The organism is Paenibacillus sp. JNUCC 35 (genome assembly GCF_058269095.1).
Genome location: NZ_CM177771.1, coordinates 4,250,819 through 4,307,709 on the forward strand (window position 1 = coordinate 4,250,819; position 56,891 = coordinate 4,307,709).

The following is a 56,891-nucleotide window of genomic DNA, read 5'->3' on the forward strand; positions in this document are numbered from 1 at the left end:
TTCGTTTTGAGTGAAACTCGAACGAACGACAAGCGCCACATTGTAATTTTTGGCATATTCCACTGCACGGGGGTGCAGGACCGCAGCTCCCAGATTGGCAAGCTCCAGCATCTCGTCATACGAGATTTCTTTCAATTTTCGCGCATTTTTGACAACACGGGGGTCGGTTGTGTAGATCCCGTCTACGTCTGTGTAAATTTCGCATAGATCGGCATGAATCGCCGCGGCCAGTGCTACAGCGGTCGTATCGGATCCGCCGCGTCCGAGCGTCGTGATTTCGCCGTCTTCGGTCATGCCCTGGAAGCCTGCCACGATCACGACGTTGTCTTTCTCAAGCGCCGTGTGAATCCTGTGCGGCTGAATGTCGGTGATACGGGCTTTGCCGTGCAGGTCTTCCGTGATCATGCCGCTCTGCCAGCCGGTGTAGGAAACGGCGGGTTCGCCCATATTTTGGATCGCCATCGATAAAAGCGAGACCGAAACCTGCTCTCCCGTAGTCAGCAGCATATCCATTTCTCTTGCCGGCGGTGCGCCGTCATACAACTGTTTGGACAAATCGATGAGATCGTCCGTCGTGTCGCCCATCGCGGAAACGACCACGACACAGCGGTGTCCTTCTCTTTTGCGGTCCACGATCCGCTTGGCCACGCGTTTCATCCGTTCGGCATCGCCAACGGAGCTGCCGCCGAATTTCATCACAATTAAAGACAACCCTGTTCACTCCCTATGCTTGCAAATGAATAATTGTAGATCATTATAGCATAAACGTTCGGAATTGTGGGAGCGGAAAACTCCACTTTCCGACATTTCCCCTTATCCCTAGAAGAAATAAAGGAAATCCCGTTCTGTTTGTCCGTAAAAAAAGAAAGCTTGCCCGCTCCGTTGTCCGGAAGCAGACACGCTTTCCTTGACGTTCAGCCCAGTACCACCCGGTCGTCGACGAACTTCTCGCCGCGGATTTTTTCGAATTCCCGGAGCAGTTTCTCCACGGTCAGATCCTGTTTCGATGCCGCCGGGATGTCGAGTATGATCCGGCCTTTGTCCATCATGATCAGCCGGTTGCCGAGCCGGATGGCCTGCTCCATGTTGTGCGTCACCATCAGCGTCGTGAGCTTGGACTCCTCCACGATCTGCTTCGTCAGCCGGGTAATGAGCTCCGCACGCGACGGATCAAGAGCTGCCGTGTGCTCATCCAGCAGAAGAATATTCGGCTGCGTGAAGGTCGCCATCAGCAGGCTAAGCGCCTGGCGCTCCCCTCCGGAGAGAAGGCCGACCTTGGCGTTCAGCCGATTTTCCAAGCCGATGCCGAGCCGCTCCAGATGTTCCTTGAACGCGAGTTTCCTCTGCTTGGTCACACCGAGACCGAAGCCTCTTTTGCCCGCACGGGCATGCGCCATGGCAAGGTTTTCCTGGATAGACATGGTCGGTGCCGTGCCCGCCATCGGGTCCTGGAAAACACGGCCGATCCAGCGGCTCCGCTTGTGCTCGGAGAGCGACGTGATGTCTTTGCCCTCGATCCGGACGACGCCGTAATCGGGCTGCATGACGCCGGAAATGACGTTCATGAGGGTGGATTTTCCGGCTCCGTTGCTGCCGATGACCGTGACGAAATCGCCGGGAGCGAGATGCAGCTGAATGTTCGAAAGAGCGACCTTCTCATCCGGAGTGGCCGGATTGAATATTTTCGATGCGCGATCAATGTGAAGCATGTTCCACACCTCCGCTCTTCTCCGCCAGCTCTGCTTTCCGTTTGCGGATAACCGCCTTCTGCTTCAATGAACCCTGGATTTTCGGCAGCGTTAACGCGATGATGACGATAAGTGCCGTCATCAGCTTCATGTCCGTCGATTCCAGACCGACCTGCAGCGCAATCGCCACGACGAACCGGTAGATGATGGCGCCGAGCAGCACGGCAAGCGTGGCCCGGATGATCGTTTTGGCCCCGAACAGCGCTTCCCCGATAATGACGGAAGCCAGGCCGACAACGATCATGCCAACGCCCATCTGCATGTCCGCAAATCCCGAATACTGGGCGAGCAGCGCGCCGGACAACGCTACCAGCCCGTTCGAAAGGGAAACCCCGAGAATAATCGTGTTATCGGTGTTGACCCCGAAGCTGCGGATCATCCGTTTGTTGTCGCCCGTAGCCCGCAGCGCAAGACCAAGCTCCGTATGAAGAAACCAATCCAGCGCCAGCTTGATGGCAACCACGACGATCGGCATGATATACAATATTAATTTCTTGTCAAGCAGAACTTCGCTTCCGAACAACGAAATCGTTGCCTTGCCCATAATTCTCAGATTGATCGAATACAGCGCGATCATCATAAGAATCCCCGAAAGAAGGGCATTAATTTTGCCTTTTGTATGCAGCAGTCCGGTGATAAGACCGGCAACCGCTCCCCCCGCGAATGCGGCCAATGTGGCGAGCAGAGGCGACACCCCGTGCGTAATCATTACCGCCGCGATGGACGCCCCCGTCGTAAAGCTTCCGTCTACGGTCAAGTCCGGAAAATCCAGGATGCGGAAGGTAATGTAAACGCCGAGTGCCATAATCGCGTAAAACAGCCCTTGCTCCAGCGATCCCTGCAAGACCGTTCCCCAATCGATGGTCATCATGTTCACTCCGTTTCGTGTTCAATCATAAGGCGGCTTCGAAATCCGAAGCCGCCCCCATTTCTTCTTATTCAAACAGGTTGGCCTTTTCTTTCACTTCCGCTTTCATTGCGTCCGTGACTTCAACGCCCATATTTTTAGCTGCTTTCATGTTGATGGCCAGATCGAGCTTTTTCGGATACCCGACCGGAATGTCCGAAGGCTTTTTGCCGTTTTTCAAAATTTCGACGGCTTGAAGACCTGTCGTATATCCCAAATCGTAGTAGTTGGAGCCGTAACCCGCAAAACCGCCGGCTTTAACGGAATCGTTCTCGCCTACGAACAGGGGTTTCTTGCCCTGTTCCGCCACCTGGATCACCGCGTTCAAGGCGGAAACGACCGTGTTGTCGAGCGGCACGTAGAGCGCGTCGGCTTTGCCGATCAGCGACTCGGCCGCCTGCTTCACTTCCGAGCTGTTGGAAGGCGATGCCTTCACGACTTTGATGTTGTGTTTGGCGAAAGCTTCGGTCGCCTGCTTCACCTGTACCTGGGAGTTCCGCTCCCCTTCGTTCGCAACGATTCCGATCGTCTTGACGTTAGGAAATTGTTTACCCACGAACTCCGTCAGCTGATCGACGGCCTTGGGATCCAGGTCCGAGGTGCCCGTTACGTTGCCACCCGGTTTATCGATGCTTTTGACGAGCTTCGCGTCGACGGGGTCCGTCACAGCCGTAAACAGGACGGGCGCGTCTTGGACCGTCTGCGCCGCAGCAAGTGCGGACGGAGTGGCGATGCCCAGCACGAGGTCTTTTTTGTCGGCCGCGAATTTCTGGGCAATCGAAGTGTTGTTGTTCATATCGTTCTGCGCATTCTGGTAGTCGATCTCGGCCGTTTTCTTGTCTTCATAGCCGTTGTCCTTGAGAGCGGCAATAAACCCTTGGCGGGCGGCGTCCAGAGACGGATGCTCGACGATCTGCATAACGCCGATTTTCACTTTTTTGCCTTCGGGAGCCGTGGAGGCCCCGCCGCCGGTTGATTCCGGTGCCGCCTGTTTGCCGCAGCCCGCGGCGGTGACCAAAGAAGCCGCCAATAAAAGCGTGACGAACGGTTTCATTTTCATTTTTGTTTTCCCCCTAAAATTAACCATCGGTTGAATTAATGTTTTACTGCATGAAAGCATAAAACCTGTAAAGCGTTATTGTTATAATAACCCGCTGGCCTAAAGTCGTCAATGAAAACGTTTCATTCCCGAAACGATATTTTTGCGCCCTTTTCCCGGTGTTCGCCACAACGCAAAAAGCCCCCGATTCCTTGGCGGGAATCAGGGGCTTGCCGTGCCTGTAAACTAAGCGCGGGAGATATATTTGCCTTCGCGCGTATCGATCAGAAGGACGTCGTTTTCGTTGATGAAAAGCGGCACTTGAACGTTCAGGCCGGTTTCCACCTTCGCGCTCTTCGTTGCGCCTTGAGCCGTGTTGCCTTTAACGCCCGGCTCCGTTTCAACCACTTTGAGCTCAACGCTGTTAGGCAGGTTGATCCCGAGGATTTCTCCCTGGTAGCTCATGATGTTGATGTTCATGTTTTCTTTGAGGAAGTTCAGCTCCCATTTCAGCTGCGCTTCTTCCAGGCCGATCTGGTCGTAAGTTTCCGTATCCATAAACGTGTATTCGGAACCGCTCGCATAGAGGTACTGCATTTCGCGGTTTTCGATATGAGCGCGGCCCACGTTCTCGCCTGCGCGGAATGTTTTCTCCACAACGTTGCCGTTGCGCAGGTTCTTCAGCTTGGAGCGTACGAACGCGGCGCCTTTACCCGGTTTTACGTGCTGGAAATCGATAACGGTGAATAAATCGTTATCTACTACAATCGTCAAACCTGTTTTGAAATCGTTAACTGAAATCACGTCTCAAGTTCCCTCCTGGAAATAAATCAAATGGTGATAAGCTCTTTCGTGGAATGCGTCAGCAGGCGGATGCCGCTTTGCTCGATGACGACGTCATCCTCGATGCGGACTCCGCCGAAGCCCGGAATATAAATTCCCGGTTCCACCGTCACGACCATGCCGGGTTCGAGAACGCCGGCAAAGCCTTTGGCAAGCCGCGGCTGCTCGTGGACTTCCTTCCCGAGGCCGTGTCCCGTACTATGGCCGAAGTTGTCCCCGTACCCGTAGCGGGCAATAATATCGCGGCACAACGCGTCGCCTTCGCTTCCCGTCATGCCGGGCTTCAAGTTGCCGACACAGTTCAGCTGGGCTTCGAGTACAATGCCGTAAATCTCTTTGTGCCTGTCCGAAGGCTGACCCAGCACGACGGTGCGGGTAATGTCGGAGCAGTAGCCCTTATACAAGGCGCCGAAATCCAGTTTGACGAATTCGTTCAGCTGAAGCACCCGGTCACTCGCCACACCGTGCGGAAGAGCCGATCTTTCGCCGGAAGCGACGATCGTATCGAACGACGAGGACGTGCCTCCGTTCTCCCGGATGAAAATTTCCATCTCCAGCGCGATCTGCTTCTCGGTCACGCCCGTTCTCAATCTCGTTAATATGTAAGAAAAAGTCCGGTCCGCCAGATCTGCGGCTTCCTGCATGATTTGGAGCTCGGACTCGTCTTTGACGATCCTGAGCTTCTCCACGATACCGCCGGTCGGGATCAATTCAACCCCTTGCAAATCGCCAGTATAGCCGGAATAAGCGGAATAAGTCAAGTCATTTTCTTCAAAGCCGAGCTGCTTGATCGACTCCTTGCCGAGAATATCCAAAATGGTCTGGCCGATTTTACCTTTATGATCGATGACTTCGTAACCCGCGGCTTCTTTGGGAGCCTGCTCCATATACCGGAAATCCGTAATAAGGACGGCTCTTCCGCCGGTTACCAGTACGATGCCCGCGCTGCCCGTAAAGCCCGTCAGGTATCTGCGGTTGATGGCGTTCGTAACGAGTACCGCAGGGATTCCCTGCTTGGTCAGCTGCTGGCGTAGACGTTCTAGACGCTTGTCCTGCATAATATCACCTAGCTTCCACAAAATGTTGATGAAGCGCTCTTAATCCGAGCTCGTAGCCGAAAGCCCCGAAGCCCGCAATCTGCCCCACCATCACGGCGGCCAGAACGGAACGGTGCCGGAACTCTTCACGTTTGTGAATGTTCGACAAATGCACCTCCACGGCGGGCAGTCCGACCGATGAAATCGCGTCGCGAATGGCATAGCTGTAATGGGTAAAAGCCCCGGGATTGATCAGAATCCCGTCCATCGTCCCGTAGGCTTCGTGAATCCAGTCGATCAGCCGGCCCTCGTGGTTGGACTGGTGAAAGGTCAGCTGGAGGTCCAGCGTTCCCGCTATTTCCGTCATGGCCGTTTCGATGTCTTTCAAAGACATCCTTCCGTAAACGGCCGGCTCCCGTATACCGAGCATATTCAAGTTCGGCCCGTTAAGGACCAGCACTTTATTCACGCTTAGGCGCCTCCTTCATAGCCGGCCGAACGTGCTCCGGCTTCTCGCTTTACCGTAGCCATTTTACCATAAGTTGCTTGGAAAAGGTAGCTTGCTAAGCGGGTTTGCGGCTGTGCTCCTCCGTAAATTCGAAGGCAGTCGAATAGCCGATGAACATCCCCCAGAGCAGAAACAGGCAAAAATCCGTCAGGATCGTGTTCCAGTCGCTGTAATACAGCCAGCCCATCATGCCCGTCCAGGGGCCGATCGCCAGATAGAGCAGGCACCACCACCCGATTCCGTATCCGACCCCCATCCAGGGCCCTTTTACTTTCCCGAATAGGAACATATAAATGAAAGACGCGAGAATCGAGAAAACGATAAAAAACAGCCAACCCACCAGTATCCCCTGCCAGGTGAGGAGAAAATCGTGCCGGTAGAACGGTTCGGCCAGAAAGGCGGGAATGATCTTCGTAAATTTGAATATGTACTCGATAATTTTAACGGCTCCCCAGATTCCCCCCGCGAAAAGCCCCAGATACAGGGCGAAAAAAGCCCGGTTCGTTTTCTTCTCGTCTCCGGCCGCCCCGCCGTTTTGCGAAAACGACTTTCTTTGGCCGCCTGCGGATTTTCCGTTCCCTGTCGCGGCTGTTCCCTGTGTATGTAAAACCATGTTCCTTTTCCTCCCGGCTAGTCCATTATCCGTAACTTTATGTCCAACCTAGTATGTACCAATTCCCGCTTCTTAACCGAAACAGAAAGCGGTGGCATTCTGCTGGAAAATTCGCTAAAATAGAGAAGAAACCAGCTATTTAGAGAAGGTGGATAGAACGTGTCACAATCCAATACAAGCATTTACGGCGGACAAGCCGTTATTGAAGGCGTCATGTTTGCCGGCCGGAATGTTCATGTTACCGCGGTCCGCAAGAAAGACCGCACCATCGATTTTCTTGAAGTTCCCAAGACCGAAATCGGCTGGGTCAACAAACTGAAGAAAATCCCTCTGCTCCGCGGTATCGTCGGAATTATCGAATCCAGCGCCAAAGGCGCGCAGCACCTCAACTTCTCGGCCGAAAGCTTCGCGGAAGAAGAGGAAGGCGAAGGCAAGGCTCCCGCCAAGGAAGAGAAGTCGGGGTTCAGCCTGTCGATGATTCTCGGGGTAGCCGTAGTCGGCGTCCTGTCCTTCCTGATGGGGAAAGTGATCTTTACTCTCGTTCCGGCTATTTTGGAACAAACGCTGTTCGGGCGTTTTTTCGCGGAGCATCAGATCTGGCACAACATCATCGAAGGACTGATCAAGATCGTTTTGCTCGTGTCCTATATTTACTTCATTTCGCTCACGCCGGTCATCAAACGGCTGTTCCAGTATCACGGCGCCGAGCACAAAGTCATTTCGGCATACGAAGCCGGTGTCGAGCTGAACGTCCGCAACGTCCAGCAGTTCAGTACGCTTCATTACCGCTGCGGCAGCAGCTTTATCGTCTTTACCGTCATCATCGGGGTCATCATCTACTCGTTCTTCACCTACGACAATATGATCGACCGCATCGTACAGCGTCTGATTCTTCTGCCGGTCATCATCGGCGTCTCTTACGAAGTTCTTCGTTTTACGAACTCGCTTCGTGAAGTGCCGGTTCTCCGTTTCCTCGGTTATCCGGGGCTCTGGCTGCAAAAGCTGACGACCAAAGAGCCTACGGACGATCAGGTGGAAGTCTCGATCGCCTCATTCAACCGGATGCGTGAAGCCGAAAGCCGGCTCACCCAGTCCAAGGCAAGCGCATGAATCGCCGCTGGTCGGCCGCTACCGTCGTCATCGCGGCGCTCGCTCTGATCGGACTTGCCTACAGTTTAAACCAGTTTCTCATTCCCCTTCTGGTACTCGGACTGATTTTCGTCCTGTACAAGATGGCCCCCCGGAAGGGGCGGGGCACCTCCTACAAAACACGCTCCGCGAGCCCCAAGCCGGACCGGCTCTCGGTGTCGGAACGGAAGCGCAAAGCCAAGTTCCGGGTCATTGAAGGCAGCAAGCCTTCCGACCCTCCGGAAGACCCGCCAAGATACCACTAAGAAGGCGGAAACAAAAAAAGCGAACCTTTTCAGGTTCGCTTTTTTTGTTGGCCGGATGCGCTGCCGTTCCCCGCGGCTTTAACCTTGTAACGCGATAGGCGCGCTTGCCGTATAGGTTCTTTCACCCCTTGGGCTTTACGGATACCTGCAAACGCCGGACTAATCCGCCGTAATCGGCATCTATCCGCTCACACCTGCTTGCGCAGGACATATTTTTCATAAGCGGACTCATACAGATGCATGGACCACTTGCGGAAATAGTCGTCGGAAGCCCGGTACCCCGCCTCGTACAAGTTTTCGCTGTCCTCCAGGGTCAGATTGAACTGGGTCGAGTTTACGTTGAGGGCAGGTATTTTGATCGTCCGGAAGTAGTTGTTCTCTTCGATGAACCGGGTGTCGTGTGCATCCATCATCGTCGTGAACAAAGCCTGGAACATGGAGATAACCCCGTTGATTTTATGAATATGTTTCGGTATTTTGCCGACCAGAGAGAATCCCAAGGTTGGAATGCGGCCCGGCTGCTGCTCCGGCTCGTCGAAAAGCCACAACGGGAAGTTGCTCAAAATGGCCCCGTCCACAATGTACACAAACTGGTTGCGGAACGGTTCATCGTGCCGGGCTTGCCGCGCGGGTTTCCGGATTTTCACGGGATCGAAAAAATACGGAATCGAAGAGCTCATTCGGACGGCCCGGGCAATGGAAAAACGGCCGGGATCGATTCCGTACTGGGCGACGTCGTCCGGAAAAACGAGCAGCTTTCCCTGGGAAATATCCGAAGCCACGATTCGCAGCTGGTTTTTGCGGAGATCGCCGAACTTCCGGATTCCTTTGACCTCCAGCTTCTCGCGCACCCAATCTTCCAGGGCGTCTCCGGAATAGAGCCCTTTTTTCCAAATAAGCCTGGCGGCCGACCCCACAATTCCCGTATCGAAAATGGGAGAGCGCTTTAAAAATTTGTGAAACGGGGTTTCGATAATGAGCCGCTTGATTTCTTCCCCCGTGTATCCCGCCGCGAGAAAAGCCGCCACGATTGAACCCGATGAGGTTCCCGCCACGTCGTGAAACTCGAATCCGTTATCCAGCGCCGAGCTGACCGCCCCTGCAAGTGCGATTCCTTTGACACCGCCGCCTTCGAATACCGCGTTGATTTTCATTCCGCCACCTCCGCACACCTTCCCTAGGTATGTATGCGGCAATGAACGTTCCTAGACGCGATTTTCACAGTAAAAAACGAAAAAACGTCCGCCATCTTAGATCGGCAAACGTTTCGGTCTTATTCGGAGTCCGAGCTGTTGTCCAGCTCTGCCCTTATGTTGCGGAGATCTTCCAGCCTGGCTGGGTCCCGGTTCAAATATTCAATCAGCGTTTCGATGCAGGTAATGGAATCCCAGCTCAGATGATGCTCGATTCCTTCCACATCACGGTAAATATTTTCTTCCTGAACACCGATAACGGTTAAAAATTGTTCCAGTAAGGCATGTCTGTCCACCAGCCGTTTGCCCATTTTTTTGCCTTTTGAAGTCAGAACGAGTCCGCGGTATTTCTCATAGATCAGATATTTATCTTTATCCAGTTTCTGGATCATTTTCGTCACGGAAGAAGGGTGCACTTCAAGGCCTTCGGCAATGTCGGACACACGGGCGTAGCCTTTCTCGTCGATCAGTTTGTAGATCCGTTCCAAATAATCTTCCATACTGGGCGTCGCCATCCCGAGTTCCCCCTGCTTTTGCTAAAATTAGTTGCTTATTTGCTTTAGTATAATACCGTTTATTAACTAATAAAGCAAGTTAACGGAATACGCCGCAGCCATTACCGCGAACTTTTCCCACGGTTACGAGCGTTGTCCAGGGTGCAGACTATAGCCGAACGGAAGGACTGTTCCGTTACTTCCCGTTTTAAAGGAGCACGCCATGGCTGCTGAACAGATGACCCGCACTAGAAGCACCGCGTTGTTCGTGCCCGAGCTCGTTTATTTCGAACCGGACGCCCTCCTGTATCCCAAGGGCAAACGCATTCTGGAGTGGGCCCAAAACAAAGGGCTGCCCATCCACATGACGACTTCCCACAACCGGATTACAAATCTGCCGGGCGAAACCGAGCTGGAGAAGTACCGGATCGCGAAGCGGACGCTTGTGGTGGGAATCCGGAAAACGCTGAAGTTCGATACGTCCAAGCCGTCCGCCGAATATGCCATGCCGATTGCGACAGGGTGTATGGGACATTGTCATTACTGCTATCTTCAGACGACCTTGGGCAACAAACCTTATGTACGGGTATACGTCAATACCGACGATATTCTCAAAGCCGCCAAGCAATATATCGAAGAAAGAGCCCCCGAAATTACGCGGTTCGAAGCTGCCTGCACCTCCGATCCCGTCGGTTTGGAGCATATTACCGGCTCTCTCAAAGAATATATCGAATTTATGGCCAACGAGCCGCTCGGCCGTCTTCGTTTCGTTACGAAATACCACCATGTCGAACCTCTGCTTGATGCGAAGCATAACAAGCATACCCGGTTCCGGTTCAGCGTAAACGCCGACTATGTCATTAAAAACTTCGAGCCGGCCACCTCTGCGTTTCATGAACGCATTGAGGCGGCCGGCAAAGTGGCCCGCGCGGGTTATCCGCTCGGCTTCATCATCGCCCCGATTATTTGGCACGACGGCTGGGAAAAGGGCTATGAGGAGCTGATCGTCAAGCTCCATAACGCTCTGCCCCCGGAAGCGCTCGACGACTTGACATTCGAGCTGATCCAGCATCGTTTCACAAAGACGGCGAAGAACGTGATCGAACGCCGCTATCCCAAATCCAAGCTGGAGATGGACGAGGCGAAGCGCAAGTATAAATGGGGCCGCTACGGCCGCGGCAAGTATGTATATCCCGATGAGCAGGCGACGGCACTGCGCGAATTTATTACGGAGCAGATTTTCGATAAGTTTCCGAACGCCAAAATCGAATATTTTACCTGATCCCCGGTTAGCCGAAGCTCATGTCAAAATTGCAGCCATTGGGGCGTTATGTTGTTCAGCCAAATGGTGATTTTGTACATCTGATTGGTGTACAGCAAAATGGCGAATACAATCATGACGCCTCCCCCTATTTTCATAATCGTGGCGGAGTAGCGCAAAATCCATTTGGTAGATCCGATGAAAAAGGACAGGACGAAAAAAGGGATCGCAAATCCGAGCGAATAAGCGCTGATCAGCGGAAGCCACGAATCCGGCTCGGCGGCAGCCATCACGAGCATGGACGATAAAATCGGTCCGATGCAAGGCGACCAGCCCGCGGCGAAGCCGATTCCGATCAGGACCGATCCGAGATAGCCCGCAGGTTTCCATTTGAGCTGAAGCTTGCGCTCTCTCATCATCCACTTCGGCTGAAAAATTCCGAGCAGGAACAATCCCATCACAAGGATGAGCAGAGCCGCAATTTGTCTGAGCAGATCCCGGTTCGTTACAAAAAACTCCGAAACGGAGCTGGCCGCGAGCCCGAGGCTGTAAAAAATGATTGAAAACCCGAGAATGAATGCAAGCGTATGGGCCATCGTCTGCAGTCTGGCCGCGCCTTTCGTCTGCCCCGACTTAAGCTCACTGACCGAAATTCCGGTGATGTAAGACAAATACGAAGGATACAGCGGCAGACAGCACGGCGAGATAAACGAAGCGAACCCGGCCCAGAAAGCGAGCCAAACATTAACATGCTGCATGTGTAAGCATTCCTCCTGCTTCCGGCCGCCGTTTTTTAAGCCCGGCGGACCGTTTTCCAAACCAACTGAACGATGAGGACGATGATCAGGGAAAGAACGATGGTCGCTCCCGGCGCAAAATCGTACCACGCCGCCAAGGCCAGTCCCGCGACAACACCGATCTCCGAAATAATGACGGACAGCACGACCGAGTGCCGGAAGCTCTTCGCCGCGAGAAGGCTGCAGGCGACCGGAATCGTAAGGAGCGCGGATACGAGCAGCGCGCCCACGATCTTGATGGATACGGAGATGACCAGCGCCGTGAGCATCGTGATCATGATGTTGTACACTTTCAGCGGCAGCCCGCTTACGCCAGCCGCCTCCTCGTCGAAGAACATGAGGAACAATTCCTTGAAATGCAGGGCAACCACGGCGAGCACAAGGATACACACGCCGAAGACAACCCACAAGTCGCTGGAATCGAGTGTGTAAATGCTGCCGAAGAAATAGCTCATCACGTTAATATTATACCCTTTGCCCAGCGTAAACAACAGGGTAGCCAGCGCCACCCCGCCGGACATGATAATGGCGATGGACAGCTCCGCATACGTTTTGTACGCCTTGCGCAGCTTCTCGATCGCAAACGATGCCAAAAGCGCAAAAAGAAGCCCCATGCCGATCGGATACACGCCGAGAAGAAACCCAAGCGCCACCCCCGCGATCGAAACATGCGCGAGAGTATCCCCGATCATCGAAAGTCTCCGCAGCACCAGAAAGACACCCATCAACGGAGCGGTCAGCCCGATCAGGATGCCTCCGATAAGTGCTCTTACAAAAAACGGTTCCGTAAAAATGTCCAAGCTGCTCGCCCCTTACTTCCTCTTAATCCGCTGTCAACAGGCGGCATGCCTTTATTGACTTGTTTGAAGCTCTCTGACGGTAGAATGCGTCAGGTTGGTCTCTTCGCAATTCTCGGGTTCGTGCGTATGCTTCACGAAAAACTTCAGTCCGCCGCTCTGCGTCTGCGGCTCCGAACCGAGATAGGACCTCATCATTTCCCGGTCATGAGACACCATGATAAAGGTCATGTGATGATGCTGGTGCATATGGCGGATCATGTTAAAGAATACCGCCTGGCTTTCCGCATCGATCCCCACCGTCGGCTCATCCAGAATGAGCAGTTCGGGATTGTTGGCGATAGCACGCGCAAGAAACACCCTTTGCTGCTGTCCGCCCGACAATTCCCCGATTCTGCGTTTCGCCAGATCTTCGATGCGCATCGCTTCCATCGCATCGTCACACCGGCGCATATCCTCTTTGGTCAGGCGCTTGTACAGCTTCTTTTTCGTGTAAAGCCCCGACATAACCACCTCGCGGACGGTTGCCGGGAACAGCGGATTCAGCGAATTCTTCTGGGGTACGTACCCGATGCGCTCCCAGTCCCGGAACTGCCGGATCGGCTGTCCAAACAGCCGGATGTCGCCTTCCGTAGGCTTATGCAGGCCGACCAGCATCCGCAAAAGCGTCGTTTTCCCCGCTCCGTTGGAACCGATCAGTCCTACGAAATCTCTTTCTAGAACGTCAAAATTTAAATCCGTTATAACCGGCTTGCTTCCGTATGAGAAGGAGATGCCGCTGAATTCCACGATTTTGTTATGGCAGCCGTCAGGTTTCCATATCTCCATTCCGTTCTTCTGCTCCCTTCGCCGCCGGGCGGCTTTCGCTTCTGTCACTTCGATGATGAGTCTCTTCTATTGTAAAGCTTTCGTCAAATTTTTCAAATTATCTTCCATCACGGAAATATAGTCTTTGCCTTGCTTTACCTGTTCTTCGGTCAACCCTTCCAGCGGATTCAGTACGAGCGTTTCGACCTTCGCGTCTTTGGCCAGCGTTTTCGCCAGTTTGTCCGATACCAGTTCTTCGAAGAAGATATATTTGATCCCGTGCTCCGCGATGTACTCTCTCATTTTCTTCATATCTTGAGCGGTCGGCTCGGCATCCGGGGAAAGGCCCATAATGGCCATCTGAGTCAGCCCGTAGTCATGGCACAAATAGGCGAATGCCTGGTGGGACACGGCAATTTCTTTCTTCGGCAGCCCGGAGAGGCTGTCCTTGTACTGCTTATCCAGAGCGTCCAGTTTGGCCGCGTAAGCCGAATAGTTCGCTTCATAGTCGCTCTTGTGCGCCGGATCGGCTTCAACGAGTGCGTTTTTGATGTTCTCGGACATTTTTTTGGCGTTCTTGGGACTCAGCCACGCGTGAGGGTCCGTATCTTTGCCGGCCTCTTCGGTATGGTTGTGTTCGTCCTTGCCGTGATCGTGATCGTGCCCGTGCGCCTCTTCCCCGGCTTTAAGAAGCTCGACTCCAGTGCTCGCTACGACCGGTTTTACCTTGCTGTCCTTCAAGCTTTTGAGGAAGTCGTCCACCCAGCCTTCAAAACCCGCTCCTTGATAGAGGAACAACTGGGAATCGCCGATATTTTTGATGTCCCGGCCTTTCGGTGTCCAATCATGAGGCTCCACACCCGCCGGTACCAGGTTGATGACATTCACATGGGAGCCCCCGACCTTGACCGCAAAATCGTAAAGCGGGTAAAAGCTCGTCGTGATATTCATTTTATCTTCCACGACCGCCGACTTCTGGCCGCCTCCGCAGCCTGCCAGCAGCAGAGATATCGCCAGTGTCAACCCTGTAAGTATACGCCGTCTTTTCATAGAAAATAACTCCTCTCGGCAGCCTGTCACAATAATCAAGCTGTGTAAATCGTAATTATTTTTATTTACTTGCTGATTATACGGACCCGGCCCGCCTCCTGTCAATACTAATCATAAAGATTACGATTAAAAGGCAATAATCCTTTCCTGTGATGTAAAAACCCGGAAAAAACGCGAAAGATGTCCGCATTTTTTCCGGGTCGGGAAAGGGTGTTATTTCACGATGGCGCCGTTCGGCATCGAATCAGGCACGGTCGCCAGCGTCAGCCCGTCGCCTTCGGAAGCCGCCAGGATCATCCCCTGCGACTGCACGCCCCGAAGCTTCACCGGCTTCAGGTTCGTCACGCAGATGACCTTGCGTCCGACAAGCTCCTCCGGCTTGTAGTACTTCGCGATGCCGGAAACGACCTGCCGCTGCTCGTAGCCGAGGTCCAGCTGGAGCTGAAGCAGCTTGTCGGCGCCCTTGACGGGCTCCGCCGACGTCACCTGCGCCACGCGCAGCTCCACCTTCGCGAAATCGTCGATGCCGATTTCGGGCTTCGCTTCCGGCGCGGGCTTGGCATCCTCCGCCGGAGTCTTCCCGGCCGGAGCGGACTCGGCTCCCGCGGATGCAGGCTCGGCTGCGGCTTCACCGGCCGGCGCCTGACCGCCTGTCATTGCGGCCGCGATGAAGGCGACCTCTTCCGCCATATCCAGGCGCGGGAAGAGCGGGTCGCCTTTGGCCGTTTTGGTGCCGGCAGGCAGCAGGCCGAACGTGTGGGCGCTGTCCCATGCGGTAAGCGCTCCGGCCTGGATGCCGAGCTGCTCCCAGATCTTCGCAGGCGTGCGGGTCAGGAACGGCTGCAGGAGCACGCTGACGATGCGCTGCGTCTCGAACAGGGCGTACATGACGGAGCCTAGCGTGCCGTGGTTCACGTCGTCTTTGGCCAGAGCCCATGGCTGCGTCTCGTCGATGTATTTGTTGGCGCGTCTGACAAGCGCCCAGATAGCCGCCAGCGCGGTCGAAAACTCCATTTTCTCCATCTGCGCTTCTACGGTTTCAACCGTTTCCTTCGCCGTTGCGATCAGTTCCTTGTCAAAAGCCGGAACTCCCGGGTGGAAGTCCGGAACGACGCCGTCGAAATATTTGCCGAGCATCGCCAGAGTCCGGTTAAGCAGATTCCCCAGGTCGTTGGCGAGATCGTAGTTGATCCGCTCGACAAACGCCTCGGGCGTAAAGGTGCCGTCCGATCCGAAGGGCACTTCGCGCAGCAGGTAATAGCGCAGCGCATCGAGGCCGAAATGGTCGATCAGCGTGACCGGATCTACGACGTTGCCTTTGGATTTCGACATTTTGCCGTCCTTCATGAGAAGCCAGCCGTGCGCGAACACTTTTTTCGGCAGAGGCAGATCCAGGGCCATCAGCATAATCGGCCAGTAGATGGTGTGGAAGCGGACGATCTCCTTGCCCACGAGATGGACGTCAGCCGGCCAGTAGCGCTCATACTTCGACGGATCTTCGCTGCCGTAGCCGAGGGCCGTAATATAATTCGTCAGCGCGTCGATCCAGACGTAGATGACATGCTTGGAGTTGCCGGGCACTTTAATGCCCCAATCGAACGTTGTCCGCGAAACGGCGAGATCTTCCAGACCCGGCTTGATGAAGTTGTTGATCATTTCGTTCTTGCGGGATTCCGGTTGAATGAACTCCGGGTTTTCCTCGTAATATTTAAGCAGTCTGTCGGCATATTTACTCATCCGGAAGAAATAGCTTTCCTCTTTCACCCATTCGACCGGACGTCCGCAGTCGGGACACTTGCCGTCGACCAGCTTATTTTCCAGGAAAAAGGATTCGCAAGGCGTACAGTACCAGCCTTCGTAAGTATCCAGGTAAATGTCTCCCTGCTGAGTCAGGCGGTCGAAAATTTTCTGGACGGTGTCCTTATGCCGCTGGTCCGTCGTTCGGATAAAATCATCGTAGGAAATATCCAGCCTGCTCCACAAGGATTTGATGCCGTCGACGATTTCATCCACGAACGCCTGGGGGGTCAGCCCCTTTTCCTTCGCTTTGCGCTCGATTTTCTGGCCGTGCTCATCCGTGCCCGTCAAATACATGACATCATAGCCGCGAAGCCGCTTGTAGCGCGCCATGGCGTCTCCCGCCACCGTCGTATAGGCATGCCCGATATGAAGTTTGTCGCTGGGGTAATAAATCGGTGTCGTTAAATAAAAGGTTTTCCGGTTGTTGTCCATGTTACCCATCCTCTTTCTTCGTAATGTTCTATGAAAACGAGACGCGGAAGCGAAAAATCACAAAAAGCCCCCGTCCAACAAAGGGACGAGAGCTGCGCTCACGCGGTACCACCCAGATTCCTCCGCCTCTTGCGAGGGCGAAGCTCGGCAGCCGCCGGCTGCCCGGCGGCTCCGTCCGTTAACGCCGGACAAGCGATGCCCCCTTACGCCCTGACGCGGAAGGGTAATCCTTCCTCATCCGGGCCGCTCGAAGGCATGTTCTCCTGGACCATACTCCGGGGTTCCGACTGCACCGGCTTTCACCTGACCCGGCTCTCTGCAGCAGCTTCCTCCCGTACTCATCCGTTCATCGAACATGTCTATTCATAAAGTGATGATCGTTCTATCTTCATTGTTCCCGCGAAAAGGCAGGTTTAACCAACAATATAGCGAATCCCGCAAATTGTGTCAACCGGTATTTCGCCCCTCTTTCCGCGGCGGCGGAACCGGATCTACCCCGCCCGGGTGAAAAGGGTGGCAGCGGCAAATCCGCTTGGCCGCCAGCCACGATCCGTATAACGGCCCGTGCCGCTCTATCGCCTCCAGCGCATACTGGGAACAGGTCGGATAGAAGCGGCAGGTAGGCGGTTTAAGTGGGGATACATATTTGCGGTAGGCGTGAATGGGTGCCTGGAGCACCTTTTTCATTTCTGGCAATCCTTGCAGTACCCGTAGATTTCGAATTTATGTTTGACCGCCTTGAAATCATCCGGCAATCCCTTGACCTCGTCCATGGGACAAAAAACAAACGGGATCGTTTTCTCGCACTGCAGGCAGATCAGATGATGATGGTGGTCCATCTCCGAACAACGGGCGCGGAACTTGATCCCGTCTTCGAAGACAAACTGTTCCAGCACGCCCATGTCGTGCATGATTCTCAAATTGCGGTAGACCGTATCAAAACTGAGGCCGCCGTATGTTTTCCCCATGCTTTCATACACGGCTTTCGGTGTCACATACCCTTCGGACTTGGCGAACAATTCCGCCAGCGTGCGTCTTTGATCGGTTATCCGCATCCCTTGTTCGGACATGGCCTGTATAATTTCTTCGGCTTTCACTGCGGTCCCTCCAAGCTGCATCTTATCTCTTAATAATGCCTTATAAGGACAGCAGCGTCAACAAGGGAGCAGGCCGAAGGTCCCGCTTTTAGACCGCCGATGCGGATACGCCCGCCCCGGTCACTTATACCGGCCTTGCTGCGGCGCTTGCCCGCACACTTCGCTTCGAAAGGCTTGGGGCGAACAAGGTGCTCCGTTCAAGCCGTTAAGCCGGCATGGTCCGGGAACCCGTACAGGGAAGTTTAATCCTCGCTCCCCCCGCCGCTTTCTTACCTTTCATCATCGGCATAATAAATCAGCCTCTCTCCGGGGGCAAACAGCTTAAACTTCTGGTGAGGGTACGTATGATGGACATAGTCGACAAAATAAGCCGGATTCTCCGTATTGAACGCGAACAGGTCGTAGTGCATGGGCACGATCAAATCCGCTCCGATCCCGACCCCGAGATCCGCGGCTTCCCGGAAATTCATATTGCCCATGAGATTCGCTTCGTACCGTTTGATATCCCGGCCGTTAATCGGCAGGCAGGCAATATCGATCCGGTGCGGACGAAGCGTCTCCAGCAGACCCGCGTATCCGACCGTATCTCCGGCATGATACAGCGTAACTCCGTTGAGCTCTATGACATAGCCGAGATACCGGTGATTCCCGTTCTCATCCGTTTCGAAGTCTTCGTGCTTGCCGGCCACCGGCGTAATCCGCATATCCCGGAAGTCGATCATCTGCCCCGCCCGGGCTCCGATTACCGCGTCCGGAGCAATCCCGAGCTCTGTCAGCTGCGGAACCACCGGTGCCGGACAGATCCACGACGCTTGCGGGGAAGCGATAGCTATTGCGCGTACGGAGACCGGATCAAGATGGTCGGGGTGATCGTGCGTGATGAGGACGAGATCCGCATGCCCGATGAGCTCCGGAGAAAGAGGCGTTTCGAAGTTGCGCGGCGAATGGCCGAATTCGTCATCTATGTAATTGCTTAAATACGGATCCACATATCCGATGATTCCCGCCGCTTTAAAAGCTATGCCTTCCTGTCCCAGATGCCAGAGAGCAAGGGCCTTATCCGGAACGAGCGTCCGGTCGATTTGTCCGATGACCGGTTCGCCCCGCTTGGTTTTGTCTTTGTTTTTGTCTTTTTTATCTGCCACCTTAAGATCGCTCCTCTTCGCTAGTTTGAGAACTCCATCAGGTTTTTTAGCCGTTTTCTTCGGGTCTCAAACAATCTTCCGGGTTTTGGCAGGTCGGAGCGTTTCGGTTTCCGGCAGGAAGTATACTATAATGAGTATGCTTTATTTCGATACACGCATGGAAAGATTCTAGGACGGAAGGAGCTGACTCTATTGATTATCGATGTTTTTCAGGATACCGTCTGTCCCTGGTGCCGGATCGGTAAGTCCTATCTGACGGAGGCCCTCGGTTTATGGAAAGGCGAACACGTTTCTGTCCGCTTCAGGGCCTTCCGCCTCGACCCGTCTATCCCGCCTAAGGGCGTGCCCTTTACGGAAGCGATGAATCGGAAGCTGCAGGACCCCGGCGGGGAAAAGCTGCTAGCCGTACTGGACGGCGTCACGCGGGCCGGACGGCAGGCGGGCGTCCCCTTCCGTTTTGACCGGATTTTGTCGATGCCGGATACCCGCCTCTCTCATCAACTGATCGCCGCCGTGCCGGAGAGTTCGAAATCGCTCGTCCTTGACCGCATTTACCGGGCCTATTTTGAAGAGGGCCTTGACATCGGCACGGAATCCGTACTGCTGCGGATTGCCGGGGAATGCGGATTAAATCCAGCCGAAACCGCGAAGCGCCTTCATCACGAAGACGTCGAAAACAGCGTCCGGGCCGATTATGCCCTCGCTAAGCGGCTGAACATAAACGGTGTGCCTTTTTTTATCCTCAATAAAAAAGTCGGCTTCTCCGGAGCCAGACCTCCCGAGGCTCTGCTGGACATTATGAAGCGCGTAAGCGAGAACCAGGATTAGCGGGATAGGCCGGGCACGGGCAGGATTACGCCGACGATGACGATTTTGCCCTGTACCGGCCAGCCGGCCGATCGGCCGCCTGCACTCTTTTGCAGATCCTCACAAGATGCAGCGGGTCCAGACGGCGTTTCGTAAAAATTTGGACTCCCCGGGCATCCGTCCATGACAAACGCCCCCGCCCTTCATAAGATAATTCTGTAAACAAAGCACAACACAAACTCGGGGAGGCGTTAACATGTCGGGTTACGGAGCAGGCGTTGGGTTCACGAGCACAGCGGTCATTCTGGTTCTTTACATCTTGCTGGTCATTGTTCTTGCAACATTCTAAGCAACTATAAGGGATTCCATTTCCAGTACAATCCCAGATATAAAAAAACACAAGAAAACGCCGCGTCTCCGCGGCGTTTTCTTGTGTTTGAGTTGATTAAGACACGACCTGCTGAAGCAGCACCTGCTCTTCAGGAGGTTCCTTGCGTACGATCAGCCGTACGATCCGCATATGCTCTACTTCATCAATGATAAACTGAAGCGGCCCCAGATGAATGCGCTGGTTTTTCATAGGCGGAATTTCCACCTGGGAATAAATCCAGCCGCCGATCGTATCGTAATGCTCGGTTTCGATTTCCGTACCGAAGTGATTGTTCACTTCCTCGATGAGCATCATGCCGTCGATCGAGTACGTAAATTCGTCTTTCTTCTCCATAACGGGACGTTCATGGTCAAATTCGTCCTGCAGCTCGCCGACGATTTCCTCCAGAATGTCTTCAACCGTTACAAGACCCGACGTGCCGCCGTATTCGTCGATCAGCAGCGCCACTTCCGTTTTGCGTTTCTGCATCAGCTTGAGCAGCGTACTGATCGGCATCGATTCGGGCACCGTCATGAGCGGTCTTATAATCTTGCGTATATCGTCAAGCTGGTCGCTTGCTTTTAACAAATCCTTGATGTGGACAAAGCCGATAATGTTATCTTTGTCCGGGTCGCAAACCGGATAACGCGTGTAGAGCTCCTGGATGGCCATTTCCTTGTTTTCTTCGAAGGAATGGGCGGCATGCAGGCACACCATTTCCGTACGCGGAATCATAATTTCGCGTGCGTTCGTTTCCGTGAATTCAAAAATATTATCCACCAGGGTGAGTTCCGTATTGTCGATCAGCCCGTTCCGGTGGCTCTCTTTCATCAGCAGACGGATTTCGTCTTCCGTATGAACCGTATCGTGGTCGCCTTCGGGTTCAATGCCGGATTTGCGAAGCAGCCAGTTGGAGGTTCCGTTCAGCATCCAGATGAAAGGATACATGATTTTGTAAAAAATCAGGACCGGACCGGCAACCCAAAGAGTCACTTCTTCCGATTTGCGGATCGCATACGTTTTGGGAAACTGCTCCCCGATAATAATGTGAAACGCCGTAATAACCGAGAATGCGATGATAAAAGAAATGGTGTGAATAATAACAGGTGGTACACCAATGTTCACCAATAGCGGTTCGAGTACATACGCCACCGTAGGCTCGCCGATCCAACCAAGCGCCAAAGACGTCAGGGTTATGCCGAGCTGGCAGGCGGACAAATACGCATTCATGTTCTGAACGATTTTGCCGGCGAAGCGCGCCTTCACATTCCCTTCAAGGACAAGCGCATCGATACGGCTTGCGCGCACTTTCACCATCGCAAATTCCGCCGCCACAAAAAATCCGTTCAGTAGAACGAGAACCACAATCAGTACAAAATTCAGTAACACTGGTAAAGGGTCACTATCCAATTAATCCCTATCCGCCTCTTGGAAGCAGACAGGTACACCTCCTTTTAAGTTTAAAAATGAAAGATCAAAAAAGGTTTGAGTCCTTCCTACTTTACAGTATAGCGTCTCGCGGTTTTTGAAGTCAAAGCCAGGGATAGCCAGCATAAAGGCGCGAACCGGAGCATCGTCCGGATTGTGACACCCCTTTCGCAATTTTTGAGGATTTACTCCATGCTATTCGCCGCGGCTTGGAATTTATACCATTTTCCGCACCGTTGCAGCCTCCTTTTTCTGCTCCCCGCATAACTTTCGTCAGGTATTCCCATATTAAAAAAAGAACGGCATCAAAAAAATTACCGCCGGGAGGAATGCGATTATGCCTGGTATCCGGTTCCGGTCCTGCCGTCTGCTCGTTTTGACCCTATTGCTTGCAGGCTTGTCCATCTTTACAGGACTCGCAGGCGCTGCGTCGGCACACGTGGACGAACCCCCAGCAGTCAGAAAGGCCGCCATCATCATCGACGACCTCGGCAACAACATGAAAGGCACCGATGCGATTCTGGATTTGCCTTTTCCGATTACGGCCGCCGTTATGCCGTTCCTCCCTTCCTCGCACAGCGATGCCGAGAAAGCGTTCGGCAAAGGACACGACGTAATCGTCCATCTTCCGATGGAGCCCCTCAGCGGCCGTAAAAGCTGGCTAGGTCCCGGTGTCATTACCACGGATCTGAGCGATGCCGAGGTGCGCAAACGGGTCAACGCCGCCATTGACGATATCCCGCACGCGATCGGAGTGAACAATCATATGGGGTCCAAGGCGACCGGCGATGAACGCGTGATGCGGCTTGTGATGGAGGTGCTGCGCGAAAGAGGACTCTTCTTTCTGGACAGCCATACGAATTACCGGAGCATCGCCTGCCGGGAGGCCAAAAAAGCCGGCGTGCCTTGTTTGGAAAACCATCTTTTTCTGGATGATATCCACACGAAAAGCAAAGTAACCCAGCAGATTCATCTGATCGGCGCCCACTCCAAAGCGCATCAGCCGTGCATCGCCATCGGCCACGTCGGGGCCAAGGGAGAAATAACGGCCTCGGCCCTGAAGGATACGCTGCCGAAATTGAAGGACACCCTGTCTTTCGTTAAACTCAGCGAGTTATACAAGAAGCCTCCCGCGCCTGAAACGGCTCCGTGAACAAGCCTGAGCGTCACTCTATTCCCGGATACGGAATGAGTGAACGCCCTCGTCATGCGGCGCCTGCACTGCGCCAAGAACTGCGTGCGCCGGGAACAGCGCCCTATCATGAACAAGAAGCCCTTGATCAGTTTAAGCTGACCAAGGGCTTCTGTTTGTGGAAGCTTATCTTTTTACGTTGGAGTTCCGATTAATAATTGCTAGGGTCTTCCGGATTAACCGGAGGCGTGGTTCCGCCATTTCCACCTTTGCCGTTATCGTAGGCGTTCACTTCGAACGTAATGATTTTGTCGTACAGGATGTAATCCTTACGGTTTTTGAACGGTCCCTTGTTGTTCTCGTGCTTGTCGATCGCGAACATAACCGGGCCTTTGCCGGCCGCGCGGCCTTCGTACCACGCGATAAACGCGTTAACCTCGTTCATGGAAAGGTCATACTCTTTCTCGGTTCCGTTGTTAAGCGTAATGACGAGAATGGCGCTGTCACCGGATTCTTCCTCCGGCGGAACGACTACATCTCCCGCTTTAGGAGTGGCGGACGCTTCGTTGGACGGCGCGCTCTCTCCCGCTGGGGCTACCGCCGTTACTACATAGTAGTAAGTCGTGCCGTTGACGACGTTTGTATCGGTGTACGTATACGTCGCACCCGTAACTGAGCCGACGGTTACATACGGACCGCCCGCAGTCGTGCTGCGTTTAACGTTATAGCTCGTCGCATTGTTCACGCTGTTCCAGGCAAGCGTAACTTTCTTGTCCCCGCCCGCGGCTGTCAGGTTAAGTGGCGCGGCAACTGGCGGCTCGACGGCTTTGCCGAAGACGTTCCATTCACGGAAGTTACCTTCCGTATGTTTAAGCACTACCGAGGTCACGTTTTTCGCGGGAGACGGTAAATTTTCTATTTTGTTGTTCAAAGTCGGTACAAAAGGATCGCCGATGCGGTTTTTATCCGCGTCATAAAATTCGATCGTTGAACCCGTGGGACCATACACAATGGCCGACTCAATATTCACTGGCGTCTCAAAAGAATACCATGCCATTCCGGATACAAGCTGCATGCTGTATACATCGTTGTCGGTCATTAAACGGGTCGTTCCTGTGGAACTGTCGAAGGTTTTACCAAGCTTCAATACTTTACGGTCCAATAGTCCGCCTGTGTATATGGTCGCTTCCGGTTTTATCGATCTTTCTAAAGAGGGAGTACTTTCTCCGGCTGCATTTACGGAAGTTACTACGTAATAATAAGTTTTCCCATTCACTACGGACTCATCGGCATAGGAAGTTCCCTTAACATTCGCAATCAAAGCATACGGCCCGCCAGGTGAAGTGGATCTTCTCACATTATAGGATTCAGCCCCGGTCGCTTTCCAATCCAAATCTACTGATTTGTCTCCCGCCTGTATCCAAGTAATCGTTGTGGGCTCTGCTTTGTAAATCGCAGTGTTAAAAACGTTCCACTCGAATACATTTTTGAATGGATGTTTTAAGACAATAATCGATACATCCTTTACAGGTTCAGGAAGAGTTTCAACACCATCGTTCATGATAGGAGTATAAGGATCAGCCACTTGCACATAATTCGAGTCATAAAATTCGACAACCGCTCCTTTAGCGTTCACAATTACCGCACTGATAGTTTGCGGAGTTGCGAATTTATGCCATACAATCGGGTGCTCCATGTAATGTCTGGTTGAAGCATCGCCATCCGTTATTGCTGTTACATCGGCGCCTTTCGGTTCATGATAACTAGGGCCCGTTTTCAGCGGAACTTTATCCAATAAGCCGCCTGAATAGGTTCCTGCAGCAGCGGCTTCGTTTTGACTAACAACACAAATAAAAAATGCCAAAAGAAACGCAAATAAACTCAGCTTTTTAATCATTTTTAATTTTTCCTCCACTAATAATATGTTTTTATTTATTATAATAATACTATAGACCTATAAAATAAACTATATATTTTTAAAATATAAACTTAATAACCTATAAATTTATTCCTAAGTAATATTATTGAAATAGAAAGCTATAACAAAAAGCACTCCAACTAAATTTTATAGTTAGAGTGCTTTTCCGTTTTTTCACTGATTTTAAAACGCCGATTTAATTATTCCGCATCCGCGGTAATATCCAGAATCACTTTGCCTTTGTTCCGGTTCGCTTCCATCCACTCGTGGGCTTCACGCACACGGCTCCACGGGAAAATCCGGTCTACGACCGGATGGAGAGCACCGTCCGCGAAGCCAGGACCTGCCTGCTGCCAGAACTGCTGGGTCAGCCGGATTTTGTCCTCGCGGCTGCGGCTGCGCAGCGTGGACCCGATGATGGAAATCCTTTTCATGAGCAGAGGATTCAAATCAAAGCTCTCCATCGGGACTTCGGAACCGCCCGTCATGCCCACGAGGACGATACGTCCGCCTACGGCGGCGCTGGCCAGATGGTCCGTAAAATACGGGGCGCCCACGAGATCGAGCACAATGTCGCTGCCGTGTCCCCCCGTTACCTCCTTAAGCCAAGGGACGAACGAGCCTTCGCGGTAATTCCAGCCGCCTTCCACGCCAAGCTCCCGGCAAAATTCAAGCTTTTCGCTTGAGCCCGCCGTCACCAGGGCATGCGCCCCGAATTCCCGGGCAAGCTGAATGGCAGCCGAACCGACGCCGCTTGCGCCTGCATGAATGAGCACGTAGTCTCCTTCCGTCATTCCTCCCAGTTTAACGAGGTTCAGATAAGCCGTCAGAAATGCCTCCGGAATAGCCGCTCCTTCCGCATAACTCAGATTAGCCGGCAGCCGCATCGCCATGCCGGCAGGAACGGCTACCCGCTCGGAATAACCGCCCCCGGGAAGGAGCGCACAGACCCGCTCGCCTTCTCTCCAGCCGGTAACGCCGCTTCCTACCCCTATAACAACGCCTGCCATTTCCAGGCCGAGTATGTCCGATTCCCCGGGAACCGCCGGGTACTTGCCTTCACGCTGCATCAAATCCGCACGGTTGAGACCCGCCGCCTTCACTTGGATAAGCAATTCGCCTTCGCCCGCAACGGGGTCCGGCCTTTCCCCGATATACAGCTCTTCCGGTCCGCCATATTGTTTGATCTGTACCGCCTTCATCGGGATCACTCCTCTGGTTGATAAACATCTGCAATAGGTATTAGTATACCACGCGCAGATGGCAATTGCTTGCCCGCCGCCCATCAGCAAAATTGTTCCAACCGAGGTATACTTAAAACATCCGCTTGAATTATAGACACCGGGCCGAGATAAACGCAAAGCCCTCCTTTTTTCTTAAAAAGACCCCCCTGAAGCCAATCAGCAGTCAGCGTGCCCGCAAAAAAAACAGATCAGAAAGCGAGGCTCCCGATCATGAATCCTTCCAACCGCTCCAACCGAATTTGTACGCTTTTTCAAATCCGCTATCCCCTTATCCAGGCCGGAATGGCCGGCGGAAGCACGACGCCGGCCCTCGTGGCCGCCGTATCCGAAGCCGGCGGCCTCGGGACGCTCGGCGCCGGCTACATGACGCCGGAGCAGATTTCCGCCGCCGTCCGCGAAATCCGCAGCCGGACGGACCGCCCTTTTGCCGTGAACCTGTTCATCCTGCCCGAACCCGGGCAAGGCCCTCATGAACAGGAGCAGAGGCAAAAAGCCGACGAAGCTTGGCGGCTGCTTGCTCCCCTGCGGGAGAAAACGGGCACCCGCGAGGAGCGGCCTCCCGCCGTGTGGAGCGAATCGTACCGGGAACAGCTCGCCGTCCTCCTGGAGGAGCGGGTCCCGGTATTCAGCTCCACATTCGACGTGCCGGATGCGGCGACTCTCGCGGAATGCGAGCGTCTCGGCATCCGGACGATCGGCACCGCGACGACTGTGCGGGAAGCCGCCGCGCTGGAAGAGGCCGGTGTCGACGCGATCGTCGCCCAGGGCAGCGAAGCCGGCGGCCACCGCGGCACGTTTCCGCGCGATAACGACGGCGAGCCGCCGCTCGTCGGCACGATGGCTCTCGTGCCGCAGATCGCGGACCGCGTCCGTGTGCCGGTCATCGCCGCCGGCGGCATCATGGACGGCCGCGGCATAGCCGCCGCACTCGCCCTCGGGGCGGACGCCGTGCAGCTCGGCACGGCGTTCCTCGCCTGCGCGGAGAGCGGGGCCCACGCCGTCCACAAGGAAGCCGTGCTCTCCGCAAGCGACGAGTCCACCGTGCTCACGCGAGCGGTGTCCGGCAAGCATGCCCGCGGCATTCGGACGGCGCTGCTGGATGAGCTTCAGCCTTTGGAAAGCCGGCTCCCCTCCTATCCCGCGCAGAACGCCCTCACTCAGGGGATCAGACGAAGCGCCGCCAAAGCGGGCAATCCGGCTAATATGGCCATGTGGGCGGGCCAAGCCGCATCTCTCGCCCAACATAACGGAGCCGCCCAAATCATCGAAAAGCTGGTACGGGAAACCGGCGAGGTGCTGAACCGGATGAGCGGACGGAAGCTTTGACGATGAGCCGACGGTCCGGAGGATTTGATAGGACTCGTTAAAATCCATAGGAAATGAACCGAAACCCCGTTCCTGCTAACAACACCGCGCAAGCTCTTTTAAGCGGGGGAATAGCTACAAGCTGTGACCACCGTCATGCGACAACGCTCGCTGGGAGCAGTGAAAAGCTGTATACTCGCCACTCCCCGGGCATCGCCGTGCGTTTGCGGCGTCTCAAATCACATGGGCACCCCTATCGGCTGTCCGCGATCAGAGGATGTCCGAGGATAGATTACGATCCAATCCTGCAATCACGCCGAAATCGGCAGCCAAGCCGCTTACTCACACAAAAAAGCCTGCGCGGAAGAGGAAATTCCCTTCCGTGCAGGCTTTTATAGTTTACGGCATAACGCCTTACTTCGTTTTCTTCACCCAATCGGCAATATCCTTGATAACGGAAGCCGGTGTATTGGCCGGTTCATTATACTCGGCGCCGGTCGATTTTTCGTCAACCTCCGCAAATACGTGGTTCAGCTTCGGATACAGCTTGTACTCCACGTTCGTACGATCCTTAAGCGCTTCTTTCCATTTGTCCAGATGATAAGCGAGCACCTGGGCATCGTTATCCCCTTGCAGGATCAGCATCGGCTTATCCTGTTTTTTAGCGATTTCGGAGGCGGAGTAGTTGCGGAAATCCATCCACCAGTAGGCGTTGCTCAGCGCAAGATCTTTGGGGAGGTTGTCCACGGAGTACTGCGGATCTTTGATCAGCTTCAGCTGCTGCTCCCAGAAGGCGACCTGCTGCTCCAGCATGCTCGTATCCAGACCGCGTTCCCGGTTGACTTCCAACTGGTACTTGGACTGCTCCAGCACGACGTCTTCGATGGAATTGGTCGGTCCGGCCATCACGACGGCACCGGCCAGCTTCACGTCCTTGACTCCGTCAATAACGCGCGGAACGACCATCCCGCCTTGGCTGTGACCCGCTACGAAAATGCGCTGGGGATCGATTCCCTCCGTCTTCGCTAGCTGATTAACCGCGTACACGGCATCCGCTACAGTCTCGTCCTGTACGGTAAAAGTCGGCGTAGCCGATTTGAACGGGTGCTCGCGCGTCACTTTCTCGTAGCGGAGAGTGGCGATTCCCTCGGCGGCTAGGCCGACCGCCATATCCCGGAACAGCTTGGAGCCGCCGATGGACTCGTCACGGTCGTTGGCGCCGGAGCCGTGAACGAGGACGACAACCGGATGCGGACCCGGTTTATTCGGCAGCGTGAGCGTGCCCGGAAGAGCGAGCCTGCCTTCGCCGAGCTTCACCTCTTTTTCAACATAAGCGCTGGAATCGTCGTAAGACGGTTTCCGGTAAGTATCCGGAGAGTAGTAGGGCGGTATGTATAAATCGTCGATACGTTCCTGCTTGTCGAACCGGACTGTCATCTGGAACGGCAGGGTGCTCTGCGTTTCGTAGGTCAAATACACATTTTCATGCACGGAATTGCTTGTCGTTCCGGCCCCAAGCTGCCCGGTTATCGGACCGTACATGTTGGTGTAGTACTGCGCTATGTAGGCAAGCTGATTGGCATTGAGGGATTTTTTGAGATCTGCGTTAAAATAAGAAACCGCGCTCTCGTTTTCTCCCTGCAGCCAGTGACTGGCAAAGGCGCTTGCCGCGGCTTTCAAGTCCCCTTTCGGGATGATCAGCTTACCGGTTTGCGGGTCCCAGGAAACAGCCGTGTGCAAAGCTTCCGTCAAAAAATTCAGAGGAACGAACGTTTTATCGTCCTTGATTTGGACCGTAGCCCTTAGTTCCACTTCTTTATCGTTGATAAAGGCCGTAGATTTTCCGATCGCAAGCGTGATCGTATCGCTCCCAAGCGACAAGGTTACGGTACGCTCTTCGTTATTCCAGGCCACCTTGGCTCCGGCCGTTTCGCTTACAAGACGCAGAGGAGCGAGAACGGTCACCGCGTTCGTATCGGAAGCGGAGACGGGTCCGGCAGCCGCTGTTTCGGCGGTAACTGTATCTGCGGAAGCCGCAGCCGCGGGTACCGCACCGGCGAGCAGCATGGAAGCAATCACGGCGGATTGCCAGATTGGCAGATGTTTTTTCATGAGGTCACCTCAATTTTGAAATAGTTGGAGAATCTAGCAGCCTCTTTCTAGCAGCCGCCATCTATCAGTATAGCACAATCTTCCAGACGGTCGACGGGACTTAAGTAGGAAGTACGCCAAAAAGGCAGGTCCCGGGGAACCTGCCTTTACTAAGAAAAATTAGGCGCGGCCAAGGAAGGCGCCCAGCATCCAAACGTGTTTCTGAAGCGATGCCTGCAGCTCGGTCAGCATATCCGCCGTCGGCTCGTCGCCTTCTTCTTCAGCGGCCGTAATGCTTTCCTGAAGGAAACCGACCAGCCGTTCAAAGTCGCCGCGTACGGCTTCTACCATCTGCTCCGCGGTTTCGGAGCCCGCAGCTTCCTGCAGACGGGCCAGCTTTAAAGTCTCAGCGAGTGTCGCCACGGGTTTGCCTTTTAACGCCAGCACCCGCTCCGCGATATCGTCGATATGCTGAGCCGCTTCGTTGTAAAACTCTTCGAATTTTTCATGAAGCGTAAAGAAATGAGGCCCGTTAACGCACCAGTGGAAGTTGCGCAGTTTCATGGAAAGGACCGTCCAGTCGGCGGCCAGTTGATTTAATTGGGTAACAGTTTTCACTCGGGTCAAAGTTGTCATCGTTCGTTTCCTCCTTGATAACGCTCATTTGGGTTTAATTATTCTTCTTTTGTTGCCGTACATTTAGTGTACCACCACCCTTATTTAAAATCAATACTTAATTAGAATTATTATAAATAAAGAATATTAAAAAAGGCAGGAAATTGCTCCCGCCCTTTTGACTTATGAAGCTTAATCGTCTTTTTTGGCTAGGGCCGCCTTAAGAGCATCCCCCAGACTCGACCCTAAATCTTCTTGCTTGCTGTACTGCTTGACGAGCTTTTGCTGCTGATGCTTGGCGACTTTCCCCGTACTTTCGCCCAGCACTTCGACGACATTGCACGGGAGGCACTGAACGTATCTGCCCGCTTTGCCGGTTTTCAGCTCCATCTTCTTATGACACTGCGGACAGCGCCGGTTGACGAGCTGCTTCTCCGCGGAGCGGCGGTATTCGCACTCACGGTTTGCGCACACGAGCATTTTGCCGCGTTTGCTTTTCCGCTCCATTAACCGTTCTCCGCATTCGGGACACCGGCTGTTCGTCAGGTTGTGCGGCTTGTATTCCGTCTGACTCGTTCTTACGCCGGTTACAAGCTGCTTGGTCATATCGCGGATTCCGCTGAGGAACGTTTCGGTGCGGCCCCGTCCCCGGGCGATATCTTCAAGCTCCTGCTCCCACTTGGCCGTCAGCTCGGGAGAACGCAGCTCCTCGGCAACCAGCTCGATCAGTTGGGTACCTTTGCCCGTCGGGTGAAGGCACCCGCCTTCGCGCTCGATCGTATCGGAGCTGACGAGCTTCTCGATAATTTCCGCCCGCGTTGCCGGCGTACCGAGGTGGTGCTTCTCCATCTGCGTCAGGAGCGTCGCCTCCGTATGCCGCTTCGGCGGCTGGGTCCGGTGCGTGCCGACACGGCAGCGGACCGCCCCGGCGCTATCTCCGGCGGACAGCGCGGGAAGCTCTTGCAGATCCGCTCGGTCGGCGCCTTCCACGCCGTCCTCTTCGTCGCCGTCTCCGGAATCCGCGGCGGTTCCCGGTCCGTACACGCTCCGCCAGCCCGCATCCTTCACGACACGGCCGGCCACGTGGAACGGCTCGCCGTCCACTTCGACGACCATCGCGGTCGTCTCGTAACGGGCAGCCGGATAGAACAGGGCGAGAAAACGCCGCACGATGAGATCGTAGAGCTTCCTCTCGTCCGCAGACAGAGCGGACAGATTCACGTATTCATCCGTCGGAATGATCGCATGGTGGTCCGACACTTTCGAATCGTCCACAATCCGCTTCGACACGGGCAGCTGACCCTTCATGAGCGGCTTCGCGAGCGGCGCGTACGGGCCGACGGCAACGGACTGGAGCCGCTCCTTGAGCGTGCCCGTCATATCGCTGGTGAGGTACCGCGAATCTGTCCGCGGGTACGTCACCAGCTTATGCTGCTCGTAGAGCCGCTGGAGCGTCGAGAGCGTATGCTTCGCCGAGAAACCGAACCGACGGTTCGCATCGCGCTGGAGCTCCGTCAAGTCGTACGCGAGCGGCTGGGGCTCCGTCTTCTCGGTCTTCTTGACGGAGACGACTTTGCCGCTCTTGCCCGAGACGCGCTGCACGAGCTCGTCGACACGCTCGCGCTCGAAGAGCCGGCTCTCGCCGGAGCGCTGGCGCCACGTCCCGCGGAACGCGCCGAAATCCGCCTGCACGGTCCAGTACTCCACGGACCGGAAGTTCCGGATTTCCTTCTCGCGGTCCATGATCATCCCGAGCGTCGGGGTCTGGACGCGTCCGGCCGAAAGCTGCGCGTCGTACTTGCTCGTGAGCGCGCGGGTGATGTTCAGGCCGATCAGCCAATCGGCCTCGGCCCGGCAGACCGCCGACTGGAACAGGCGGTCGTATTGTTTGCCGGGCTTCAGGTTCGCGAAGCCCTCGCGGATCGCCTTATCGGTCTGCGAGGAGATCCACAGCCGCTGAAACGGCTTGTTCCACCGGATCATTTCCATTATCCAGCGCGCGACAAGCTCGCCTTCGCGGGCGGAGTCCGTCGCGATGATCAGCTCCGCCAAATCTTTGCGTTTCGCCAAATCCGCAATGGCGCGGAACTGGTGGGACGTTTCCTTGAGCACTTTAAGCTTCATGCGGCCCGGAATAATCGGCAGATCTTCCAGGTTCCACTTCTGATAACGGGTATCGTAATCTTCGGGCTCCGCAAGGCCGACGAGATGACCGAGCGCCCAGGTCACCACATGTCCGGGACCTTCGTAATACGATTTATGCTTTTGACCGCATCCGAGCACACGGGCGATTTCTTTTGCCACGCTCGGTTTTTCGGCCAGTACAAGTGATTTGCTCATCGAATTCTCCTTTAATAAACCGGTAACGGTCCGGTATGCCCGATTGCGGGGTTTCTCGGCACCGTTCCTCTCGTTTCCTTCTTCTATTGTAAAAACGTTTCCGGCGCCGCGTCAACCAAGGACGCCTTCCGGAGCTTTTTTTCCGGGTCCGTGTAAACGGAAAAAACCCGCCGGGCAGAGGCGGGTCTTTCATCATGGGCGAATAGAACGGCAGGACTATACGGTCTCCGGCAGTTCCTCTCCCGATTCGCGGTCCAGTTGGCTGAAACGCAGCAGCAGCAGGCCGGCCAGCACCGAAACGACGGCGCCTGCCGCGAAAGGAAGGCCGTGCTGAATGCCGAAGAGCGAAGTGCCCGTGATCGGTCCGGCGATCCGGCCCAGACTGTCCATGGACGAGCTGAGGCCCGTCGTGACCCCTTGACCGTGTCGGGTGCGCTGGGTTAACAGCGAGTTGACGCACGGCCGAATCATGGCGTTGCCGGCGCTGAACACGGTCAGGGCAAGCGTAGCCGTCCAGAAGCCGGCGGAGCCGAGCACGAGCAGGAAGCCGACGGCCGAGGCGAGCAGCCCGCCCAGAATCGCGATTTTTTCCTTCTTTTTCTTGGCAATGACGCGGACGAGTCCGCCCTGTACCAGCGCATCGGCAAATCCGCTGAACATAAACATCAAGCCGATCTGCAGCGGCGTGACGCCGAACCGGGCGATCTGGAAATATTGGAAAGTCGCTTCCAGACCCGCCAGCGAGAAAGTGACGAAGAAAGTCATCATATACAGATAACCGAGCTTTCCCCGGAAAAGAGACCAGCGGGACGGCTTGTTCCCCTGGTGCTGTCCTCTGTTATCCGGCAGCGATTCTTTAAGTTTCAGGAATCCCGCGCAGAAAATTCCCGCGGACAGAAGCGCGGCTCCCCAGAACGGGAGCGACAAACTGAACACGCTTAAGGTTCCCCCGATCGCCGGACCGAAAATAAAGCCCAGTCCGATCGACATTCCGACGAAGCCCATGGATTTCGTCCGTTCCTCATGGGTCGTAATATCCGCGACATAAGCCAGCGCGACTCCGCTCAGAGCCCCCGAGCAGATGCCGCCCAAAATGCGGGATAGATAGAGGAGCGGCAGATTCGTTCCCGCCAGCGCAAGCAGGATGAAGGAAATCATAAAGCCGAAAATTCCGGTCAGCAGAACGGGTCTGCGGCCGATTTTATCCGATAGGCCTCCCCATAAAGGAGAGACGAGGAAGGACATGATGGAGTATATGGAGAGGACCCATCCCAGATGCGTCTCTCCTTTCGGTATTCCGTGCAGCAGCTCGGGCAGGACGGGGATAATTAATCCGAATCCGAGGTAGACGGTAAACATCAGCAGCATGATGAACACGACACGCTTGTTCATACGATCGGCCCCTTTGGAATTTCTTGTACCTGTGTAAAGATTACGCTTTCTTAACCTGCGCCTTTTTCATCTGCTGGTGTTTCTTCGTGTTCGTCAGCTTATGGAAAATAAGAATCTGCCACGCGTTGCAGGCCAGCAGGACCAGCGATACGTACAGCAGCGAAGTCAAATCGTTGATGCTGAAAGCCGGGAGCATTTCCAGGCAGGTGACCACGATCATAAAGAACAGCGTCGGAATTCTGGCCGAAGCATTGGTCAGCTTCACCTTCACTTGCGAAACGATCAAACCCGCCACAGCGATCAGGACCGGAGTACCGACATACATCGCCAGGCTTTCCTTGCCTTCCGCAAAGCTTTGGTAACGTAGGAAAAACAAGTTCGCGATAGCCATGACGATAAAGAACAGCTGAAGACCCGACCAGGCGCCTTTGCGGTTCCGGAGAATTCCGATCATGTAGTAATTCGTCATCAGGTACGCGAAATACCCGACCACGCTGATCATACACATGGTAAGTGTCGCCATAATGATCATGGAAAATTCACTTGCGCCGCTCACCGCGACATCCATCGACACAAAGTCCGGGAAAATGGCTTTGCCGATCCCCCAGACGGCAATACCGAGAACAAGCCCGCCCAACATCGTAGACCAGAACAGAAACAGCATCGGTTTTAACATGATTTCTCTCCTTAACCGGATACACGGACAAAACCGTCCCCCATTTAGGCAGGGACGGTTCTACCGCTTTTTCGTTTACTTAAAATATTCCGTAGCCGAGAAGCACGACGACCAGGATCAGAACCGCCCAGACGACAAAAAGAATCTTGGTGGAAGATTCCTTGCCTTGTCCTCTTTTCATGCGGCCGAGAATCATTTCCATAAGACCGATCACAACGATAGCGATAATTCCCTTCACCACGTACTTGACCGGGAAGCCGTAGCCGATCAGCATGCCGATTCCGGAAACCAGCATGATCAGGTAGAACAATCTGAGGATCATAGGAGTAATTTTCTGCCGGTAAAAAATGGCGCTTACCACAAACAGGATGACGATAAACGCCCACGATCCCGCATGCGATTGATGAAAAATGTTTAACAACTTGTCTGACATGTCGATTCCTCCATGTTCGTATATGTATTCCTTGTAGACGCAGCAACGCCCTTATCATATCAAGCCGTCCGAGGGTTTACAAGGTCTTGCAGACAATAACCCATCCAATAAGACACTAGTGTCGGAAAGTGTTCACAAAACTTTGACCGGGAAAAAGACCCGAAAAAACCCAGGCGAAACCGGCAGGTCGCCTGCTCTGCGCAAGGAACCTGCCGGAACGCGAGGGTCCGGATTTTTATAAAAAATTATCTCAGAACGACCGGCTTGCCCGCCTGCGCCGACTCGTACGCGGCCAGGCCGACGGCCGCCGCTTTGAGCCCGTCTTCGCCGGTAACCGGCACCGGCTTCCCGCCGAGAAGGGCATCAACGAATCCTCTGATCATGTACTCGTCCATGTTGTCTCCCCAATAGCTCCACTGGGCCTTGCCGGTAACATCGCTGAAAACCTCGTTCTTCTGCGCGAAGGAATCGATCGAAATGACCCCTTTCGTTCCGGTGATTTCCATCGTTACGTCGCCCCAGGTCGGGAACGTTTTGCTGCGAGACCAGCTCGGATCCAGCACGGCAAAGACGCCGTTCTCGAACCTCACGTGCACCATGCCGGCATCGTCGATATCAAGCTCGTGGAAGCGGGTATCCGAATAGGCGAACACTTCACGGACGTCGCTGCCGAGGAACCAGCGCATCAAATCCATCACATGGACGGTATGGTCGAACACGGCGCCGCCGCCGGAGAGCTTCTTGTCGACGAACCATCCGCCCGGCATGCTGCCGCGGTTGGTTCCTTTGATGGCGATAATCTCGCCGATTTCCCCGCGGTCGACGGCTTCCTTGGCCTGTACGACAGCCGGTATGTAACGGCACGGAAACGCTGTCATCAGCTGCACGCCATGGTCCCGGCACACCGTGATCATCTCTTCCATCTCCGCCGTGGAGATGCCGAGCGGCTTCTCGCACAGGATATGCTTCCCGGCTTTGGCGGAAGCGATCGTAAGTTCCGCATGGCGGGAATTCTCGGAACAGATGACGACGGCATCTAGATCGGTTTTCAGCAGCTCTTCCGCCGTGCTGTAGTAGGAGATCCCGTAAGTTTCCGTAATTTTGGCGACACGGTCCTTGTCCTCGTCGGCAATCCCGGCAACCTCGACCTCCGGCATAGCGTTCAGAGCGTTAAAATACGAAAACGCGTGACCGTGAGCGAAGCTGATCATTCCGATTTTGAGCTTTCTCATCCCGTTACGCCTCCTTTTAGCGGCAGCCGGACAGGCTGTCCCGTACGTGCGGACTCGAGGGCGGCCAGCACGATTTCCAGGGCCCGCAGCGCATCTTCCGCCGAAACGAGAGGTTCCTTGTCCTCCCGGATACAGGCCAGGAAATGCTCCAGCTCGTAGTAGTACGGGTCTTGGTAAGACGGGCTTTTCGGTACCTGCACCCCGCGTGCGCCGACCGGCGACGCACTGCTCCTCAGCAGCTTCAAGGAATCCGTCTCCCGGCTGTTCAGCCGGATAATGCCGGCTTTACCGGCGAATTCGGCAGCTGTCGCGAAAGCGCCCGGATAGCCCCAGTGGCCTTCGAGATTCGCGATGGCGCCGCCTGCAAACCGCAGGGTCACCAGAGCGTAATCCTGCTCTTCGCTGCGCCGGTTAAGAGCGAATACTTCTTGCACTTCTCCGTACGCCCACCGGGCAAAGTCGATATCGTGAATCATCATGTCCATGATGACGCCGTGACTTTTGTCATAATCATTGTACCAGTCCTTGACGGTTCCCGGATGCGAGCCTACCCGTTTCAAGTGAGCCACCCCGGGTTCCCCGGTTACGCCGGCCTCCAGTTTACGTTTGAGATCCACATATTCCGGGAAGAAACGGACCACATGGCCGATGAACAGACGCACGCCTTTCTTTTGACAGTAGGCGATCATTTCTTCGGCATCTTCCAGTGTCAGCGCAATCGGTTTTTCGCAAATGACGTGCTTGCCCAGATCGGCCGCTTTCATGACATATTCCTTGTGCAGGTTGGTCGGCAGAGCAATGCTGACGACGTCGATCTCCGCCTCCGCCATCATGTCCTCGAAAGAAAAGTACGCTTTCGTCTGCACTTGTCCGGCCAGGTCCCGGGCCGTTTCCCGGTCGAGATCGCAAACTCCGGTTAATTCGACTCCCGGCAGCCGATGATAGTCCGTTCCGTGAACGGTCCCCATTGTTCCGCAGCCAACTACGGCGACTTTCATGCTTGTTCTCCTCTCCCTGAAGCAAAAATCTGTGCGATGCGCACAGCTCCCTTCATTATATAGGATAGGAAGTAGCCATAAAATGTCTGTATGTTTAAGAAGGCATTAATTTTTCTTAGCCTACTTGCTTGACCTCGGAAGCCGGCGGGGTATGACGGGGTCTGTCGAACCGGAACAGCCGCTCCCCCGGATGGGTAAGTCCTTGCAGCCGGTTCACAATCATTTCGGCTCCAAGTACGGAGTATACCGTTCCGTTCCCGCCGTATACGAGCGAGAACATGCTGTTCGGAAATCCGTCCTGCACTCCGATCAGCGGATACCCGTCATGCGTTTCACCGAAAATCGCCGCCCACGAAAATTCCGCGCGAAGGTCAAGCTCCGGAAACAAGGCTTTCGCTTTGTCCAGCAAAATAGCCGTCTTGACCGCAAGGCGGTTTATCCGTTCTTCTTCGGGAAGCATATCTTCGTCTTCCCCTCCCACAATAATCCGCCCGTCCATGGTCGTTCGCATATACAGATAAGGACGGGCGGTCTCCCAAATCATGCACTCCTTGTACCATCCGGAAAATTCCCCCACCGGTTGAGTCGCGATCGCGTAGGAGGTTAGCAGCTTGGCGTTGCGGTTGCGTTTCATTTCCTGGGTTTCGTATCCCGTCGAATAAACCGCATACTTCGCCTGTATCCGCCTCCGTTCTTTCGTATAAAAGACCGTACCGTTCGCGGTCTCCAACCGTGAATCGATTTCGGTCCGGGCATAGACTCTCATTCCCCTTGCAGCCGACACTTCGATAAGGCCGTTAACGCAGGCGTACGGATTGATGGCCGCATCCCCGGACGCGAGGATAGCCCCGGGTTTTGTGAAAGAGAATTTATCCGCTAGGTCGCTTGGCTGCAAGTACTCGACTTCAAATCCGTATTTGTTCAGCGTCCGGTATTCTTCCTTCAGCATCGGCACATCCGTTTCGTCGGAAGCCATGTAAAGCGATTCCCGCCGCTGAAACTGGGCGTCGATCCCTTCCTCTTCGCAGATCCGCCCCAGAGTGCGGACCGCTTCCTCGCACAGCTTGTAGAAGGCCACGCCGTTCTCCTCCCCATAGGTGTGGATGCAGCTCGTTAACGTTTTGTCGTTGAAAAATTGAATGAGCCCGGTATTCGCCATCGTACTGCCGCCGGCTATTTCCCTTGAATCCACAAGTACGGTATCGAATCCCGCCTTCGTAAGCATGTAAGCGCTCATGGCCCCGGACATTCCGCTGCCGATGACCAGAACTTCGCATTCTATATCTTCCTCCAACCGGGGATATCGCTTTTTTTCGTTACTTGTATGAGGCCAGAGCGGATTTCCTGTAATCAGATCCATTATTTCACGGCTCCTTAGTCGTCTGTGTATTCTACCGTTCAGTACCCGATTCCGGAACCGTTCTAACTGGGAACGCCTTCCTTGTACGAAAATCGCGAAAAACCCGCCCATGCAAACTCACAAGGCGGGTTGTTATTTTGCTGCTTTTACCAGGTTACAAAAGGGATCGAGCCCGGCGTATCTCCGCCCATCATCTGGGCGACCGGTATCATATACGCGACAAGGATCAGGACGGCGGTGACGCCGAGCCAGAGCCCCCAGCGCTCGAACAGCTTCGGAGTCGGCTCCGATGCGTCACGCACTTCACCGATCGGGTACTCCGTCTCGCCTTTAGGCGAACACATAAGCGCGACGACATTATAGATCATCATGACGACGGCTACGAAAAGAATCATGCCGCCGATCGCCATCGCGACGTGGTAAGGCATCCACAGCACCGTGTCGGGGTGATTCTCGTACGTCGTGTACGCGGTTCGGCGGGGAGAGCCGAGCAGGCCGACGGTGTGCATGGAGCCCGACATGAAGAACATGCCGACGCACCAGAGAATCGTCTGCCAAATTCCCAGCTTATGCAGCCTTTGCGTCAGCTGCCGGCCCGTAATCGCAGGGATCAGCCAGTAAGTGATCCCGAAGAAAGTAAGGGCCACGCTGGTCGCGACGGTCAGATGAAAGTGCCCCGTTACCCAGAGGGTATTGTGTACGACCTGGTTCATCTGGTTGCTGGCATTGATGATGCCGCCCGCTCCAGCCGGGATAAAAATCAGCATCCCCATAAACGGTGCGAAGAACCGGACGTCTTTCCAAGGGAGAAATTTAAACCAGCCGAACAGTCCTTTGGCTCCCTTCTCTCTGCCTGTCGTTTCGAAGGTGGCGAACAGCGAGAACGCCGTCATCAGAGAAGGCACGATGACCATGAAGGTCAGAATAACCTGGAGGAATTTCCAGAACGAGCTGATTCCGGGCTCTGTCAGCTGGTGGTGAAACCCTACCGGAATCGAGAACAGCAGGAACAGGATAAACGAAAGCCGGGCAAGCGCGTCGCTGAATATTTTGCCGCCGATAACTTTCGGAATAATCGTATACCAGCAAATATAGGCGGGCAGCAGCCAGAAGTAAACGAGCGGATGACCGAAGTACCAGAACAACGTGCGGCTCAGAAGGACGTTGACGGTGTCGACCCAGCCGAACGACCAAGGAATCAGCTGGAGCAGAACCTCCGCCGCTACCCCGATGGTCGCGACCTGCCAGAGCAGCATCGTAATAACCGCCATGAAGGAAAACAATGGCGACAGCTGCCCTTTATGAGTCCGCTTCCAATAGCGGTAATTGATGAAGATGCCGAAGCCGCTCATCCAGCTGCCCACGACAACCATCGTCAAAGCGATGTAGAAGTACGGCGATGCTTTAAGGGGAGCATAGAACGTGTACAGCACGGACGCTTTATTAAGCAGGATAAAAACCGTTCCCAGCGCCGTTCCGCCCGCCATCAGGCCGAATCCGAGCCAGGCGAGGCGCCGCGGCAGCGGCAGCAGCTCGCCTCCGAGCGTTTTGGAGATACCCGAATACAGGAACCCGATAATGAAAAAGGTTGTAAAAATGAGCGCCATCAGCACGCCGTGAGCCGTCAGCAGCTGATAATAACCGATACCGGCGGGCAGTTTGATCATGCCTCCGCGGACTAGGCCCTGCAGCACTCCGGCAATGCCTCCGAGAAGAAGAGCGCCGAAAGCGAATAAAATGTGAGCGAGGACGAGCTTGCTGTCTTTCGGATTAAAGGCAGCGGCGGCTTGCCGCGCCGGTTGCGTGTCGGTTCCGTTCATACATAACGACTTCCTTTCTGCCGGTGGGTTTAGTTAACGACAATCGTCGTCTTCATCCATTCGTGGGCTCCGCCGCAGTATTCGTTGCAGAGCACGAGATAAGAACCCGGCTTGTCGAACTTATACGTAAGATGATTCACTTCCCCCGGAAGTACCATCATGTTTACATTTGTGCCCGGGATTTCAAACCCGTGGACGACGTCCTTGCTTGTGATCATAAAATGCACGGTCGCTCCCGCGGGAATTTCCATCTTATCCGGCTTGTAACCGAACGCGAAAGCGGTCATAACGGCTTCGTATTCGTTCTCCCCTACTTTCTTCAGGCCCGGCTGATCGAAAGGCGGCGTCAAATCGACCTTCGCCGGATCGATCGTGTGCGCATGGCCGGTCGGCGGGTTCATTCCCATCGCAAACGCGGATACGCCGATCACGGACAGGAAAACGATGAGCATGGAGATGCCGAAAACGATCCAGATTTTCTCCAAACGATGAATATGCATGTAATATCCCCTCTTTTTTTTCCGATTCGCGGAACTTTTTGCGCATTTGCCCCGTTAACTTCTTATAAGGTACAAAGCAAATACGCCGAACCAGGTAATCAGAATAAACGCGCCCAGAATCATAACCGATGCGAAAGCGCCTTTCAGCTCCGGTTCCTTCTCGTTCGCCCCGCTTTGCGGAGCGGGCTTAATGTCCTGCTTTTCCTTGGCAGGCGCGAGCTTTGCCATAGCGGCATCCCCCTTTGTCAATGAAGCTTTTCATGGTTTCATCTTACCTTCGGCGTGAGCACCCACATGTGATAATAATCACAAATTCTTTATGAAATTGTAACGATTTTGTTACAAGGTTTTAGGTATCGAGTCCTGGTTCTACATGGTATAATGACAGAGCAAATCATATGTAAAATGTTTGTAAATTGAATGAACAGGAGATCTGTGATGCAGAAAGGTATTCATTTTATAGCGCGTCGGCTGCACTTATTCGTTTGGCCCCTGCTGCTCGTTGTCTTCATTGAGTTTTTAAATCGGGGAGGAGTGATGGCCGCCCTATCCTGGGTCAAGCACAGTCCGGGGGAAATGGTGCTGAACTATTTGCTGACCTTCTGCCTGTTCCTTGTTTTTACCGCTTTGACCGGCCGGAGCCGCATCGCGTTCTGGATCGTAGCCGCTTTCATGCTGATCTGCGGTCTAATCAGCGGAATTAAATTCAAAATTCTCGGTGTGCCTCTTCTGCCCTGGGATTTATTTCTCAGCAGCGAGACGACCGACATCGTACAATACTTGAACGGTTTGTTCGATAAAACGATCGTAATCGGCATTATCGTGTTCCTTGCGGCCAGCGTGGCCCTGCTCTATTTCGTTCCTTGGACCCATTCCCGCTTCCGCTGGAAAGAGAACATCGTTCTCGGTGTCCTTGGAGTCGCGCTCGCATGCGCCGTCTATTTCGACAAACCGGTTCCGATCAAATCCGCCCTTCATATTTCCACCATTCCCTGGAACCAGGCCGATAACTATCATGTCAACGGGTTTATGCTGTCCACCGTCATGAATATCGAGCAGATCATTATCGATGCTCCCCAGGGCTACAGCCAGGCGAATATGGACAATTTCGTGAAGCGGGTCGAACGCCGTACCAACGTAGATCCGAATGTAAAACCGAACATTATCGTCATTCTCGGCGAAGCTTTCTGGGATCCTACCCGGATGAAGAACGTAACGTTCAGCGAAGATCCGGTTCCGTTCATCCACCATCTCCAGCAGAACTATTCCAGCGGTTATATGCTGTCGCCTCAGTTCGGCGGCGGAACCGCCAATGTAGAATTCGAAGTGCTCTCGGGCAATTCGATCCGGTTCCTGCCGGAAGGCGCCATCGCCTATAACCAATACATGAACCGACGCGTCGATTCACTGGCCAGCATTTTAGCGAGACAAGGGTATCAGACGGCGGCCATTAACCCGTTCCATAACTGGTTTTTCAACAGCCGCAACGTGTACCAGAACTTCGGATTCTCCAAATTCATTTCTCAGGAGTACTTCGAGCCGGAATACAACGGTCCTTATCTGGCCGACAAAGCGGTGATGAACAAAATCATCGAGCAGGTCGACAGCACGTCCGGTCCTCACTTTGTATTCGCGAACACAATGGAGAATCACGCGCCGTTTACACCGGATAAATTCAAACAGAACACCATCAAAGCGAGCGGCAATTTCCCGGAGGAAACGAAGGGCATGATCGAAACACTCACCCAGGGCGTTCATAATACGGATGCCGCGCTCAAAATGCTCGTGGAACATTACGAGAAGAAAGGCGAACCGACGATCATCATGCTGTTCGGCGACCATCTTCCGGCCATGGGCAATAACTTCCAGGCCTACAAAGATACCGGATACTTGAAGGACGATGACGATTCCGCAGCCGTGCTGGATAAAATGTACACCCTGCCGGTCGTCGTCTGGGATAACTATTTGCCGAAGCACCAGGATAAGCTCGACATGAGCGCTTCCTTCCTCGGGCCTTATCTTTTGAATCTGGCGCAGCGCGAAGGAACGCCGTACACGGACTACCTGTTCTCCTTGTCCAAAAAGTTCCCGATGATCCCGCCCCGGAATCATTACGACCGGATGAAGCTGACCGAACAGGATGTAACGGAGTACCGGATGCTGCAGTATGACGTGCTGTTCGGGGAGCAGTACAGCTTTAACGGCTTCCGCGACAAAATCATCAATCCGAAATACACACTCGGCTTCGGTGAAATGACGATCGACAATGTGTCTCCGCTTCACCAAAGCACGGCCGGAGGCAGCAGCGGAGATTCTTCCGTCGAAATCAGCGGCAAGAACTTTGCTCCGGGGTGTGTCGTTTATTTGAACGACAAGGCCCTCAAGACGACTTACGAGAGCCGCCAATCGCTCTCCGTCATCGTCCCGAAAGATGCCGCTGAACCCGGGAAACCGGTGAACTTGCAGGTGAAAGTGATCGATTCCAAAAACCTGCCGATTCAAACGACACCGGTCAAACAAGTGAATGAACTGAAATAACGGCATGATAAAAAAGACTTGGCCGTGCGCTTCCCGGAGGAAGCGTACGGAACCAAGTCTTTTTTTTGATTCAGATGAAAGGGGTCTAAGAAGTGACGAGCCCGCTGAGTACCCGGCATCGGCCGGGGGCGTCCGTGCGGAACTTTTCCACGTTGCCGTTGTCCGCTACGGTGACATAGACCGTTCTGCCGTCCGGACCGCCGAAGGTCAGGTTCGTACAGTTTTTGCCGTGCAGAACGACTTCCTGAAGAATGTTGCCCTGCGGGGAAATCTTCAGGACCGTTCCTTTGCCGAAACGGGTGCTGTACAGATTGCCCTGCGAATCGCAGCGCATGCCGTCCAGTCCGAAGTCGGGGAATTCAATGAACAGACGCTTGTTCGAAATCGCGCCCGCTTCGGTCAGATCGAATACCCAGATCCGGCGCTGAACGGATTCGTTCACATACAGCTTTTTCCCGTCCGGTGAAACTTCGATCCCGTTGGTTGTCCCCATTCCGCTCTCCAGAAGCGTCACATTGCCCGGGGTCACCCGCCAAATACTCCCCGTGTTGTTGCTCCAGTTCGGATCGCTTGCAAAAACAATATCGTTTGCCGAGATCGCAATATCGTTCGGCTGGTTCATTCCGGGTCCGTGCGCCCAGACCGAAACGGCTTTTGTGTTCATGTCCATCTTCAGTACGTTGTGATTCTTGTAATCGGCGATCAGCATCTCTCCGGCCCGCGTAAAACGGATTCCGTTGCCGATGCTGCCGTTCGGAAGCTCCACGAACACGCTGCTTTGGCCTGCCGGCGTTACTTTGCCGATGGTACCTTCTTTCGCATAATTAACGGCATACAAATTCCCTTGGGCATCGCAGGCGGGACCTTCGATTCCACCCGTAAATCCGTGCGGAGGTGTAAATACACTGCTAGTGAACAATTTCTCCATGTCTGATCTCTCCTTTTTTTATCAACTCCACCAATTAAAGGATATCTTTCCTAGCCGAATCAGCGCTCGGCTTTTTTTCTGAGATCATGAACCGCCACAACCTTAGATCGCTGACAGCTGGCGGATAACCAGTCCTGCCGCCCCGATGGCGAGGGCTTCCTCTCCGAAACTTCCTTTGCTGAATAGCACCTGGTAGTCGGGGTAATAATAAGTTTTCTTTATCGCGGTCTGTGTGGCGGTATAGAAGAATAAATCATTCGTCGAAATAAGCGGTCCTCCGAGCACGACCTTCTCCGGATGCAGCATATTGAGCAGATTGGCCAGCCCGATGCCGAAATAGACGGCGGCCTGCGTGATGACTTCAACCGCCAGCGGGTCCCGGCTGTGGAGAGCCTGCACAATCTCGCGGAACGTAAGCGCATCCGGACTGCCGAGCGCGGATAGCACACTGGACCGTCCCTGCTTGAGCCGCGCACGTATTTCGCGTTCGACGGCATAAATGGATGCATAGGACTCCAGCGCCCCGTAATTCCCCTCTTGGGACCGGGGGGCGACGCCATCCGTCTGGATGATCATCTGCCCGATCGAGCCTTCCATATCGACGGCTCCGTAGATGAGCTTCCCTTCGCTGAGCATGGACGAGCGGAGGCCGACGCCTAGGTGTACATACAGCATATGACGGAAGGAGCGTTTCTGTCTGGACCAAGATTCCGCGAGAAGCGCCGTATTTGCTCCGTTATCGAGGAGTACGGGCAGCCCGAGCCGTTCCTCCAGCATATTCCGGACGGGCACGCCGCTCCAGCCGGGCGTCGGGAAATAACGCGGATTCAGGATGACGCCTTCCTCGCGGTTTACCGGGCCTACGGCTCCGACACCCATGCCGAGCACATGTCCGGGGGAAAAACCTCTGCGCTGCAGCATCGCTTCCGCTTCGTCGGCGATGGACGCCAGCAGCACATCCGGCGTCAGCCCCTCCTTCATTTCCCACGTCCTCGTTTCAAGCACCTTCATCTGCATGTCGGTCAGAACGAGACGGGAAAGAGTACGGGATATATCAACACCGAATGCGCAGCCGTAATCCGCCTGAATTCGGTAAAGAACCGGTCTGCGGCCGCCTGTGGACGGGCCGTGCCCCGATTCGGCGATCAGGCCCTGCGCGCACAATTCGTCCAGCAGCCGGGTAAGTGTGCTTACGGTCAAGCCGCTTTCTTCCAGCAGCTCGATCTTGGAGACCGTTCCGCCCTGGCGGATCAGCTCGAACAACTCTTTTTGTTTGCGGTTTCCGATGCGCTCGGAAATCGGACTGTTAACCATAAATCGCTACACCCACTAACGCACTAAGCAGAATAACGGACAACGGATGCATCCGGTAACGGGTAAGCCCCAGCAGCGCCAGCAGGAAAATAGCCGCTGAAACGCCGGTCTTCCAGGTCCACCATTCCGCCCGGAAATAGGTAAAGCCAAAGCGCAGAGCCGCCACGACGACCAGCGCGGCCACTACGGGACGCAGCCCGTAAAAGACGGTTTTGACGGTACGGTGCGTCCGGATGGCATAGAAGAAACGCGCGACGGCCGCAATCAGAACGACCGACGGGAGTACCATGCCCAGCACGGCTGCCGCCGCTCCGGGGAGCCCCATCGTCATTTTGCCGATATAAATCGCGCAGTTCGTCGCCAGCGGCCCCGGCGCCATGCCGGAAATCGCCACGGCTTCCGAAAACTGCTCCGGCGTCAGCCATCCCTGCAGTTCGACTTCATGCTGAATGGCCGGAATCATCGCGAATCCGCCCCCGAAGGAGAGAACCCCGATTTTGAGGAACGTCCAGAAAAGGGTGATCAGCATCTTGACTCTCCCCCTTATATGCCTTCGCCGAAATAACATTCGAGCTCGGGATAACGGGGAACGGCCGGGTCAGCGGACCGCTCCCGTCTCCGTTTTTTAGGCTCGAAGCGAACGGCGAAGCCGAAATGTCCTTTTGCCAGCACCAGCACACAGCCGGCGGTGACGCCAAGCAGCATGACGAGCAGAGGGTGGATTCCCGTCAGAAGCAGAGCCGCGATAGAACCTGCGAAGACAAACAGCGAGGCGCCGTCGAATACCGAAGAGCGCAGCAGCTTCAATCCCGCGTAAGCGATCAGAGCCAGAACCGCCATCTGAATGCCTTCCATTGCCGCAATAACTTTAGGATACTGCCTGAACGCGGAAAAGCCAATAGCGAGTATAAGCACCAGCACGAAGGTAGGCAGCATCATGCCGAAAACGGCGGCAAGCATGCCGGGAACGCTTCCGAGCTTGTAACCGATAAAGGCGGCCGCGTTCACGCCCACTCCGCCGGGAGCGACTCCCGAGACCGAAATCACTTCGCCGAATTCGTCCTCGTCCAGCCAGCGGCGGCGCAGCACGATCTCCCGTTCGAGAATGGGCAGCATGGCAAAGCCTCCGCCAAAGGAAACGGGCCCGATGCGGGCGAACGAACCGAATAATTGCAGCAGCAGTTTTAAACGGGCAGCGGAAAATTTCAAGAGAGTCATCTTCTTTCGTGTCTGAATAAGTGGATATCTCCATTCTAAACGACTTTCTATCATTTTGGAATAAACTTATGCGTATTTCTATCCAATTAGACGAATTTATCTTTTTATAAACCAAATTTAGACTCACTTATCATTCATTTTATATAAAAGTTGGGATTTTTAACGTCAATTTCCTCTCTTAATAAACCTAAAATCCGATGCTTATAATCGGACTAAAATTCCAAATTTCGACAAAAATATCAGCTTGCCTTCCTATTTTCTTGTTTCACTCCAATGTTACCGGGTAAATAAAGTTAGTTTCTAACAACCCGTACGTCATGCGCTCAATCCCCGCTTTGAGGTGTTGAGACAGAAGATAATAACATGAAGGAGGTTGTTATAGTGAAAAAACACTTAACGGGAGTTCTCGCTCTTCTGCTTACGCTGGCGCTGCCGCCTTTCCAGCATGCATCGGCCAAAGAAGCGGAGCCTTGGACCGATCAAACCCTGATCGCTCATGCGATGGGCGGAATTTCCGGTGAAACTCTCACTAACTCATATGAGGCTTTTCTGATCAATTACGAAAAAGGTCACCGCCTATTCGAAGTCGATCTTAACTTGACATCGGACGGCCAGCTCGCGGCACGGCATGACTGGCTCCGTTATTTATCCGATCGTCTGCAGCCGACCCTTCCCGATCATCTTAAAGACGGACCTGTCACCTTGGCGGAATTCAAACGGCACAAAATTTTGAACAAATATACGCCTCTTGATCTCGATCTGCTGCTTCAACTGCTGGAACAGTACCCGGATGCTTACATCGTAACCGATACGAAAAGCGAAAACCCGGAAGTTGTGCAGAAGCAGTTCCAGCTTATCGTTCAACAAGCAAAAGCGGTAAATCCGGCTCTTCTGGAACGCATTGTCCCGGAATTGTACGAAATCGACATGATCAACCAAGTGAAGCAAATCTATGATTTTCCAAACTATTTCTTCTCCATCTACATGACCAGCTACTCCGAAAAAGAAATCATCTCTCTGGTGAAGAAAAATAACATCAAGGCGGTAGCGATGCCGGTCGAACGGGCTACCTCTACGATGATCGGCGGCCTGAGCAACCTGGGTGTTCCCGTCTATGTCCATACGGTGAATGAGTTGAAGGAAATCAACAAGCTGAAAAAAATCGGCGTGCACGGCTTTTACACCGATTTTCTGACTTACCGTGAAGTTTCGCCGGATTCGGCGGCCGCCAAAACACAGACCGCGGTCAAAGCGGCATCGGCGCCGGCGGGCGATCAAGCAAGCAGTGTGGTACAAGCCGGGGAAAAACCGGCTGCCGGGGCGCCTAAAGAGACGCTTATGCAAAAGCTCGCTTCGCTTGTCATTCAGGTTTTTGAAAAGTAAACGATCAAACGGGTTCGCTCATCCAGCGGCCCGTTTTTTGCGCCTGAAAAAACGGGACCTGCCCGCCCTGCGCTAAGATGACTCATATCCGCTTCTAGCGGCTTCACTTTACCCCGGATAGGCAAAGAAACCGGATCACGAGGATCCGGTTTCTTCCTATAGGAACGGAGCACGCTCCGTTTCTTTTCTATTGATTGGCCTGCTTAGATACGGCGATCGGCGTCTGCGGGAGCTTCGTCACGATAGCTGCTGGACCAGCGGTGATATTCGTCCTCCGCGGCATCCTTCGTATGCCCGTAACGCTCTTGAAGCTTGCCTACAAGTTTATCTTTCTCGCCGTTAATAACATCCATATCGTCGTCCGTGAGTTTACCCCACTGTTTTTGCGCTTCCCCTTTGAGCTGTTTCCATTTCCCTTTGAATACGTTGTTGTCCATGGTATCTCATCTCCTTAGAGGGTTATTGGTTATCTCTACAATGCTTACTTACCCTGCAAGGCGTCAGATGAAACCCCGGAGCCCGTACTTCAAGAGGCTGCGCATCAAAAGAGCCGACTCTCTTGGAATCCAAGCAGCTGTCGGCTATCTTTATTACATCACACTTCCTCCCGCCGCGGCAGGGGGAAATTTTTACAGAAAGGGATACAAATGTCCATTCAAACAGGACGCTTCGTTGTCACCTTGTGAGAGCGTCTTACCGTTCGACTTCTACTGCTCTCGCCTGCCGGAACTACAGGCCGTTCCCCAGGTTCCATTCGGAATAAAACCGCACCAGATACTGCTCCATAAACTCATGCCGCTCCTCGGCCAGCTGCCTGCCGGTTTCCGTATTCATCAGCTCTTTAAGCTTGAGAAGCTTCTCGTAAAAATGATTGATCGCGGTGCTCTTGCCTTCTCGGTACTGTTCCTCCGTCATTTCAGATCGCGGTTCGAGATGCGGATCATAAATCAGGCTTCCCCGCGCTCCCGCGTAAACGAATGTCCGCGCTATGCCGATGGCTCCGATCGCATCGAGCCGGTCCGCATCCTGGACGATCCTGCCCTCGAGTGTGCTCATCTTTGTGCCGGTGCCGCCCTGAAAAGACAAGGTTCCGATGATGTCCAGGATATGCCGGACCGCTTCGCCGGGCACCTTGTTGTCCGCCAGCCATGCGGCAAGTTTCTCGGTTTCCTTCTTTTTGTCGTCCACCAGCTTCTCGTCAATGAGATCATGCAGTAAAGCAGCCATTTCGCACACAAACTCGTCCGCGTTCTCCTTCTTCGCGATAAGCTTGGCCAAACGCGTTACACGGTGAATATGCCACCAGTCGTGTCCGGTCGGTTCGTCCTTCAGCTTTTCCCCTGCCAATTGATACGCTTTCTCCAAAACAATCTGTAGTTCCATAGCATACAATCCTTTTTAAATAATAATTGTGGAAAGAACGCCTCGATTTTGCCCCGGTTTGCTTCTGATTTGCAGCGGATCCAATCTCCGGACAAAAAAAAGTGTACTCCCCGGAATTGCGAGAGTACCAGAACGTGTGGAGTGTGAAATTGAAGCTGACCCGTACCCTTATTACACCATAAATAGACAAAGTTCATAAGGGATAAATTCGGCGAATAAAGGGCACAATTATCTACTCTTTACTTGGAATTGCCCTATTCTCAGCAAAAATACCGCATGCGGCTCCAGCCTGCATGCGGTATTGGGCTTTTTACAGCATCTATTAAGAAATCGCGCGAAGCAGTTCCTTCACATCTTCAATGCGCGTCAAGCCGGTTGCGGAATCGATAATCGACGTGTACACGTGAGGAATGATGATTTCCGCCCCGTTCTCCGCACAAACTTCCACGACTTTGCCGATGGTATCGATGTCGATGCCGCCGGTCGGTTCGAAAATTTTGATTCCCTGTGCGACGGAAGCTTTCACCATTGCCGCCAGCTCGTCCAAATGCTGCGTTCCGCCGATCGGATAGAACTTAACGGAGTGAACGCCGATTTCAGCGAGCATAGCCGCTGCCGCTTCACAAGAAATCGTGTCGTTTTCAAAAGAAACGCTGGTCGGTCCCGTGGCGATTCTGACTTGACCGGCCGTTCCGCTTGGCGTGATCAGAGCGTTCACGAGCGTATCCTCGCTGCCAACCGCGCGCATAGCTCCGAGCGTGTAGCCCGCAGCCGGGAACACCTGGTTGACGTGAGCCGGTTTCGTGCGGACGGAAACGTCCACAACCTTGCTCCACATCGCCGGATCGCCGGCGCCGAGACCTACCGAAACCGGTACGCCTGCGGCTTGAAACTCTTCTACGGTTTTAACCGCTTCATCCACGGACGGGAAGTTCTTAACCATCAGGCCCACATATACGCGGCCTTCCGCTGCTTCTACGATCTGCTTGGCGTTTTCAGCCGTTTTCGCTAATACGTTTAATTTAATCGTCGGTTGTGCCATTTCGTTCTCTCCATCTCCTTTATCTTTAAGGGGGTTTTTAAAGACTAGGCTTGCAGAATTTCCTTGATTCTCTGAGCGATTACACGCTCCTGGCCTTCCAGCAGAGGACGCGGGTCCACGCTGATGATTCCGAGGTTGGAGTAATGATTGCGCGTGTACACGGCCGGACTGCCGGATTCGAGCTCCTTGATGAGCTCGTAGGCGGTTTTGCCGGCGGCTTTGGCGTCAATGGTGAGCTGCGCGCGGTAGATGGCGCGTCCGGCTTCGTCCTGAGTGATGGCGCCCTTCACACCGGGAACGTCTTTCAGCTCCGCGATGAGCCATTCCATGCGCTCACGCTGCTGCTGGGACTCGTCCGGGCGGTTGTCGTAACGGCGAAGCGCGGTCAGGAGGCCGATGATGCCCTCCTTGCCGATCTTCATCGGACGGCCGACGCCTTTGTACTGCGCCCGGCAGGCAACCATCAGGTCCGCGCGTCCGCAGATGAAGCCGGACGTCGGGCCTTCAAGGGCTTTGCCGCCGCTGTACAAGACGATCTCCACGCCCATCGCGATGTACTTGCGGAAGTCTTCTTCGGCGGCCGCGTCCACGATCAGCGGAATGCCTTTGTCCTTGGCGATCGCCGCCATCGTTTCGATGGACTGCATGCCCTTCTGCACCGCGTGGTGAGACTTCACATACAGCAGGGCGGCGGTTTTGTCCGTGACCGCTTCCGCGATGTGGTCTTTCTCCACGTGGTTGGCCTGGCCCACCTCGACGACTTTGCCGCCGCCGATCGCGATCATCTGCGGAATGGACGCTCCGAAATGGACGGAGTGGCCTTTCTGGATGACGATCTCGTTGCGGAGGCCGTCGGTGAGCGGAATACGCTCGATCAGCGACAGGCTCGTGCCGGCGATAACGGCCGCGACCGAAATCGCGATGCCTCCGGCCACGCCCGTGGTCGGACAGCCGTCTTCGGCGCCCGTCGCCTCGGCGATGACCTTGCCGGCCTGCACCATCAGCTCGCTGATGTCCACGTAGTCCATTGCCGCCTCGGCAACCGCCGCCGCCACATCTTTGTGGACGGCACTGGCTCCGAGGGCGGTCATTTTGCCGCTTGCATTGATGACTTGCTTACAACCGTAACGCTCGAAAATACTCATGGTCTCTCTCCTCTATCCTTGATTTGAATCCATGGTATGAACATCTTGTCGTGCAGAGCTAATTTTCGCCAATCTCGCTTATTTCGTTACGATCGGGAAGATCGCGCCGAGGATCATGGCTCCGATAATCGCGCCGCCGGCGATCGGCTTTTTGTAATAGTAGAAAATAGCTGCGCCGATAGTTGCGCCGATCCCGACCGGAATGGAAGCCATAACGGCGGAGATGACAATCAGCGGGCCCAGATAACGCCCGGAGGCGTTCCCCGCACCCATCATGACATCCGCTCCGAACGTCGAATTCGAGGCGTTGATCGTAAATTTACGAATCAGGATGATGACTGCACCGACGGCTACGCCCAGTACGGCGCCTGTCAGAAGAGCCAGCGGGAAGTTCGTGAGCGGTGCCGTCATACCCGCGCCGAGCATAAGAGCCGGCACACCGATGCCGATTCCGGTTTGAAGCGAGCCGCCGATGTCGAGGATACCGACCAGAGGAGCTTCGAGAATACGGGCGAACAGGAAGCTTGCGCCGAATGCCGCTGCGGCCCCGTAGCTGCCGCCCTTCAGACCGGCTTCCAACATGGCGACGATCGCGATATCGTTAAAAGCGCCTACATGATATACATAGTATAAGTGAGTTCCGGCGAAAATCCCAGAAGAAAGACAAGCGACGAATAAAACAAATGCCCACTCGGAATACCAGAAGCCTTTTTGCAAGTTGTTTTCCATGTTATTTCACCACCGATCCGAAGAATGCGTGCAGGTCGATAAGCCACTGCGGCGTTGCCAGGCTCATGCTCTTAAGAAGCGCCACGTCAAACGCGCGGAAGAATCCGCTGAAAATGAACAGCAGGATAACGGCAACGAGCATGGTCTTCGTAATCCGGTTCCAGCCGCTGTCGTCTACACCCTTACCGATCAGAATCCCCAGCACGATACCCGGTACGGCGTTGCCCATGACTAGGTGGGAGAAACCGCCGAGCATGGTCGCCCATACGCCGGTCCGTTTGCCCGCATCCATGGCCGCGGTCCAGAATACGATCGGCATGATCGGATTGATCAGCCAGTTCGCCGCCGGGACCAGTACCTTCGTCGCCACGGATTGCAGCGAAGCCGGAATTGCGGCGGCGGTCGAGTTCAGAAGCGCGACCACTACGGCGCCGATAATCGCACCGGCCCAAGCCATTTTACGCGGATCGTGAAGAGTTTCTTCCAGCTTTTTGTTGCGGGAAAGCAGCGCAGCGGCAGACCAGTGCGGAATGATCCGATGGTCGACGTCCTGGGTCAGGGCGCCTGCGCCCACGACGGATGCCCAGGCGTTGAACAGGAAGCCGAGGCCGAACGAGAAGTGAGCGACGGCGTCGCCTTCGCAGGCATTCAGCTCGCCGAATGTCCGGAATGCGCCCATCCCTTGGACGTTCGGTGCGTGGAACATCCGCGCTGCGCCGGCTCCGACCCCGAAACCGACCAGGAGTCCGATAATGATGGACTCAAATACGATCATCAATGTGTTCATGTGTATCCCCCAAAACTTCAGTCTACAGGTGGTCTCCAGTTCTCTCTATCTCACACAAAACACTGCCCCGGCAGCTCAGCGCATATGAAGCAGACGCTGATACTTGCTCAGGTTCTCTTTATTTTCTGTAAATTCCAATTCCGAAAGGTTTACATATTTCAGTTTGACCGTTATTCGCAGAGTCACCTCGTAACGAGTTCTCGTCCGCGGGAATAAGAATCCGAGAAACTTCTCACGGTATTGCGTCGAATGGGCCGAAACGACTTCCACATCCTGAGGCTCGATTTGTAGAAGAACATCTGACGTCTCCTTCGAAATTTGGCTTTTCATGCGGGTCAGAGCCTGTTGAAAAGCTCCCTGCTTGGTTTCCGACATCCCGCTTACGACGAGTGTTAACGGCTTTTCCTGAAACATGGCTTACCTCCCGTTTTTCTTGATATATTCTTCGGTTAAACGGCGGCCGAGCTCTTCGACATCCATGAAACCGAACCCAAGAACTTTTTTACCTTCGCGGATCGCCGTAACGCCCGCATCAATGGAACGCATGCCGAATTCCATCGGATATTTGTATTTGGTATTCGCCGTAACCGCACCCGCTCCCCCGCTTCCGCAGAAGGAAATGCCGAAATCCGCGTTTTCCTTGTTCATCATGTCGCCGAGCTTCATGTCAGCGCCTACGCCCGGAATCACAATCGCGACGCCGCCCGCAGCCTCTACCCCTTTTGCCACGTTCTGGCCTTTACCGAGACGATCACCAATAACTACTTTCACTTTTTCCATGAACTTTCACTCCTAAAGATTAGTTTTGGCCGCTTCGAAATGAACAGCCAGGAAGAATACTTCGGCGTCATCCAGTTTCCTTTGCGGCGGCATGTTGTAGTCGGAGAACAAGCGCTTACTGAGATTTATGGACTCCGCACTGATCTCTTCGAACATCTCCGGCTCGATTTCCGGCAAATATTCGTCCTGATCGACTCTCCTCAGGAAAGCGAGAAGATGAATGCCGATGATGACGGCTTTCGTATGCGGTATACTAAGCCCGATCTCTTGCGACATCGGACGAAGTTTCGTTAACAGGTCTTTTACCGCTTCGAGCTTTTCGGGAGAAGCTTCCGTTTTTTGCGGAATTTCTTCCAGGACTTCATTTACGTTGTACATGGTGTATCGCTCCAGCTCTTAAAGTATATTGCGGCAGCAGCTGCTGATCGTATTGAACTGTCTTGCCTTCCGAATCCGTAAGGGAAACGGGCTCCTGCACAAGCCGGAATACGGTGATATCCGCTTCGGCGCCTTCGCGGAGGGTGCCGATTTCGTTTTCGCGCTGAATGGCTTTGGCCGGGGCCACGGTGGACCAGGCCACAACCTGCTCCAGGGAATAACCCATCGCCAGGAGCTTCGTCATCGTCAGCGCGAGGCTGTAAACCGGTCCGCGCTCCAGATTTTCCAGATACAAGTCCGTGGAAATGGAGTACGGGTCGATCCCCAGTTCCTTCGCTTTCTTCATCGTGTCAAAGCTGAAACTAGAGCTTCCGTGTCCGACATCGAACAGGACGCCGCGCTCCAGCGCGCGGACCGCCTGTGGAATCAGGCCTCCGTCCGGGCTCAGGATGCCGCCCGCTTTGCCGTGGAAGGCATGCGTGACGACATCGCCGGCTTCCAGCAGATCCAACACGTCTCCGAGTTGAGGCGGCGCGTTGCCGATATGGACCATCACCGGAAGACCGGCTTCCCTCGCCGTATCCTTGGCGATCTGCAGAGGCCGGATGCCGCTTGTTTTGACGACCGAGCCGCTCATGCGGGCCTTGATCCCGATAATCCGGTCCCGGTTGCGCTCGATAACCGCCAGGACTTCCTTGGGATCCAGTTGGGTCAGATCGGCCAGCTCCGAGCGTCCTTCGACGAGACCTGGAGCCGAGATGTTCAGCCAGGCGTAAACGCGGCTTTTGCTCGGCTCGATGTTTCTGCGGACGAAATCGTCGAAATTGGCGGCTCCCGAGCTGCCGGCGTCGACAACGGTCGTTACCCCCTGGTCGATTCCGACGCGGTCAGGGGCTACGCCCATGGCAGGCACGCCTTCATAAATGTGGGTATGAATATCGATGAAACCCGGCGATACATAACTCCCCGAAGCATCGAGCGTTTGCCCGGCCTCTATGGCAGCCGTACCCGGCTTGAATACACCTGTGATTTTCCCTCCGCTGACCGCAACGTCAAATGCACCGGATATTCCTGTGGATGGATCGATTACTGTTCCTCCGTGGATCAACAAATCCGCTTTCATGGTTACGCACTCCTCTCAAAATACCGTAGAATGGCCATTACTTCGCCTTCCGTCGCGTGGATGCGATGTTCGGAAAGCAGCATTTTTAATTCCTCCGCCAGCTCGCCTTCCGCCCCTTCGGCTGAAGGAGCGGAGCCCGTCTGGATATAAGCCGTATCGAATGCGATGCGGTTCATCATAAAAAGCAGATGAAGCGTCAAGCCTTCGAGTCTCTCTTCATTCAGATACGGAGCGAAACGTGTCCGGATTGCCCGGCTCAGTTCGAAGCCTTTCCAGATGATATCCTGGAATTTCTGCTCCAGATAGGAAAGCTCGGGCCGCTGCAAGCTCGATGACCGGCCTGCCGACGCGCCCTCCGCACCCCCATGTTTCTCCAGGTTTTCAAGCCTAAGCCGGATCGATTTGAAATCGTTCTTATCCGGAATCGGATTGACTACCACAACGGGTACGTGCGCTTCAATCGGGAAAATACTGATGACCAGATCGAAATCGCCGACAACCTGCTTGTCGAACTCCATGACGGAACAGAAAGCCGCGACCTGGAGTGTCTTGATTTCGTTTTCGATGACCGTCTTCAAAAGCTTCGACGTCCCCCGGCCGGTTCCGCATACGACCAGTGCCCGGTACCGCTGGACTTCCTGCCTGCGTTCGAAAGCGGCCTGAAAGTGAAGAACAATATAAGCGATATCCGAGTCCGACAACAGAATGCCGTAAGAGGAAAATACTTCTCCGCAGGCGGATCTCACGGTTTCGAACATGGTCCGGTAAGATCTGAGTATTTCATGAAGCAGCGGATTCGGCTCCGCGACTCCGTAGCTGTACTTGTTCAGTTTGTCTGCGATATGCGCATGCAGATGCTGCATGAGATCCGGATCTTTGCGGAACCGGACATGAACCGACTCGCTGACTTTGTCGATAAGTTTCTTCGTCACGGCAAAAGCGTCGGGCAGCTGGGCCCCTTCTTCATCCCTCGCTTCAAGCAGCGGGGGGATCAGCCCGATTGCCGGGAGGCTGACGTAGCGGATATTCTCCTCCGAAAGAGGAAGCTCCAGCTCCGCGAACAACCCCGTCAGCTTCTGCCGGAATAAATCCGAGATGCTGAGATGATAACCGGCCAGCGTCCGCTGATCGAAAGCGACAGGGCGTTCGCCGGAATCGGCGGCCGGTTGCTCCTCCGCCGGGCACTGCCTCTGAATGACGATGCAGAGCCGGATAAAAACCCCGATGATCGCATTGTCCGTCAGCAGCAGCTGGGTTTTCTCCCGGATTTCGCGGACCAGGGAGCCCACATCCTCGAACACGCGGTCCAGGTCGCGCACCGGCTGCAGAAACCATTCCAGCAGCTTGCTGAAGTGAAGATGCGGCCTGCGCTCCTGCACGACTCCCTGCACGATCTGGAACATGTCGTTGCCGTCCAGCAGGTCCTGGATCACATGCTCCAGCACGGCCCTCCTTCTCATTTCGGAACCGCTTACCCGGATTCCGTGCCGGGTGCGGTTCAGCGTCAGTCCCGAGTTGGC

General features: G+C 54.4%; 57 protein-coding genes (2 of these 57 running past the window's edge). 9 read left to right on the plus strand and 48 right to left on the minus strand.

Going from position 1 to position 56,891, the window contains the following annotated elements; genetic code table 11:
- The 8 genes from AC2TF6_RS19160 to AC2TF6_RS19195 all read right to left on the minus strand — a co-directional run.
- Positions 1-711, minus strand: partial view of an aspartate kinase gene (locus tag AC2TF6_RS19160; protein ID WP_491308069.1) — the 5' portion only. 546 nt of this gene lie to the left of the window's left edge; only the first 711 of its 1,257 coding nucleotides appear in the window; the start codon lies at positions 709-711; its stop codon lies off the left edge, out of view.
- Between the two features lie 203 nt (positions 712-914).
- A complete protein-coding gene (locus AC2TF6_RS19165) occupies positions 915-1,709 on the minus strand; it encodes an ABC transporter ATP-binding protein (RefSeq protein ID WP_491308070.1) in 795 nt (264 codons plus the stop codon).
- The gene (locus AC2TF6_RS19170; RefSeq protein WP_491308071.1) at positions 1,696-2,619 is read right to left on the minus strand and encodes an ABC transporter permease; all 924 of its coding nucleotides are present in this window, start codon (positions 2,617-2,619) and stop codon (positions 1,696-1,698) included. The genes AC2TF6_RS19165 and AC2TF6_RS19170 overlap by 14 nt, the downstream gene beginning before the upstream one ends.
- Positions 2,620-2,683: 64 nt before the next feature.
- The gene (locus AC2TF6_RS19175; RefSeq protein WP_491308072.1) at positions 2,684-3,715 is read right to left on the minus strand and encodes an ABC transporter substrate-binding protein; all 1,032 of its coding nucleotides are present in this window, start codon (positions 3,713-3,715) and stop codon (positions 2,684-2,686) included.
- 225 nt (positions 3,716-3,940) lie between these two features.
- The gene (gene efp, locus AC2TF6_RS19180; RefSeq protein WP_491308073.1) at positions 3,941-4,498 is read right to left on the minus strand and encodes an elongation factor P; all 558 of its coding nucleotides are present in this window, start codon (positions 4,496-4,498) and stop codon (positions 3,941-3,943) included.
- A gap of 26 nt (positions 4,499-4,524) precedes the next feature.
- Entirely contained in the window at positions 4,525-5,595 is a 1,071-nt protein-coding gene (locus AC2TF6_RS19185; RefSeq protein ID WP_491308074.1) for a M24 family metallopeptidase, read from the minus strand.
- Positions 5,596-5,599: 4 nt separating this feature from the next.
- Positions 5,600-6,043: a type II 3-dehydroquinate dehydratase gene (gene aroQ, locus AC2TF6_RS19190; RefSeq protein ID WP_491308075.1), complete on the minus strand. Its 444-nt coding sequence runs from the start codon at positions 6,041-6,043 to the stop codon at positions 5,600-5,602.
- Between the two features lie 94 nt (positions 6,044-6,137).
- Positions 6,138-6,695 carry a YqhR family membrane protein gene (locus AC2TF6_RS19195; RefSeq protein ID WP_491308076.1) on the minus strand — a complete coding sequence of 186 codons (558 nt, stop codon included), beginning with the start codon at positions 6,693-6,695 and terminating at the stop codon, positions 6,138-6,140.
- Between the two features lie 159 nt (positions 6,696-6,854).
- On the opposite strand from AC2TF6_RS19195, the gene AC2TF6_RS19200 reads away from it, so the two are divergent.
- Positions 6,855-7,805 carry a DUF1385 domain-containing protein gene (locus tag AC2TF6_RS19200; protein WP_491308077.1) on the plus strand — a complete coding sequence of 317 codons (951 nt, stop codon included), beginning with the start codon at positions 6,855-6,857 and terminating at the stop codon, positions 7,803-7,805.
- Positions 7,802-8,089 carry a hypothetical protein gene (locus tag AC2TF6_RS19205; protein ID WP_491308078.1) on the plus strand — a complete coding sequence of 96 codons (288 nt, stop codon included), beginning with the start codon at positions 7,802-7,804 and terminating at the stop codon, positions 8,087-8,089. The genes AC2TF6_RS19200 and AC2TF6_RS19205 overlap by 4 nt, the downstream gene beginning before the upstream one ends.
- Before the next feature lie 188 nt (positions 8,090-8,277).
- On the opposite strand, the gene AC2TF6_RS19210 is transcribed toward AC2TF6_RS19205, so the two are convergent.
- Both AC2TF6_RS19210 and mntR read right to left on the minus strand, forming a co-directional pair.
- Positions 8,278-9,243, minus strand: a complete 966-nt coding sequence (locus AC2TF6_RS19210; RefSeq protein WP_491308079.1) for a patatin-like phospholipase family protein — start codon at positions 9,241-9,243, stop codon at positions 8,278-8,280.
- A 119-nt stretch (positions 9,244-9,362) separates the two neighbouring features.
- Positions 9,363-9,797 carry a transcriptional regulator MntR gene (mntR, locus tag AC2TF6_RS19215; RefSeq protein ID WP_491308080.1) on the minus strand — a complete coding sequence of 145 codons (435 nt, stop codon included), beginning with the start codon at positions 9,795-9,797 and terminating at the stop codon, positions 9,363-9,365.
- A gap of 202 nt (positions 9,798-9,999) precedes the next feature.
- Here mntR and splB point away from each other — a divergent pair, with 202 nt between their 5' ends.
- Positions 10,000-11,058 (plus strand): spore photoproduct lyase, encoded by a 1,059-nt coding sequence (gene splB, locus AC2TF6_RS19220; protein ID WP_491308081.1) that lies wholly within the window; start codon positions 10,000-10,002, stop codon positions 11,056-11,058.
- Positions 11,059-11,081: 23 nt separating this feature from the next.
- Here splB and AC2TF6_RS19225 read toward each other — a convergent pair whose 3' ends face one another.
- From AC2TF6_RS19225 to AC2TF6_RS19260, 8 genes are all read right to left on the minus strand, one after another.
- A complete protein-coding gene (locus AC2TF6_RS19225) occupies positions 11,082-11,795 on the minus strand; it encodes a cytochrome c biogenesis CcdA family protein (RefSeq protein WP_103995243.1) in 714 nt (237 codons plus the stop codon).
- Positions 11,796-11,830: 35 nt separating this feature from the next.
- Entirely contained in the window at positions 11,831-12,634 is an 804-nt protein-coding gene (locus AC2TF6_RS19230; RefSeq protein WP_491308082.1) for a metal ABC transporter permease, read from the minus strand.
- 51 nt (positions 12,635-12,685) lie between these two features.
- Positions 12,686-13,459: a metal ABC transporter ATP-binding protein gene (locus AC2TF6_RS19235; protein WP_491308083.1), complete on the minus strand. Its 774-nt coding sequence runs from the start codon at positions 13,457-13,459 to the stop codon at positions 12,686-12,688.
- A 66-nt stretch (positions 13,460-13,525) separates the two neighbouring features.
- Positions 13,526-14,488, minus strand: coding sequence for a metal ABC transporter substrate-binding protein (locus AC2TF6_RS19240; RefSeq protein WP_491308084.1), 963 nt, complete (start codon positions 14,486-14,488; stop codon positions 13,526-13,528).
- A gap of 213 nt (positions 14,489-14,701) precedes the next feature.
- Positions 14,702-16,720, minus strand: a complete 2,019-nt coding sequence (metG, locus tag AC2TF6_RS19245; RefSeq protein ID WP_491308085.1) for a methionine--tRNA ligase — start codon at positions 16,718-16,720, stop codon at positions 14,702-14,704.
- A 447-nt stretch (positions 16,721-17,167) separates the two neighbouring features.
- A complete protein-coding gene (yidD, locus tag AC2TF6_RS19250) occupies positions 17,168-17,407 on the minus strand; it encodes a membrane protein insertion efficiency factor YidD (protein WP_042228672.1) in 240 nt (79 codons plus the stop codon).
- Positions 17,404-17,817, minus strand: a complete 414-nt coding sequence (locus AC2TF6_RS19255; RefSeq protein ID WP_326051127.1) for a Fur family transcriptional regulator — start codon at positions 17,815-17,817, stop codon at positions 17,404-17,406. Before AC2TF6_RS19255 ends, yidD begins: the two co-directional genes overlap by 4 nt.
- A gap of 269 nt (positions 17,818-18,086) precedes the next feature.
- A complete protein-coding gene (locus tag AC2TF6_RS19260) occupies positions 18,087-18,962 on the minus strand; it encodes an MBL fold metallo-hydrolase (RefSeq protein ID WP_491308086.1) in 876 nt (291 codons plus the stop codon).
- Positions 18,963-19,154: 192 nt separating this feature from the next.
- On the opposite strand from AC2TF6_RS19260, the gene AC2TF6_RS19265 reads away from it, so the two are divergent.
- Together AC2TF6_RS19265 and AC2TF6_RS19270 are read left to right on the plus strand one after the other, a co-directional pair.
- Positions 19,155-19,790: a DsbA family oxidoreductase gene (locus AC2TF6_RS19265; RefSeq protein WP_491308087.1), complete on the plus strand. Its 636-nt coding sequence runs from the start codon at positions 19,155-19,157 to the stop codon at positions 19,788-19,790.
- Between the two features lie 235 nt (positions 19,791-20,025).
- Positions 20,026-20,118: a YjcZ family sporulation protein gene (locus AC2TF6_RS19270; RefSeq protein WP_491308088.1), complete on the plus strand. Its 93-nt coding sequence runs from the start codon at positions 20,026-20,028 to the stop codon at positions 20,116-20,118.
- A gap of 96 nt (positions 20,119-20,214) precedes the next feature.
- Here AC2TF6_RS19270 and AC2TF6_RS19275 read toward each other — a convergent pair whose 3' ends face one another.
- The gene (locus AC2TF6_RS19275) at positions 20,215-21,549 is read right to left on the minus strand and encodes a hemolysin family protein (RefSeq protein WP_016423977.1); all 1,335 of its coding nucleotides are present in this window, start codon (positions 21,547-21,549) and stop codon (positions 20,215-20,217) included.
- Positions 21,550-21,904: 355 nt separating this feature from the next.
- Between AC2TF6_RS19275 and AC2TF6_RS19280 the strand changes: the two genes are divergently transcribed.
- Entirely contained in the window at positions 21,905-22,720 is an 816-nt protein-coding gene (locus AC2TF6_RS19280) for a divergent polysaccharide deacetylase family protein (RefSeq protein ID WP_491308089.1), read from the plus strand.
- A gap of 190 nt (positions 22,721-22,910) precedes the next feature.
- Here AC2TF6_RS19280 and AC2TF6_RS19285 read toward each other — a convergent pair whose 3' ends face one another.
- Positions 22,911-24,596: a fibronectin type III domain-containing protein gene (locus tag AC2TF6_RS19285; protein WP_491308090.1), complete on the minus strand. Its 1,686-nt coding sequence runs from the start codon at positions 24,594-24,596 to the stop codon at positions 22,911-22,913.
- 221 nt (positions 24,597-24,817) lie between these two features.
- Positions 24,818-25,819: an NAD(P)H-quinone oxidoreductase gene (locus tag AC2TF6_RS19290; RefSeq protein ID WP_491308091.1), complete on the minus strand. Its 1,002-nt coding sequence runs from the start codon at positions 25,817-25,819 to the stop codon at positions 24,818-24,820.
- A gap of 252 nt (positions 25,820-26,071) precedes the next feature.
- On the opposite strand from AC2TF6_RS19290, the gene AC2TF6_RS19295 reads away from it, so the two are divergent.
- The gene (locus AC2TF6_RS19295) at positions 26,072-27,187 is read left to right on the plus strand and encodes an NAD(P)H-dependent flavin oxidoreductase (protein ID WP_491308092.1); all 1,116 of its coding nucleotides are present in this window, start codon (positions 26,072-26,074) and stop codon (positions 27,185-27,187) included.
- Positions 27,188-27,580: 393 nt separating this feature from the next.
- On the opposite strand, the gene AC2TF6_RS19300 is transcribed toward AC2TF6_RS19295, so the two are convergent.
- From AC2TF6_RS19300 to AC2TF6_RS19355, 12 genes are all read right to left on the minus strand, one after another.
- The gene (locus AC2TF6_RS19300; RefSeq protein ID WP_491308093.1) at positions 27,581-29,278 is read right to left on the minus strand and encodes an alpha/beta hydrolase family protein; all 1,698 of its coding nucleotides are present in this window, start codon (positions 29,276-29,278) and stop codon (positions 27,581-27,583) included.
- A gap of 159 nt (positions 29,279-29,437) precedes the next feature.
- Positions 29,438-29,893: a Dps family protein gene (locus AC2TF6_RS19305; RefSeq protein ID WP_491308094.1), complete on the minus strand. Its 456-nt coding sequence runs from the start codon at positions 29,891-29,893 to the stop codon at positions 29,438-29,440.
- A gap of 171 nt (positions 29,894-30,064) precedes the next feature.
- Positions 30,065-32,212: a DNA topoisomerase III gene (locus AC2TF6_RS19310; RefSeq protein WP_491308095.1), complete on the minus strand. Its 2,148-nt coding sequence runs from the start codon at positions 32,210-32,212 to the stop codon at positions 30,065-30,067.
- Between the two features lie 216 nt (positions 32,213-32,428).
- Positions 32,429-33,604: an MFS transporter gene (locus AC2TF6_RS19315; RefSeq protein WP_491308096.1), complete on the minus strand. Its 1,176-nt coding sequence runs from the start codon at positions 33,602-33,604 to the stop codon at positions 32,429-32,431.
- 40 nt (positions 33,605-33,644) lie between these two features.
- Positions 33,645-34,280 carry a KinB-signaling pathway activation protein gene (locus AC2TF6_RS19320; RefSeq protein ID WP_009673246.1) on the minus strand — a complete coding sequence of 212 codons (636 nt, stop codon included), beginning with the start codon at positions 34,278-34,280 and terminating at the stop codon, positions 33,645-33,647.
- Positions 34,281-34,359: 79 nt separating this feature from the next.
- Positions 34,360-34,713, minus strand: coding sequence for a DUF1516 family protein (locus AC2TF6_RS19325; RefSeq protein WP_491308097.1), 354 nt, complete (start codon positions 34,711-34,713; stop codon positions 34,360-34,362).
- 245 nt (positions 34,714-34,958) lie between these two features.
- Positions 34,959-35,945: a Gfo/Idh/MocA family protein gene (locus tag AC2TF6_RS19330; RefSeq protein ID WP_491308098.1), complete on the minus strand. Its 987-nt coding sequence runs from the start codon at positions 35,943-35,945 to the stop codon at positions 34,959-34,961.
- On the minus strand, positions 35,942-36,943 hold the full coding sequence (locus AC2TF6_RS19335) for a Gfo/Idh/MocA family protein (protein WP_491308099.1): 1,002 nt from the start codon (positions 36,941-36,943) through the stop codon (positions 35,942-35,944). Before AC2TF6_RS19335 ends, AC2TF6_RS19330 begins: the two co-directional genes overlap by 4 nt.
- 115 nt (positions 36,944-37,058) lie before the next feature.
- A complete protein-coding gene (locus AC2TF6_RS19340) occupies positions 37,059-38,303 on the minus strand; it encodes an NAD(P)/FAD-dependent oxidoreductase (protein WP_491308100.1) in 1,245 nt (414 codons plus the stop codon).
- A gap of 146 nt (positions 38,304-38,449) precedes the next feature.
- Positions 38,450-40,123 (minus strand): b(o/a)3-type cytochrome-c oxidase subunit 1, encoded by a 1,674-nt coding sequence (locus AC2TF6_RS19345; RefSeq protein WP_491308101.1) that lies wholly within the window; start codon positions 40,121-40,123, stop codon positions 38,450-38,452.
- 29 nt (positions 40,124-40,152) lie between these two features.
- Positions 40,153-40,623, minus strand: a complete 471-nt coding sequence (locus AC2TF6_RS19350; protein ID WP_009677258.1) for a cytochrome c oxidase subunit II — start codon at positions 40,621-40,623, stop codon at positions 40,153-40,155.
- Between the two features lie 54 nt (positions 40,624-40,677).
- Positions 40,678-40,851: a cytochrome c oxidase subunit 2A gene (locus AC2TF6_RS19355; protein WP_009677255.1), complete on the minus strand. Its 174-nt coding sequence runs from the start codon at positions 40,849-40,851 to the stop codon at positions 40,678-40,680.
- Positions 40,852-41,061: 210 nt separating this feature from the next.
- On the opposite strand from AC2TF6_RS19355, the gene AC2TF6_RS19360 reads away from it, so the two are divergent.
- Entirely contained in the window at positions 41,062-43,161 is a 2,100-nt protein-coding gene (locus AC2TF6_RS19360) for an LTA synthase family protein (RefSeq protein ID WP_491308102.1), read from the plus strand.
- A gap of 85 nt (positions 43,162-43,246) precedes the next feature.
- Here AC2TF6_RS19360 and AC2TF6_RS19365 read toward each other — a convergent pair whose 3' ends face one another.
- The 4 genes from AC2TF6_RS19365 to AC2TF6_RS19380 form a co-directional block, all read right to left on the minus strand.
- Positions 43,247-44,089 carry an SMP-30/gluconolactonase/LRE family protein gene (locus AC2TF6_RS19365; protein WP_491308103.1) on the minus strand — a complete coding sequence of 281 codons (843 nt, stop codon included), beginning with the start codon at positions 44,087-44,089 and terminating at the stop codon, positions 43,247-43,249.
- Positions 44,090-44,191: 102 nt separating this feature from the next.
- Positions 44,192-45,403: an ROK family transcriptional regulator gene (locus AC2TF6_RS19370; protein ID WP_491308104.1), complete on the minus strand. Its 1,212-nt coding sequence runs from the start codon at positions 45,401-45,403 to the stop codon at positions 44,192-44,194.
- Positions 45,396-45,932 (minus strand): chromate transporter, encoded by a 537-nt coding sequence (locus tag AC2TF6_RS19375; protein WP_491308105.1) that lies wholly within the window; start codon positions 45,930-45,932, stop codon positions 45,396-45,398. Before AC2TF6_RS19375 ends, AC2TF6_RS19370 begins: the two co-directional genes overlap by 8 nt.
- Positions 45,933-45,946: 14 nt before the next feature.
- Positions 45,947-46,621, minus strand: coding sequence for a chromate transporter (locus AC2TF6_RS19380; protein WP_016423975.1), 675 nt, complete (start codon positions 46,619-46,621; stop codon positions 45,947-45,949).
- Positions 46,622-47,002: 381 nt separating this feature from the next.
- On the opposite strand from AC2TF6_RS19380, the gene AC2TF6_RS19385 reads away from it, so the two are divergent.
- Positions 47,003-48,004, plus strand: coding sequence for a phosphatidylinositol-specific phospholipase C/glycerophosphodiester phosphodiesterase family protein (locus AC2TF6_RS19385; protein ID WP_491308106.1), 1,002 nt, complete (start codon positions 47,003-47,005; stop codon positions 48,002-48,004).
- Positions 48,005-48,207: 203 nt separating this feature from the next.
- On the opposite strand, the gene AC2TF6_RS19390 is transcribed toward AC2TF6_RS19385, so the two are convergent.
- The 11 genes from AC2TF6_RS19390 to AC2TF6_RS19440 form a co-directional block, all read right to left on the minus strand.
- Positions 48,208-48,441, minus strand: coding sequence for a CsbD family protein (locus AC2TF6_RS19390; RefSeq protein WP_369995248.1), 234 nt, complete (start codon positions 48,439-48,441; stop codon positions 48,208-48,210).
- Between the two features lie 292 nt (positions 48,442-48,733).
- Complete coding sequence (locus AC2TF6_RS19395) at positions 48,734-49,387, minus strand: HD domain-containing protein (RefSeq protein WP_491308107.1); 654 nt, start codon at positions 49,385-49,387, stop codon at positions 48,734-48,736.
- 322 nt (positions 49,388-49,709) lie between these two features.
- Entirely contained in the window at positions 49,710-50,429 is a 720-nt protein-coding gene (locus AC2TF6_RS19400; RefSeq protein WP_009677236.1) for a KDGP aldolase, read from the minus strand.
- Between the two features lie 44 nt (positions 50,430-50,473).
- Positions 50,474-51,574, minus strand: a complete 1,101-nt coding sequence (locus AC2TF6_RS19405) for a DgaE family pyridoxal phosphate-dependent ammonia lyase (RefSeq protein ID WP_491308108.1) — start codon at positions 51,572-51,574, stop codon at positions 50,474-50,476.
- A 78-nt stretch (positions 51,575-51,652) separates the two neighbouring features.
- Positions 51,653-52,303 (minus strand): DUF4310 family protein, encoded by a 651-nt coding sequence (locus AC2TF6_RS19410; RefSeq protein ID WP_217556098.1) that lies wholly within the window; start codon positions 52,301-52,303, stop codon positions 51,653-51,655.
- A gap of 1 nt (position 52,304) precedes the next feature.
- Positions 52,305-53,090, minus strand: coding sequence for a DUF4311 domain-containing protein (locus AC2TF6_RS19415; RefSeq protein ID WP_491308109.1), 786 nt, complete (start codon positions 53,088-53,090; stop codon positions 52,305-52,307).
- Positions 53,091-53,165: 75 nt separating this feature from the next.
- Positions 53,166-53,504, minus strand: a complete 339-nt coding sequence (locus AC2TF6_RS19420) for a DUF4312 family protein (RefSeq protein ID WP_491308110.1) — start codon at positions 53,502-53,504, stop codon at positions 53,166-53,168.
- A gap of 3 nt (positions 53,505-53,507) precedes the next feature.
- Entirely contained in the window at positions 53,508-53,870 is a 363-nt protein-coding gene (locus tag AC2TF6_RS19425; protein ID WP_009677219.1) for a glycine-rich SFCGS family protein, read from the minus strand.
- 12 nt (positions 53,871-53,882) lie between these two features.
- On the minus strand, positions 53,883-54,248 hold the full coding sequence (locus tag AC2TF6_RS19430) for a PRD domain-containing protein (RefSeq protein WP_491308111.1): 366 nt from the start codon (positions 54,246-54,248) through the stop codon (positions 53,883-53,885).
- Positions 54,232-55,371 carry an amidohydrolase/deacetylase family metallohydrolase gene (locus tag AC2TF6_RS19435; protein ID WP_491308112.1) on the minus strand — a complete coding sequence of 380 codons (1,140 nt, stop codon included), beginning with the start codon at positions 55,369-55,371 and terminating at the stop codon, positions 54,232-54,234. Before AC2TF6_RS19435 ends, AC2TF6_RS19430 begins: the two co-directional genes overlap by 17 nt.
- Positions 55,372-55,373: 2 nt before the next feature.
- On the minus strand, positions 55,374-56,891 hold the 3' portion of the coding sequence (locus tag AC2TF6_RS19440) for a BglG family transcription antiterminator (RefSeq protein ID WP_491308113.1). Its footprint extends 405 nt past the window's final position; 1,518 of the gene's 1,923 nt are visible here — the last part of the coding sequence; its start codon lies beyond the right edge, outside the window; it ends in the stop codon at positions 55,374-55,376.

What these genes read in the sequence shown, in the direction of transcription:
- AC2TF6_RS19165 (WP_491308070.1), bottom strand. Translation starts at nt 1,709, where the DNA reads ATGCTTCACATTGATCGCGCATCGAAAATATTCAATCCGGCCACTCCG.
- AC2TF6_RS19170 (WP_491308071.1), bottom strand. Translation starts at nt 2,619, where the DNA reads ATGATGACCATCGATTGGGGAACGGTCTTGCAGGGATCGCTGGAGCAA.
- AC2TF6_RS19175 (WP_491308072.1), bottom strand. Translation starts at nt 3,715, where the DNA reads ATGAAAATGAAACCGTTCGTCACGCTTTTATTGGCGGCTTCTTTGGTC.
- AC2TF6_RS19185 (WP_491308074.1), bottom strand. Translation starts at nt 5,595, where the DNA reads ATGCAGGACAAGCGTCTAGAACGTCTACGCCAGCAGCTGACCAAGCAG.
- AC2TF6_RS19195 (WP_491308076.1), bottom strand. Translation starts at nt 6,695, where the DNA reads ATGGTTTTACATACACAGGGAACAGCCGCGACAGGGAACGGAAAATCC.
- AC2TF6_RS19205 (WP_491308078.1), top strand. Translation starts at nt 7,802, where the DNA reads ATGAATCGCCGCTGGTCGGCCGCTACCGTCGTCATCGCGGCGCTCGCT.
- AC2TF6_RS19210 (WP_491308079.1), bottom strand. Translation starts at nt 9,243, where the DNA reads ATGAAAATCAACGCGGTATTCGAAGGCGGCGGTGTCAAAGGAATCGCA.
- mntR (WP_491308080.1), bottom strand. Translation starts at nt 9,797, where the DNA reads ATGGCGACGCCCAGTATGGAAGATTATTTGGAACGGATCTACAAACTG.
- splB (WP_491308081.1), top strand. Translation starts at nt 10,000, where the DNA reads ATGGCTGCTGAACAGATGACCCGCACTAGAAGCACCGCGTTGTTCGTG.
- AC2TF6_RS19225 (WP_103995243.1), bottom strand. Translation starts at nt 11,795, where the DNA reads ATGCAGCATGTTAATGTTTGGCTCGCTTTCTGGGCCGGGTTCGCTTCG.
- AC2TF6_RS19235 (WP_491308083.1), bottom strand. Translation starts at nt 13,459, where the DNA reads ATGGAGATATGGAAACCTGACGGCTGCCATAACAAAATCGTGGAATTC.
- AC2TF6_RS19240 (WP_491308084.1), bottom strand. Translation starts at nt 14,488, where the DNA reads ATGAAAAGACGGCGTATACTTACAGGGTTGACACTGGCGATATCTCTG.
- metG (WP_491308085.1), bottom strand. Translation starts at nt 16,720, where the DNA reads ATGGACAACAACCGGAAAACCTTTTATTTAACGACACCGATTTATTAC.
- yidD (WP_042228672.1), bottom strand. Translation starts at nt 17,407, where the DNA reads ATGAAAAAGGTGCTCCAGGCACCCATTCACGCCTACCGCAAATATGTA.
- AC2TF6_RS19270 (WP_491308088.1), top strand. Translation starts at nt 20,026, where the DNA reads ATGTCGGGTTACGGAGCAGGCGTTGGGTTCACGAGCACAGCGGTCATT.
- AC2TF6_RS19280 (WP_491308089.1), top strand. Translation starts at nt 21,905, where the DNA reads ATGCCTGGTATCCGGTTCCGGTCCTGCCGTCTGCTCGTTTTGACCCTA.
- AC2TF6_RS19285 (WP_491308090.1), bottom strand. Translation starts at nt 24,596, where the DNA reads ATGATTAAAAAGCTGAGTTTATTTGCGTTTCTTTTGGCATTTTTTATT.
- AC2TF6_RS19290 (WP_491308091.1), bottom strand. Translation starts at nt 25,819, where the DNA reads ATGAAGGCGGTACAGATCAAACAATATGGCGGACCGGAAGAGCTGTAT.
- AC2TF6_RS19295 (WP_491308092.1), top strand. Translation starts at nt 26,072, where the DNA reads ATGAATCCTTCCAACCGCTCCAACCGAATTTGTACGCTTTTTCAAATC.
- AC2TF6_RS19300 (WP_491308093.1), bottom strand. Translation starts at nt 29,278, where the DNA reads ATGAAAAAACATCTGCCAATCTGGCAATCCGCCGTGATTGCTTCCATG.
- AC2TF6_RS19305 (WP_491308094.1), bottom strand. Translation starts at nt 29,893, where the DNA reads ATGACAACTTTGACCCGAGTGAAAACTGTTACCCAATTAAATCAACTG.
- AC2TF6_RS19310 (WP_491308095.1), bottom strand. Translation starts at nt 32,212, where the DNA reads ATGAGCAAATCACTTGTACTGGCCGAAAAACCGAGCGTGGCAAAAGAA.
- AC2TF6_RS19315 (WP_491308096.1), bottom strand. Translation starts at nt 33,604, where the DNA reads ATGAACAAGCGTGTCGTGTTCATCATGCTGCTGATGTTTACCGTCTAC.
- AC2TF6_RS19320 (WP_009673246.1), bottom strand. Translation starts at nt 34,280, where the DNA reads ATGTTAAAACCGATGCTGTTTCTGTTCTGGTCTACGATGTTGGGCGGG.
- AC2TF6_RS19325 (WP_491308097.1), bottom strand. Translation starts at nt 34,713, where the DNA reads ATGTCAGACAAGTTGTTAAACATTTTTCATCAATCGCATGCGGGATCG.
- AC2TF6_RS19330 (WP_491308098.1), bottom strand. Translation starts at nt 35,945, where the DNA reads ATGAGAAAGCTCAAAATCGGAATGATCAGCTTCGCTCACGGTCACGCG.
- AC2TF6_RS19335 (WP_491308099.1), bottom strand. Translation starts at nt 36,943, where the DNA reads ATGAAAGTCGCCGTAGTTGGCTGCGGAACAATGGGGACCGTTCACGGA.
- AC2TF6_RS19340 (WP_491308100.1), bottom strand. Translation starts at nt 38,303, where the DNA reads ATGGATCTGATTACAGGAAATCCGCTCTGGCCTCATACAAGTAACGAA.
- AC2TF6_RS19345 (WP_491308101.1), bottom strand. Translation starts at nt 40,123, where the DNA reads ATGAACGGAACCGACACGCAACCGGCGCGGCAAGCCGCCGCTGCCTTT.
- AC2TF6_RS19350 (WP_009677258.1), bottom strand. Translation starts at nt 40,623, where the DNA reads ATGCATATTCATCGTTTGGAGAAAATCTGGATCGTTTTCGGCATCTCC.
- AC2TF6_RS19355 (WP_009677255.1), bottom strand. Translation starts at nt 40,851, where the DNA reads ATGGCAAAGCTCGCGCCTGCCAAGGAAAAGCAGGACATTAAGCCCGCT.
- AC2TF6_RS19360 (WP_491308102.1), top strand. Translation starts at nt 41,062, where the DNA reads ATGCAGAAAGGTATTCATTTTATAGCGCGTCGGCTGCACTTATTCGTT.
- AC2TF6_RS19365 (WP_491308103.1), bottom strand. Translation starts at nt 44,089, where the DNA reads ATGGAGAAATTGTTCACTAGCAGTGTATTTACACCTCCGCACGGATTT.
- AC2TF6_RS19370 (WP_491308104.1), bottom strand. Translation starts at nt 45,403, where the DNA reads ATGGTTAACAGTCCGATTTCCGAGCGCATCGGAAACCGCAAACAAAAA.
- AC2TF6_RS19375 (WP_491308105.1), bottom strand. Translation starts at nt 45,932, where the DNA reads ATGCTGATCACCCTTTTCTGGACGTTCCTCAAAATCGGGGTTCTCTCC.
- AC2TF6_RS19380 (WP_016423975.1), bottom strand. Translation starts at nt 46,621, where the DNA reads ATGACTCTCTTGAAATTTTCCGCTGCCCGTTTAAAACTGCTGCTGCAA.
- AC2TF6_RS19390 (WP_369995248.1), bottom strand. Translation starts at nt 48,441, where the DNA reads ATGGACAACAACGTATTCAAAGGGAAATGGAAACAGCTCAAAGGGGAA.
- AC2TF6_RS19395 (WP_491308107.1), bottom strand. Translation starts at nt 49,387, where the DNA reads ATGGAACTACAGATTGTTTTGGAGAAAGCGTATCAATTGGCAGGGGAA.
- AC2TF6_RS19400 (WP_009677236.1), bottom strand. Translation starts at nt 50,429, where the DNA reads ATGGCACAACCGACGATTAAATTAAACGTATTAGCGAAAACGGCTGAA.
- AC2TF6_RS19405 (WP_491308108.1), bottom strand. Translation starts at nt 51,574, where the DNA reads ATGAGTATTTTCGAGCGTTACGGTTGTAAGCAAGTCATCAATGCAAGC.
- AC2TF6_RS19410 (WP_217556098.1), bottom strand. Translation starts at nt 52,303, where the DNA reads ATGGAAAACAACTTGCAAAAAGGCTTCTGGTATTCCGAGTGGGCATTT.
- AC2TF6_RS19415 (WP_491308109.1), bottom strand. Translation starts at nt 53,090, where the DNA reads ATGAACACATTGATGATCGTATTTGAGTCCATCATTATCGGACTCCTG.
- AC2TF6_RS19420 (WP_491308110.1), bottom strand. Translation starts at nt 53,504, where the DNA reads ATGTTTCAGGAAAAGCCGTTAACACTCGTCGTAAGCGGGATGTCGGAA.
- AC2TF6_RS19425 (WP_009677219.1), bottom strand. Translation starts at nt 53,870, where the DNA reads ATGGAAAAAGTGAAAGTAGTTATTGGTGATCGTCTCGGTAAAGGCCAG.
- AC2TF6_RS19430 (WP_491308111.1), bottom strand. Translation starts at nt 54,248, where the DNA reads ATGTACAACGTAAATGAAGTCCTGGAAGAAATTCCGCAAAAAACGGAA.
- AC2TF6_RS19435 (WP_491308112.1), bottom strand. Translation starts at nt 55,371, where the DNA reads ATGAAAGCGGATTTGTTGATCCACGGAGGAACAGTAATCGATCCATCC.